General features: G+C 68.1%; 26 protein-coding genes and 4 pseudogenes (2 of these 30 cut by a window edge). 21 read left to right on the top strand and 9 right to left on the bottom strand.

Annotated features, from left to right (window positions below; all coding sequences use genetic code 11):
• Both PSm6_RS24490 and PSm6_RS24485 read right to left on the bottom strand, forming a co-directional pair.
• Positions 1-1,003: pseudogene (locus PSm6_RS24490) on the bottom strand (acyl-CoA dehydrogenase family protein) (it extends 169 nt beyond the left edge of the window).
• 25 nt (positions 1,004-1,028) lie between these two features.
• Positions 1,029-2,141 carry an amidase gene (locus PSm6_RS24485; protein WP_265168487.1) on the bottom strand — a complete coding sequence of 371 codons (1,113 nt, stop codon included), beginning with the start codon at positions 2,139-2,141 and terminating at the stop codon, positions 1,029-1,031.
• 785 nt (positions 2,142-2,926) lie between these two features.
• Between PSm6_RS24485 and PSm6_RS24480 the strand changes: the two are divergent.
• From PSm6_RS24480 to PSm6_RS24450, 7 genes and pseudogenes are all read left to right on the top strand, one after another.
• Positions 2,927-4,077 (top strand): annotated as a pseudogene (locus tag PSm6_RS24480) (ABC transporter substrate-binding protein).
• 232 nt (positions 4,078-4,309) lie between these two features.
• Complete coding sequence (locus tag PSm6_RS24475) at positions 4,310-5,347, top strand: branched-chain amino acid ABC transporter permease (protein ID WP_265168485.1); 1,038 nt, start codon at positions 4,310-4,312, stop codon at positions 5,345-5,347.
• A complete protein-coding gene (locus PSm6_RS24470) occupies positions 5,344-7,146 on the top strand; it encodes a branched-chain amino acid ABC transporter ATP-binding protein/permease (protein WP_265168484.1) in 1,803 nt (600 codons plus the stop codon). Before PSm6_RS24475 ends, PSm6_RS24470 begins: the two co-directional genes overlap by 4 nt.
• A 5-nt stretch (positions 7,147-7,151) precedes the next feature.
• Entirely contained in the window at positions 7,152-7,937 is a 786-nt protein-coding gene (locus PSm6_RS24465; RefSeq protein WP_371876966.1) for an ABC transporter ATP-binding protein, read from the top strand.
• A 48-nt stretch (positions 7,938-7,985) separates the two neighbouring features.
• Complete coding sequence (locus tag PSm6_RS24460; protein ID WP_265168483.1) at positions 7,986-8,966, top strand: ketopantoate reductase family protein; 981 nt, start codon at positions 7,986-7,988, stop codon at positions 8,964-8,966.
• A 14-nt stretch (positions 8,967-8,980) separates the two neighbouring features.
• Positions 8,981-9,745, top strand: a complete 765-nt coding sequence (locus PSm6_RS24455) for a class II aldolase/adducin family protein (RefSeq protein WP_236206070.1) — start codon at positions 8,981-8,983, stop codon at positions 9,743-9,745.
• A 2-nt stretch (positions 9,746-9,747) separates the two neighbouring features.
• Positions 9,748-11,304, top strand: coding sequence for a methyl-accepting chemotaxis protein (locus PSm6_RS24450; RefSeq protein WP_265168481.1), 1,557 nt, complete (start codon positions 9,748-9,750; stop codon positions 11,302-11,304).
• A 255-nt stretch (positions 11,305-11,559) separates the two neighbouring features.
• Here the strand turns inward: PSm6_RS24450 and PSm6_RS24445 are convergent, their stop codons facing one another.
• Complete coding sequence (locus tag PSm6_RS24445) at positions 11,560-12,543, bottom strand: AraC-like ligand-binding domain-containing protein (protein WP_265168480.1); 984 nt, start codon at positions 12,541-12,543, stop codon at positions 11,560-11,562.
• A gap of 324 nt (positions 12,544-12,867) precedes the next feature.
• On the opposite strand from PSm6_RS24445, the gene PSm6_RS24440 reads away from it, so the two are divergent.
• Positions 12,868-14,211: a spinster family MFS transporter gene (locus PSm6_RS24440; RefSeq protein ID WP_265168479.1), complete on the top strand. Its 1,344-nt coding sequence runs from the start codon at positions 12,868-12,870 to the stop codon at positions 14,209-14,211.
• Between the two features lie 176 nt (positions 14,212-14,387).
• Positions 14,388-14,864 (top strand): MarR family winged helix-turn-helix transcriptional regulator, encoded by a 477-nt coding sequence (locus tag PSm6_RS24435; RefSeq protein ID WP_021217341.1) that lies wholly within the window; start codon positions 14,388-14,390, stop codon positions 14,862-14,864.
• A gap of 436 nt (positions 14,865-15,300) precedes the next feature.
• Here PSm6_RS24435 and pvdQ read toward each other — a convergent pair whose 3' ends face one another.
• From pvdQ to PSm6_RS24420, 3 genes are all read right to left on the bottom strand, one after another.
• On the bottom strand, positions 15,301-17,562 hold the full coding sequence (gene pvdQ / locus PSm6_RS24430) for a bifunctional acylase PvdQ (protein WP_265168478.1): 2,262 nt from the start codon (positions 17,560-17,562) through the stop codon (positions 15,301-15,303).
• 62 nt (positions 17,563-17,624) lie between these two features.
• Positions 17,625-18,959, bottom strand: a complete 1,335-nt coding sequence (locus PSm6_RS24425; RefSeq protein ID WP_265168477.1) for a lysine N(6)-hydroxylase/L-ornithine N(5)-oxygenase family protein — start codon at positions 18,957-18,959, stop codon at positions 17,625-17,627.
• Between the two features lie 131 nt (positions 18,960-19,090).
• On the bottom strand, positions 19,091-19,570 hold the full coding sequence (locus PSm6_RS24420) for a sigma-70 family RNA polymerase sigma factor (RefSeq protein WP_265168476.1): 480 nt from the start codon (positions 19,568-19,570) through the stop codon (positions 19,091-19,093).
• Between the two features lie 183 nt (positions 19,571-19,753).
• On the opposite strand from PSm6_RS24420, the gene PSm6_RS24415 reads away from it, so the two are divergent.
• The 4 genes from PSm6_RS24415 to PSm6_RS24400 all read left to right on the top strand — a co-directional run bounded on the left by PSm6_RS24415 (position 19,754) and on the right by PSm6_RS24400 (position 25,464).
• A complete protein-coding gene (locus PSm6_RS24415) occupies positions 19,754-20,785 on the top strand; it encodes a FecR family protein (protein WP_043243515.1) in 1,032 nt (343 codons plus the stop codon).
• Positions 20,786-20,915: 130 nt separating this feature from the next.
• Positions 20,916-22,064: an efflux RND transporter periplasmic adaptor subunit gene (locus tag PSm6_RS24410; protein ID WP_265168475.1), complete on the top strand. Its 1,149-nt coding sequence runs from the start codon at positions 20,916-20,918 to the stop codon at positions 22,062-22,064.
• Complete coding sequence (locus tag PSm6_RS24405) at positions 22,061-24,037, top strand: MacB family efflux pump subunit (RefSeq protein WP_043243517.1); 1,977 nt, start codon at positions 22,061-22,063, stop codon at positions 24,035-24,037. The genes PSm6_RS24410 and PSm6_RS24405 overlap by 4 nt, the downstream gene beginning before the upstream one ends.
• Positions 24,034-25,464 carry an efflux transporter outer membrane subunit gene (locus PSm6_RS24400; RefSeq protein ID WP_265168474.1) on the top strand — a complete coding sequence of 477 codons (1,431 nt, stop codon included), beginning with the start codon at positions 24,034-24,036 and terminating at the stop codon, positions 25,462-25,464. Before PSm6_RS24405 ends, PSm6_RS24400 begins: the two co-directional genes overlap by 4 nt.
• 349 nt (positions 25,465-25,813) lie before the next feature.
• On the opposite strand, the gene pvdP is transcribed toward PSm6_RS24400, so the two are convergent.
• Positions 25,814-27,445, bottom strand: a complete 1,632-nt coding sequence (pvdP, locus tag PSm6_RS24395; protein ID WP_265168473.1) for a pyoverdine maturation tyrosinase PvdP — start codon at positions 27,443-27,445, stop codon at positions 25,814-25,816.
• Positions 27,446-27,618: 173 nt separating this feature from the next.
• Here pvdP and pvdM point away from each other — a divergent pair, with 173 nt between their 5' ends.
• The 8 genes and pseudogenes from pvdM (at position 27,619) to PSm6_RS24360 (ending at position 53,750) form a co-directional block, all read left to right on the top strand.
• Positions 27,619-28,992 (top strand): pyoverdine-tailoring dipeptidase-like protein PvdM, encoded by a 1,374-nt coding sequence (gene pvdM / locus PSm6_RS24390; protein ID WP_265168472.1) that lies wholly within the window; start codon positions 27,619-27,621, stop codon positions 28,990-28,992.
• The gene (pvdN, locus tag PSm6_RS24385) at positions 28,992-30,281 is read left to right on the top strand and encodes a pyoverdine-tailoring periplasmic protein PvdN (protein WP_265168471.1); all 1,290 of its coding nucleotides are present in this window, start codon (positions 28,992-28,994) and stop codon (positions 30,279-30,281) included. Before pvdM ends, pvdN begins: the two co-directional genes overlap by 1 nt.
• Before the next feature lie 26 nt (positions 30,282-30,307).
• Positions 30,308-31,162, top strand: coding sequence for a dihydropyoverdine dehydrogenase (gene pvdO, locus PSm6_RS24380; protein ID WP_265168470.1), 855 nt, complete (start codon positions 30,308-30,310; stop codon positions 31,160-31,162).
• A gap of 108 nt (positions 31,163-31,270) precedes the next feature.
• On the top strand, positions 31,271-32,923 hold the full coding sequence (locus tag PSm6_RS24375; RefSeq protein ID WP_265168469.1) for a cyclic peptide export ABC transporter: 1,653 nt from the start codon (positions 31,271-31,273) through the stop codon (positions 32,921-32,923).
• A gap of 144 nt (positions 32,924-33,067) precedes the next feature.
• Positions 33,068-37,711 (top strand): annotated as a pseudogene (locus PSm6_RS30750) (amino acid adenylation domain-containing protein); the annotation flags it as partial.
• Positions 37,712-40,891 (top strand): annotated as a pseudogene (locus PSm6_RS30745) (amino acid adenylation domain-containing protein); the annotation flags it as partial.
• A gap of 77 nt (positions 40,892-40,968) precedes the next feature.
• A complete protein-coding gene (locus tag PSm6_RS24365; protein ID WP_265168467.1) occupies positions 40,969-52,737 on the top strand; it encodes a non-ribosomal peptide synthetase in 11,769 nt (3,922 codons plus the stop codon).
• 62 nt (positions 52,738-52,799) lie between these two features.
• Positions 52,800-53,750, top strand: a complete 951-nt coding sequence (locus PSm6_RS24360; protein WP_265168466.1) for an alpha/beta hydrolase — start codon at positions 52,800-52,802, stop codon at positions 53,748-53,750.
• 319 nt (positions 53,751-54,069) lie between these two features.
• Here the strand turns inward: PSm6_RS24360 and PSm6_RS24355 are convergent, their stop codons facing one another.
• On the bottom strand, positions 54,070-56,595 hold the full coding sequence (locus PSm6_RS24355; protein ID WP_265168465.1) for a TonB-dependent siderophore receptor: 2,526 nt from the start codon (positions 56,593-56,595) through the stop codon (positions 54,070-54,072).
• A gap of 1,000 nt (positions 56,596-57,595) precedes the next feature.
• Positions 57,596-57,671, bottom strand: the end of a protein-coding gene (locus PSm6_RS24350) for a non-ribosomal peptide synthetase (protein WP_265168464.1). It continues 3,125 nt past the right edge of the window; 76 of the gene's 3,201 nt are visible here — the last part of the coding sequence; its start codon lies beyond the right edge, outside the window — the gene reads right to left on this strand; its stop codon occupies positions 57,596-57,598.

The raw sequence follows: 57,671 nt of genomic DNA, 5'->3' as shown, positions 1-57,671 counted from the left end.
CGCGCCACCTCGGCGGAAACACGGGTCGCGTGGGTCGAGGACAGGCGCAGCAGGTTGGTCTGTTCCACCGACACCGCGTCGCCGGCGAGGATGCTGGCCCAGGCGCTTTCCATCGCCTCGTAGAACCAGGCGCGGGCGGCACGCAGCTCGGCTTCGGCCTTGGCCACCTGCATCTGCGCCAGGGGCGGTCGGAGAGCGCCGGCGCACCGGTCACCGAGAAGCGGCCGCTGGCCATGCCGCTGAGGTAGTCCAGCGCGGCGCGGGCGACACCCAGGCCGACCACGGACAGCACCTGGGTGGCGAAGGACAGCGACGGGTAGCGGAACATCGGCTCATCGAGGTTGGCCGGGCCGCCGCGGACGAAGGTCCAGTCCTCGGGCACCACCACGCCGTCGATCACCACGTCGTGGCTGCCGGTGCCGATCAGGCCCACCACGTCCCAGGTTTCCTCGATCTTCACTTTTTCCCGCGGCATCACCGCCAGGCGCGGCAGGCCGAGCATCTCGCCGTTCTTCGGGGCGATGCCGACGCCGATCAGCGAGGCGCCCATGCAGCCGCTGGAGAACTTCCAGCGGCCGTTCACTTCCAGCCCGCCCTCGACGAAGGTGGCCGGTTGCGGCGGGAAGATGCCGCCGGCGAAGACCACGTCCGGACCGTTGGCGTAGACCTTTTCCAGGGTCGCCAGGGGCAGCGAGGCCAGGTACACCGGGTTCATGCCGAAGCTCGCCACCCAGCCGGCGGAGCCGTCAGCGATGGAGATGTCCTCGATCATCTGGCAGAACTCGATGGGCGAACGCTCATCGCCACCGAAGCGCTTGGGCACCAGGGCGCGGTACACGCCCAACGCCTTGAAGCGCTCGATGATGTCCTGGGAGATGTATTTCTGCCGGTCGAATTCCTCGCTCCGGGCGCGCTCGCGGATCTCGGCGAGCAGCGCCTGGAACGCGTCGTTGGCGGTGATCGACACGGGGCGCTGGTAGTCCAGCTCGCTTAGCGCAGACATGGTGTGCTCCAGGGTTGGCATGGGGTTAAGGCTCCAGGCGCCGCGCCAGTTCGCGGGCGACTGCACAAAGCAGTTCGTCCGCGCCCTTGGCGGCGATCAGTTGCAGGCCCACCGGCAGCTTCGAGGCACCCACCAGGGGGATGCTCAGTGCCGGGTGGCCGGTGAGATTGAAGGGCCGCACGAAGGCGGTCATGCCGATCACCGCGCGGGTGTCGGCGGCATCCGCCGTCAGCAGCGGGTAGTCGGGCATGGTCGGCATGGCGAGAATCGGGCACTGCGCCAGGGCCGCGTCCACCTCGGCGGTAAAGGCCACGCGGCAGGCTTCGGCTGCGGCCAGCGCCTCGTCGGTGGTGGCGCCGGCGGCCTCCAGGCGGCCGGCGATATCGGCGCCGACCTTGCCGCTGGCCAGCAGGTGCTGGCAGGCGTTCCAGGTCTCGCGGTTGATCACCGTGAGGCCGGCGTCATAGGCGGCGCGCATGCCCGGCAAGGGCAGCGTCTGCAGGGGGAAATCCGCGGCGGCCAGGGCCGCATCGACGGCGAAATGCACTTCGTCCAGCGCCTGCACCGGCACCACGCCGATGCGCACGCCCTCTATAGAGGGCAGCGGGCCGAAGTCGGGGGCGATCAGGCCCATGGCCTCGATCAGCATGCCCATGTCACGGGCGAAGGGGCCCACGCAATCCAGCGACGACTGCGCCGGCATCACCCCTTGGCGGCTCACGCGGCCGAACGTGGGCTTGAGGCCGAACACGCCGCAGCAGGCGGCGGGGATGCGCACCGAGCCGCCGGTGTCGGTGCCCAGGGAGAAGTCGCAGAGCCCACCGGCAACTGCCGTGGCGGAGCCGCTGGAGGAACCGCCGGGGATGCGCCCGGGGTAAAGCGGGTTGTTCGGCGTGCCGGTCCAGGCATTGATGCCGGTGGTGCCGAAGGCCAGCTCATGGAGGCTGGTCTTGCCGGTGATGCGGCAGCCGCCATCGAGCAGCGCCTGGACCACATCGGCATGGCGGCTGGCGTCGGGCGCCTCTTCCAGCGCACGGCTGGAAGCGCGGGTCGGGTAGCCGGCGATATCGACGGTGTCCTTCACCATCACGGTCCTGCCGGACCCTCCAAGCTGCAGTTTCTCGACGACTGTCGCCATGCCTTCACCTGTATTCGAGTTGTTCGCGCTGTGCGCTTTCAGGGAAGCCTTCTGCCTGCCTGAGCAGGTGAACGCTTAAATCTAAAATCGGAATTTTTACGTGAAATGTCAATTGAATTTTGGCAAATAAATCCGTGTGTAGATTCGGTGCATTTCTCTCTGCTTCGCACCCTTTCCGTGCATTTCGGTAACAGGCATAAAAATGGATATTTCACCTATGAATCTTATTTTTATCGTTTATTTTCAATAGTTTATATAACCAATGAGAAACACAATCATTCAAAAAAGTGTTCCCACGCCCTGCTCGAAGGCCCTGCACAAACCCCTTGCGAAAAGAATTTTCAGCCCCTGAAAACAGGCCAAAAATGCCATCAAAAAACAGGTGTTTTTTAGCCTAAAAAATCGAGATTTTTCGGTCAGGAAATCGACTTTCCAGAAGCCGTATTGATCCAGATCAATGCCTTGTCGCCTGCGGGATCGGCGCGCATCGGCAGCGGTGCGCGAGTGGCCACGGGAACCCCGGCGCCATCCCCTCGCCCAGCCCCCACATACGACGTGCCGAAACGCCCCCTGTCCGACGGCGCCGCAACGGGGTAACGATTTTTCCTGGCATGCAACCTGCTATCGCCCTACACGCCACTCGGCCCTCCATGGGCTCGACGGCGCCGCCCTGCCCTCGGCAGCGTGCAGCGCACGGGCATCACAACAAGAAGGACCACGGGCTCGCCACGCGGCACCCGTCGGACAACCGCCCCGTATCGCCTTGCAACTCTTCGGAGAAAGTCATGCTCTTCAAGAAAGCTGTGTCCACGTTGCTCCTCAGTGCCGCCTGCGCCTCCCTTGCGCAGGCCGACGTCAAAGTCGGCGTCATCACCTCCTCCACCGGCCCCATCGCCCTGGTGGGCCTGCCGCAGAAGAACAGCGTGCCGCTGCTGCCGACCCAGGCGGGCGACCAGCAGGTGAAATACATCGCCCTGGATGACGGCAGCGACCCGACCGCCACGGTCAAGGCGCTGAAGAAGCTGATCAGCGAGGAGAACGTCGACGCCATCATCGGCCCGAGCGGTTCGCCCAACGCCATGGGCGTGATTCAGTTCGCCGCCGAGGCCGGCGTACCGCTGCTGGCGCCGGTGGGCACCGCAGCCGTGGTGCTGCCGATGAACGAGCAGAAGAAATGGGTGTTCAAGACCACCCAGAACGACGACCTGATCGCCAAGGCCCTGGTGGACAACATGGTCGCCAAGGGCGTGAAGACCCTGGGCTTCATCGGCACCGCCGACCCCTATGGCGAGAACTGGTCCAAGGTGATGGGCGCGATGGCCGCCGAGCACGGCATCAAGGTGGTCGCCAACGAGCGCTTCCAGCGCCAGGACACCTCGGTCACCGGGCAGAGCCTCAAGGTGCTCTCCGCACGCCCCGACGCGGTCCTGGTGGCGGCGCCCGGCAGCTCCGCGGTGATGCCGCAGACCACCCTGTTCGACCAGGGTTATCGCGGGCAGATGTACCAGACCCACGGCGCCGCCCTGCCCGACTTCCTCAAGCTCGGCGGCAAGAAGGTCGAGGGCACCATCCTCGCCGCCAGCCTGATGCTGGTGCTCGACGAAGTGCCGGACAGCCACCCCTCGAAGAAGGTCGCCGCCGACTACATCGCCGCCTACGAGAAGCTCAACGGCAGCAAGCCGGCCACCTTCGGCGCCAACACCTTCGACGCCGGCCTGCTGCTGCAGCACGCCATCCCCACCGCCGCCGCCAAGGCCGCACCGGGTACGCCGGAGTTCCGCGCAGCGCTGCGTGACGCGCTGGAGCAAAGCCACGAGCTGGCTGCCACCCAGGGCGTCTACAACATGACCCCGAGGACCACAGCGGCTTCGACGAACGCGGCCGCGAGCTGATCCAGGTGAAGAACGGCAACTGGACGCTGCTGCGCGGCAACTGATCGCAGGCACGGGTTCCCCGTAGGGTGGACAGCGCTTTTCTGTCCACCAGGCGGAGCCCGGCTCAACGCCGAAAGGTGGATGAAAAAAGCGTCATCCACCCTACGCCTGCCAACGAGCGAAACCCTCGCGGACACCCCCCGTAGGGTGGACATCGCTCTTCATGTCCACCAGGCGAGGCCGCACTGGGCTCCGAAGCCACAGTCTCTTCCATTGCGATAAAGAGTTCCCACCATGAATTTCCAGATAGCCATGCTGCTCGGCCAGGACGGCATCACCAACGGCGCGATCTACGCGCTGCTGGCCTTGTCGATCCTGCTGGTCTTCACCGTCACGCGCATCCTGCTGATCCCCCAGGGCGAGTTCGTCACCTATGGCGCGCTGACCATGGCCACCCTGCAGGCCGGCCATCCCACCGCCCTGGTCTGGCTGCTGCTGGGCCTGACCCTGATCGACTGCGCGCTGGACCTGTACGACGCCGCGCGCTCCAGCCACGCCTTCCGCTTTCCCAAGCGCATCCTCGCCAAGCTGGCCTACGCCCTGGTCATGGTCGCGGCCATCCGCCTGCTGCCACTGGCCGAGCTGCCCATGGCAGTGCAGGCGCTGCTGACCCTGGCCCTGGTGGTGCCCCTGGGCCCGCAGATCTACCGCCTGGTGTTCCAGCCCATCGCCTCGGCCAGCTCCCTGGTGCTGCTGATCGTCTCCATCGCCGTGCACGTGGCCATGGTCGGCATCGCCCTGCTGCTGTTCGGCCCGGAGGGCGCGCGCACCGAGCCCTTCTCCGAAGCCGGCCTGGAGCTGGGCCCGGTGACCTTCAACAGCCAGACGCTGTGGGTGATAGCCGTGTCCCTGGGGCTGATCATCGGCCTGTTCCTGTTCTTCGAACGCAGCCTCTACGGCAAGGCCCTGCGCGCCACGGCGGTGAACCGCATGGGCGCGCGGCTGATGGGCATCTCGCCGACCCTGGCGGGCAAGGCCACCTTCCTCCTGGCCACCTTCATCGGCGCACTGTCGGGCATCCTCATCGCGCCCATCACCACGCTCTACTTCGACTCCGGCTTCATCATCAGCCTCAAGGGCTTCGTCGGCGCCATCATCGGCGGCCTGGCGAGCTACCCGGTGGCCGCCCTCGGCGCGCTCTCGGTGGGGCTGATCGAAGCCTTCTCGATGTTCTGGGCCAGCACCTACAAAGAGATCATCGTGTTCACCCTGATCATCCCCTTCCTGCTCTGGCGCTCGTTCACCAGCCGTCACGTGGAGGAAGAAGAATGAAACCGCGCCACCTGATCCTGCTCCTGGTCGCCGTGCTCGGTGTCGCACCGCTGGTGCTGCCGCCCTTCTACGTCACCCTGCTCAACTACATCGGCCTCTATACCCTGGTGGTGCTGGGCCTGGTCCTGCTCACCGGCGTCGGTGGCATGACCAGCTTCGGCCAGGCGGCCTTCGTCGGCCTCGGCGCCTACACCACCGCCTACCTGACCACCGCCGAGCAGTTGCCGGCCTGGCTCGCCTGGGCCAGCGCATCGCCCTGGCTGACGCTGCTGGTGGGCGTGGCCATCACCGCCCTGGTGGCCCTGCTGCTGGGCGCGCTGACGCTCAAGCTCTCGGGCCACTACCTGCCCCTGGGCACCATTGCCTGGGGCCTGTCGCTGTACTACCTGTTCGGCACGGTGGAATCCCTGGGCGGCCACACCGGCGTCAGCGGGTTGCCGTCGATCTCGCTGTTCGGCGTGCTGCTCGACAAGGGCGAGAAGGTCTTCTACCTGATCTGGGTGGTGCTCCTGCTGGCCATGCTGATCACCCAGAACCTGCTGGATTCCCGCGAGGGCCGGGCCATCCGCGCACTCAAGGGCGGCCAGCTGATGGCCGAGTCCATGGGCGTCGACACCTTCCGCTCCAAGCTGGTGATCTTCCTCATCTCGGCGGTGTTCGCGGCGGTGTCCGGCTGGCTCTATGCGCACACCCAGCGCTTCGTCAACCCGACGCCCTTCGGCCTCAACATGGGCATCGACTACCTGTTCATGGCGCTGATCGGCGGCGTCGGCAGTGTCTGGGGCGCCCTGCTCGGCAGCGGCATCCTCACCCTGCTCAAGCAGTGGCTGCAGGACCTGCTGCCGCACCTGCTGGGCAGCACCGGCAACTACGAGACCATCGTCTTCGGCCTGCTCATCGTGCTGCTGATGCAGCGCGCGCCGGGTGGCCTGTGGCCGCTGCTGGTGCGCCTGGTGCCAGCCCGCCTGCGCACCCGCCACCGCCTGCCGGCGGCCGAGGCCCCGGCTCGCGAGCTGCCGCAGCGGGAACGCCCGGCCCACGGCGAGGTGATCCTCGAAGCGCGCCATGTCACCCGGCGCTTCGGCGGCCTGGTGGCCAACAACGACATGAGCCTGGACGTCCGCGCTGGGGAGATCCTCGCCCTGATCGGCCCCAACGGCGCCGGCAAGAGCACCCTGTTCAACCAGCTCTCCGGCGTCGACACCCCCAGCAGCGGCGACGTGCTGTTCATGGGCAAGCGCATCAACGGCCTGGCTTCGCGCCGCGTGGCCGGCATGGGCATGAGCCGCACCTTCCAGCACGTGAAACTGCTGCCGGGCATGAGCGTGCTGGAGAACGTCGCCATCGGCGCGCACCTGCGCGGCGGCAAGGGCGTGCTGGCCTCGGCCCTGCGCCTGGATCGCGCCGAGGAGGCCGACCTGCTCGCCGAAGCGCGCCGACAGCTGGAACGCGTCGGCCTCGGCGACTACCTGCATGAAGAGGCCGGCAGCCTCGCCCTCGGCCAGCAGCGCATCCTCGAGATCGCCCGCGCGCTGTGCGCCGACCCTTGCCTGCTGCTGCTCGACGAGCCCGCCGCCGGCCTGCGCCACAAGGAGAAGGAGGCCCTCGGCCTGCTCCTCAGCCGCCTGCGCAGCGAAGGCATGGCCATTCTCCTGGTGGAGCACGACATGGACTTCGTCATGGGCCTGGTGGACCGCGTGGTGGTGATGGAATTCGGCCAGCGCATCGCCCAGGGCCTGCCGGAAGAGGTGCAGAAGAACCCGGCCGTGCTGGAAGCCTATCTCGGAGGCGCAGAGTGATGAACATGCAGATCGAACCCCTCAAGCCCATGGAAAACCAGGTGGCCGACGCCGTGCTGGAGGTCAGCGACCTGTGCGTCGCCTACGGCAAGGTGGAGGCCCTGTCCAACGCCAGCCTGCGGGTTGGCCAGGGACAGATCGTCACCGTCATCGGCCCCAACGGCGCCGGCAAGACCACCCTGCTCTCGGCCATCATGGGCGTGCTCGGCTCCCGTGGCCGGGTCGAGTTCGACGGCAGTCTGGAAGCGGTGCCGGAGGTGGAAGTGCTGGTCTCCCGTGGCCTCGGCCTGGTGCCGGAGAAGCGCGAGCTGTTCACCAGCATGAGCGTGGCCGACAACCTCCTGCTCGGCGCCTTCCAGCGTCACCGCCGGGGCGACCGCAGCCATGCTGCCACCCTGGCCGAGGTCTATGAGCTGTTCCCACGGCTGTGGGAACGCCGCGACCAGCTGGCCGCCACCCTCTCCGGCGGCGAGCGGCAGATGCTCGCCGTGGGCCGCGCGCTGATGGCCAAGCCCAAGCTGCTGATGCTCGACGAACCCAGCCTGGGCCTGGCGCCGCTGATCACCCGCGAGATCTTCCGCATCATCACCGCACTGCGCCAGCAGGGGGTGTCCATCCTTCTGGTGGAGCAGAACGCCCGTGCAGCCTTGCGCGTGGCCGACTATGCCTACGTGCTGGAAACCGGGCAGATCGCCATGCAGGGCCCCGCCGCCCAGCTGGCCGACGACCCCCGCGTGATCGAGGCCTACCTGGGCCTCGCCAGCAAGCATCAGGACATGCTTGCCGGTTGACCCGAGCCCGCCCGGCGATCCCGGGCGGGCCACTCGATGGAGCGAACCATGAAGCAACCTCCCCTGCGTATCTGCATCGCCGGTGCCGGCGCCATCGGCTGCACCCTGGCCGCCCGTTTCGCCGCCAGCGACCAGGTGGTCAAGGTGCTGGCCCGGGGCAAGACCCTGGCAGCCATCCGCCGCGACGGCATCCGCCTGCACGACCTCGACGGCTTGCACCAGGTGCAGGTCGACGCCAGCGACGACGCCGCCGAACTGGGGCAGCAGGACCTGGTGTTCCTCTGCACCAAGGCCCCGGCCCTGGCCGCGCTGTTGCCGCAGATCCAGCCCCTGCTGGGCGACGAGACGATGGTGGTGCCGGTGGTCAACGGTGTGCCCTGGTGGTACTTCCACGGCCTGCCGGGGCGCTTCGCCGGGCGCCGCGTGGAGGCGGTGGACCCGGACGGCGCGCTCAGCAGCGCCCTCGACCTGGCCCGGGTGATCGGCTGCGTGGTGTTCATCACCGCGCAATGCCCGGCGCCGGGGGTGGCCGAGTCGAGCAACCCGCACCTGATGATCGTCGGCGAGCCGGACAACAGCCTGACCCCGCGCCTGGAACGCCTGCGCACGGTGATCGCCGACGCCGGCATCGAGGCCCGCGCCAGCGAGCGCATCCGCGACCCGCTGTGGACCAAGGTCATCGCCAACCTCACCTCCAACCCCCTGTCGGTGGTCAGCGGCGCCACCCTGGAACAGCTCTACGGCCAGCCCGGCCTGCGCGAGCTGGCCCGCGCCACCCTGCACGAGGCGCTGCTGGTGGCCGCCGGCCATGGCGCGCGGGTGGACATCGACCCGCAGACCTTCCTCGAACTCGGCGCCGGCATGGGCGCCGTGCGCACCTCGATGCTGCAGGACCACGACAAGGGCCAGCCCCTGGAGCTGGCCGCCATCGGCGACGCCGTGCTGGAACTGGCCGAGCTGCTCGACCTGCCCATGCCCATCACCCGCCACCTCATCGCCCTGGCGCGCTTCCGCAGCGCCAGCCACTGAACAAGGAGCCTTCCATGAACGCCATCGCCATCACCCAGCCCCAGCATTGCAGCGACGAGGAATGGGCCCTGCGCGTGCAGCTCGCCCACTGCTACCACCTGGTGGATTTCTTCGGCTGGAGCGAGACCATCTTCAACCACATCTCCGCCCGCCTGCCGGGGCCGGCGCACCACTACCTGGTCAACCCCTTCGGCCTCAACTACCGCGAGGTGACCCCGGCCAACCTGCTCAAGGTCGACCTCGACGGCCACAAGCTGGAGGACTCGCCCTACGACGCCAACCCCGCCGGCTTCGCCCTGCACAGCGCCGTGCACGGGGCCCGCGACGACATCCACTGCCTGATCCACACCCACACCACACCCATCTCCGCCGTGGTGCAGAAGAAGGCCGGCTTCGGCCACCACGACTTCTACGGCGCGCAGCTGTACGGGCGCATCGGCTACCACACCTTCGAGGGCATCACCCTGTTCGATGACGAGAAGGCGCGGATGATCGAGAGCCTCGGCGACAAGCACATCCTGGTGCTGCGCAACCACGGCATCGCGGTGGGCGAAAGCAGCATCGCCAAGGCCTTCTTCCTGCTCTGGACGGTGCAGCGCGCGGCGGAGATCCAGTGCGCCGCCGGCGCCCTCGGCGGCGAGGACAACCCGCTGCCGGAAGCCGTCAGCCAGAAGTGCGCCGACCTCACCGCCATGCTGATCCGCGAGAGCGGCTTCGCGGTGAAGTTCTTCGATGCCATGGTGCGCAAGATGCAGGCCGAACGCGGCGCGGGCTGGTGAGCATGGGCGCCTCCCTCGCCACCCTGCCCGCCTTCGTCGAGCCGCCCATCTCGCGGCTCGCCCCCGACGGCCGCCTGCTGGCCTGCAACGACGCCTACCTGGCGCTTTGCGGCTACCGCCGCGACGAGCTGCTGAACCAGAGCTTCGAACTGATCAACCACCCGCAGATGCCGGCGCGGGTGATCGAGCGCATGTGGCGGACGCTGCGCGCCGGCACCCCCTGGAGCGGCCCGCTCATGGGCCGCACCCGGGACGGTGCGAGCTTCTGGAGCCAGCTCTACGTGGTGCCGCTGTTCGATGGCGGCGAGCTGGTGGCCCTGGGCACCGTCTACCACCCCATCGACGCCGCCCAGAGCCGCCGCGCCGAGGCTCTGTACGCGCGCCTGCGCCAGGGCCGCGCCCCGCTGCCGCTGGCCGGCCGCGTGCACCAATGGCTGGCCGGCCAGGGCCTGGGCCTGGCACTGGCCCTGCTCCTGGGGGGCGCCACCCTCGGCGGGCATGTCGCACCGGCACTGGGCGGCCTGGCCCTGGCGCTGCTGATCGGCGCCGCCTGGCAACGGCGGGCGACCCAGCGCCGCGACCTGCAGCGCGCCCTCGGCGGCCACGCCCAGGTGTACAGCGACACGCTGCTGGCGCCGATCTACCGCAGTGCATCGGGAGGCAGCGGCCTGTTCGAGATGGCGCTCAACAGCCAGAAGCTGCGCATGCGCACGGTGATGGCGCGGATCAGCATCAACGGCGAGATCCTCCGCGCCCGCAGCGAGGAGTCCGCGCAACTGGTGGCCAGCGGCGCCGCGCAGCTCGACCGCCAGCTGCAGGAGGCCGAGCAGTCGGCAGCGGCCATCCACGAGATGAGCGCGACCATCCAGGCGCTGTCGCGCAACCTGCAGGAAGCCGCCCAGGCCACCACCCAGGTCGACCAGCTGGCCCACGACGGCGAGCGCCTGGCCGAGCAGAGCCAGGCCTCGATGCAGGGCATGCGCGAGTCGGTGGCGGACATCGACCTCGCCGTGGGCCGGCTGGCGGAATCCATCGAATCCATCAGCGGCATCGCCACGGTGATCCAGAGCATCGCCGAGCAGACCAACCTGCTGGCGCTGAATGCGGCGATCGAGGCGGCGCGGGCCGGGGAATCCGGACGCGGCTTCGCCGTGGTCGCCGACGAAGTGCGCACCCTCGCCTCGCGCACCCGCGACTCCACCGGGCAGATCCAGCAATCCATCCAGCGCCTGCGCGACGGCAGCGCCGAGGCCCTGGCCACCGCGCGGCGCGGCGAGCTGGCGGCGCAGCAATCCGGGCAGGACGTGGAGCAGGTGCGCCAGGCGCTGCAACGCATCTGCGGGGAAGTCGGGCAGATCAGCGGCATGAGCCTGCAGATGGCCGCCGCCATCGAGCAACAGGGGCAGGTCGCCGAGGAGGTCAACCGGCAGATCGCGCAGATCGCCGAGCTGGCCGAATGCAGCGCCGGCCAGGCCCAGCGCAACAGCCAGATCGGCCAGGAGCTGCACCAGCTGGCCAACTCGCAACTGGACCTGGCGCAGCGCTTTCTCGAGGGCTGAGTCGTGCGTGTTGCTTCTGCCCTCTCAAGGGAGAGAAAGCCATGCAGCCATCCGGCGTTTCGCCCGTAGGGTGTGCTGCGCGCACCTGGGCCTCACCGGAAGCACCGAGCGGCGGTGCGCACGGCACACCCTACGGCACGAGGCCAGCTCTGCACCGTAGCCCGGGAGTTGGCGCGGAGGCGTTCCCGGGCTGAAGCCCGGACTACCGGCAGGGTTCGAACGGGGAAGGCACGGATGCAGGGTGCGCCGCGCCGCTCAGCGGCCGCCGCGCAGGGTCTCCGACGGCAGGCAACCGTACTGGCGACGGTAGTGGGTGGCGAAGTGGCCGAAGCTGCTGACGCCATGGCGCAGGAGGATGTCGGTGACGCTGTCCTGCGCTCGCGCCTGCTGCAACGCCTCATGCACCCGCGCCAGGCGGCGGCTGCGCATGTAGTCGGTGGGGGTCTGCCTGAGGAAGTGGGCGAAGCCGTTCTGCAGGGTGCGGATGGAGACCCCGGAAAGCTCGGCCAGGGTGGCCAGGGCGATGGGCTCGTCGAGGTGGCTTTCGATGTAGTCGCGGGCCTTGCGCACATGGAAGGGCATGGGCTGGCGGCGATCCTCGCGCAGCGCTTCGGAGTAGTTGTGCGGCAGCTGGGTGAGCAGCACCGAAAGCAGGTAATCCGACAGCCCGCTGCCCAGGGTCGGCGCCAGGTCCTCGACCATCGGCCCCTGGTGCAGGCGGCAGATGTACTCCAGCGTCTCGCGCACCGCCGCCATCCCCGGGTGCCCCGCCGCCACCTGGATGTCGAACAGCAGCGGCTGCTTCAGCGGCCGCTCCAGCAGGCGCTGCAACTGGCGCTCCAGGGCGTCGCGTTCCACCCGCAGGATCAGGTTGCGGCACTCCTTGCCGATGCGGATCAGGCTGCGCTCGGAGGGCGAGGAAATGGTCAGGCTGCCCCGGCGCATGGCCGCGCTTTGCGCGCCCAGGGTCACGGTGCCGGTGCCCTGCAGGGTGATGCGGATCAGGTAGTAGCTGGCGATATCGCCGGCATCGATCTCCACCTCCGCGCCGTAGTGCAGGTCGAACAGCGCCGAGCTGCCGAAGAACACGCCATAGAGCGCCGAATGCAGGGCATCCGCACGGGGCAGGTTCATCCGGTGCGGCCACAGGTAGTGGCTGACCTTGTCGCGGACCTCGCCGATACCGGCGGCGGGGTTCAGCAGGCAATGGCGCTGCAGGAGGGATGCATCGTCGAGCATGGTGGCGGCCCCGTGATCAGTGCGGCACGCCCACTGCATGCACCGCAGAATTAGTGGAAAAGGAAAGCAATTTCCACGCCACGCAAAGCAAATCTGCGCAGCCGGAACAGCGGCTGCGCCTGGCGCATAGAGCCCCGGGGGCCAAGGGCATAAAAAGACAGGGCGGGGCTCGCCGACAGCGGGTTCTGCCAGTTGGCGATGCATGAAAACAACAAAGGGCGCACCAGGGCGAGGCACATCGGTAACGCAGCCGTCACCGAACTACCCCGCTCCCTCCCACGCTGCCGCAGACCTCATCACCACCGCCTCGAGGGGCCGAACCGAATGACCAGCCAGACACCCACCGACCTCACCCGCAAACGCTACGCCTACGAGTGGTACGTGGTCGCCATCTGCATGGTGGCCTACATCTTCTCCTTCGTTGACCGGCAGATCCTCGCGCTGATGATCGAGCCGATCAAACACGACCTGCAGCTCTCCGACACTCAGTTCAGCCTGCTCCACGGGCTGGCCTTCTCGCTGTTCTACGCCTTCATGGGCATGCCCATCGCGCTGCTCGCCGACCGCTTCTCGCGGCCGAAGATCATCGCCATCGGCGTCGCCTTCTGGAGCCTGGCCACCGCCGTGTGCGGGCTGAGCAAGAACTTCACCCAGATGTTCCTCGCCCGCATCGGCGTCGGCATCGGCGAAGCGGCGCTGTCGCCGGCCACCTACTCGATGCTCAGCGACATGTTCCCCCGCGAGAAGCTCGGCCGTGCCGTGGCCATCTACTCCATCGGCTCCTTCATTGGCGGCGGTGTGGCCTTCCTCATCGGCGGCTACGTGATCGACCTGCTGAAGAACCTCGACAGCGTGACCCTGCCGCTGCTGGGCAGCATGCGGCCCTGGCAGGTGACCTTCTTCCTGGTCGGCCTTCCCGGCCTCTTCGTCGCCCTGCTGATCGCCGCCACCGTGCGCGACCCGGCGCGCAAGGGCCTGAAGCTGGATGCCAACGGCCAGGTGCATAAGCCCAGCCTGGGCCAGGCCTTCGCCTTCCTCGGCCGCCACCGGCAGACCTTCACCTGCCACTACCTGGGCTTCTCCTTCTATGCCATGACGCTGTTCTGCATGCTCAGCTGGACCCCGGCCTTCTACATGCGCACCTTCGGCCTGGCGCCCAGCGAGGCCGGCTACATCCTCGGCCTGATCGTGCTGCTGGCCAACACCAGTGGCGTGCTCTGCGGCGGCTGGCTGATCGACTGGCTGGCCAAGCGCGGCTACAGCGACGCACCGATGCGCGCCGGGGTGATCGGCGCCATCGGCATGGCCCTGCCGGCGGTGCTGTTCACCCAGGTGGGCGAGTTGTGGCTGTCCCTGGCGCTGCTGGTGCCGGCGATGTTCTTCGCCTCCTTCCCCATGCCCGCCTCCACCGCGGCCATGCAGATCCTCCCGCCCAACCAGATGCGCGCCCAGGTCTCGGCGCTGTTCCTGCTCATCTCCAACCTCATCGGCCTGGGCCTCGGCACCACCCTGGTGGCGCTGCTCACCGATCGCCTGTTCCAGTCGCCAGCGCTGGTGGGCCACTCGGTCTCCCTCCTCAACGCCGGCGCGGTGCTGCTCACCCTGGGCCTGCTGATCAAGGGCTGCGGCCATTTCCGCCGCAGCCTGGAGCGTGAAAACCTCAGCTGAACCCCCACCGCCTCCCTGCCCCAACGGGCGCGCCGACGCCGCCAGGCGTTGCGCGCCCGCATCCCGCGCCCTGCCGAAGCTGACTTGCATCAAGGCAATGACGACAGCCAGTCGACAGCCTGCGCCCAACCCCCTATAAATCACCCCCACATCTTTGCAACAGCACGCAGTTACCCATGACCACCCCGAAAAAACGCCAAAGCCGCTACAACCCCGCCAGCGACAACTTCAGGAAGGAAGACTTTCCCTTCTACTGGCTGGCACGGGTGCACGGCCGCTACTCCATGGCCATGGAGAAAGCGCTGAAGAAGATCGACATGGACATCCCGCGCTGGCGCATCCTGTTCATCCTCAAGGAGAACGGCGAGTCGAGCATCTCGGAAATCTCCGAACACGCCATCGCCAAGCTCTCCACCGTCACCAAGATCGTCTACCGCATGAAGGCCGACGGCCTGGTGGACACCAACCCCTGCAGCAACGACGGCCGCGTCACCCAGGTCTCCATCACCGAAGCCGGCCGCCGCACCGCCGAACAGATCCAGGTCACCACCGCGCACATCTTCACCAACAGCTTCAAGGACCTCAGCGAAGCGCAGATCACCAAGCTCAACGGCACGCTGGAGAAGATCTTCAACAACCTGCCGGAGGATTGAGGGGCGCGCACCCTTCCCGCTCCGGGTCGTGATCGAGCGCAGGCGATCACCCTGAGAACCCCATCCCAGGCACGTCGGCCTTTCATCCGGGCGCCTTTCCAATCAGCGATCCGTTGCCAACCTTGCTGCGCACACTCAAAGGCGCCGGTGGTGCTGGCCTCACGCTCTTCGCTCAATGGGTCGCACTGAGCGCGCGTAACCGCGCAGCACAGCCTACGGCGGAGCACCGAGCGCTTCGTAGGATGGCGTAGAGCGAAGCGAAACCCATGCTGTGGATGTACCAGATGCCCAGCAAGACCCTGAAAGCACAGCTCTTTGCTTTGAATCCACAACAGCTAGAGCAGACACAGCCCATTCATTCGCCAAGCAGCGTAACGCGATGCCCCAGCACGGAGCCCCGGTGAACCCGGGCTGAAGCCCGGGCTACGGAACCTGCTCACTTCACCTTCAACACCTTGCGCTCCAGCGCCGGGTCGGCGTCGATCTCGGCGTTGCTGAAGGGCAGCTTCTGCCACTGCTGGCGGGCGAAGAGCTCGGTCTGGTCGCTGTGGTGCGGCGAGCCGGCTTCGCTGGACTGGGAGAAGGCCAGCAGCCCACGGGCTTGCGGGCCCTGGCCGTCGAAGGTGACCAGTTGCAGGTAGCTGGTGCCGCTGACCACCTCCAGGTGGTCGCCCTGCAGTTCGCTCTGCATGGCGTTGTAGACGCCGAAGTGGCCGTCGCCGCCGGGAATGCCGATGGCCCCCGAACGCTGGATGTCGCCCCAGCGGGCCTGTTCGGGCACGCCGGCCTTGGCCACTTCCTCACCGGCGGCAACCAGCGCCTGGATCACCTTGTCCTTGGCCGCCGGGTTCAGCCCGCGCGGGGTCACGGTCGGGCGTTGCGGGTCGAAGGGCTCGCGCCAGCCGTCCTCGATCTCGGCGAAGCCCTTCATGAAGTGCTGGAAGTGCAGGAAGCCGATGCCGCTGTCGATGTTGGCCTTGCCGTCCCAGGCCGCCAGGGCCTTGCAGGGCGCGGCCAGGGCGGCGTTGCCCGCCTCGGCCTGGCACAGCTCCAGCAGCTCGGGCAGCAGGTCGGTGGCCAGGGCCACTTCGTTGTCGGTGACCATCGCCTTGAGGAACTCGGCGCTCAGCGGCGCGTCGCCCTGCAGGCGGCCCAGGGCGAAGCGCGCGCGCGGCGACAGCTCACGCCCTTCGCGGTTGACCAGGGGCGAATAGCCGGCCAGCGGGCTGTCCGGGTTGCTCAGCCAGGCGCTGTCGTTGGAGTTCTGCACGAAGTCCTCGCGCTGCAGCACAGGCAGCTGGGCCGCCGGGGTGATGCCCGGCTGGGCGGCGCTGGCGTCGCGGGTCCATTCGCAGGCGCTGGTAGTGCCCTGCAGGGCCGGCAGGCCTTCGGCGGCCAGTTGCGGGATCACGCATTCCGCCAACTGCTTGGGCAGCAGGTGCGGCACCACGGACTGGTTCATGTACAGGGCCTTGCCGCTGGCGTCGGCGGCCAGGGTGTTGACCCAGGGGATGCCCTGGATCTTTGTCACGGCGGCACGCAGGGCATCGACGTCACGGGCCTGGTTAATCGCATACCACTGCTGCAGCACGCGGGTATTGCCGAGGTTGGCGTCCTTCAGCGCCCAGGCTTCGCCAGCGGTCCACTCCAGCATGCCCGGCCAGTTGAGCAGCGGACCGAAGCGCGACTCGTAGAGGTCGTGGCTGCGCACCGAGAGCGTGCCGGCGGCGTCACGGACCTGCACCTGAAGGCGGGTCTTCTTCAGCTTCTCGGTACGGCCGTCGATGCGGTAGCGGGTCGGGTCCTTGGGGTCGAGTTCCAGGCGGTAGAGGGTGAAGTGCGCGGAGGTGTCGACGGTGTGGGTCCAGGCCAGCTGCTGGCCGAAGCCGATGTTGACCACCGGCAGGCCGGGCAGCGCGGCGCCCATCACGTCGAGCTTGCCGGGGATGGTCAGGTGCAGCTGCCAGAAGCGCAGTGCGCCGCTCCAGGGGAAGTGCGGGTTGGCCAGGAGCATGCCGCGCCCGTCGGCGCTGCGCTTGCTGCCCACGGCCACGGCGTTGCTGCCGCGCTCCAGGCGGAAGCCTTCGGTGCGCGCGGCGGTGTAGCCGGAGTCCAGCTGCGCCTGCTGGGCACCGGGCGGCGCGGCACCGATCAGCGCTTCGGCGAACTGGCCGGCACCGCCTTCCACCAGCAGGCGACGGGTCAGGCGCACCAGGTCGTCGGCGTCGATGGGGCGCAGCCAGCCCTCGCCCAGGCAATGGGTGGTGCGCGCATCGGCTTCCTTCAGGTAGTGGTTGAAGCCGGCGGCGTAGCCGTCCAGCAGCTGGGCCACTTCGCGGGTCTGCGCCTTGCGGAAGGCGGCAATCGACGCCGGCTGGTTGAGCCAGGTGAAGAAGAAGTCGGACGGCAGGTTGTCGAGGTGGGCGGAGGATTGGCCCTCCGCGCCGAACCAGCGGGAGCGCTCGCCACGGGCGGTGACGATCTCCTCGGCCAGCAGGCAGGCGTTGTCGCGGGCATAGGCGTAGCCGATGCCGTAGCCAAGGCCGCGTTCGTCCGCCGCCTGGATGTGCGGGACGCCATGGGCGGTCCAGCGAATAAGCGTTTCTCGCGGCTTGGCGGCCGTATCGGCGGCCAGAACGACAAAAGCCGGGCACAGCAACAGCGCTGCGACACCGGCAACAAGGCTACGCATGGGCATCGGGGGTTCTCGCTAGGAAGGGTGGAAACCGCGCCGACGGGTGCCGGCGCGGATCAAAGGGATCAGCTGGCAGCGGCCAGCGCCTGGACGACACCGCGCTCGGCACAGGAGCCAGGCTGGAGGTGGTCGTAGAGCGAGGCGGCGATCTCGTCGGCGCGGATCGGCAGCACCGACAGCAGGGTGTCGCTGAGACCGTGGCTGGCCTGGCAGAAGCCCTGCATATAGACGGCCGCCTGGCAGCGCTCGTCGGTGCGGACGCGGTAGTCGCGGCCCACCTCGAAGTCGCCCATCCACTGGGCCAGGGGCTCCAGCAGGTGGCGATGCACCTGGCGCTCGTAACCGGTGGCGAGCACCACGGCGTCGTAGCGCTGCACGCTCTGCTCGCCGCTGGCGTTGTTGCGCAGCACCAGTTCGATGCCGTCGGCGCCGGCGGTGGCGCGCTCCACGGTGCTGAGGATGTGGAAGGCGTGGCGCTGGATGCCGGAGACCTTCTGGCGGTAGAAGATGCCGTAGATGCGCTCGATCAGGTCGATGTCCACCACCGAGTAGTTGGTGTTGTGGTACTCGCGGATGAAGCGTTCACGCTCGGCGCCGGCCTGGTTGAAGATCAGGTCGGTGAACTCGGGGGAGAACACCTCGTTGACGAAGGGGCTGTCGTCCGCCGGCTTCAGCGCCGAGCCGCGCAGCACCATGTCCACCTGCACCGACGGGTAGCTGTCGTTGAGGTCGATGAAGGCCTCCGCCGCACTCTGCCCGCCGCCGATGATGGCGATGCGCATCGGCTTGCCGCCAACGCAGGGCTGCTTGGCGATGCGCTCCAGGTACTGGGAGTGATGGAAGACCCGGGCGTCGTCCTTGAGGTGGCGGAAGGCCTGGGGAATCCGCGCGGTGCCACCGGCGCTGACCACCACCGAGCGCGTGGCGCGGACGTGGGTCTCGCCACCGGCATCGCGGGAGATCACCCGCAGCGCCTCGACGCGCTGGCCTTCCAGCAACGGCTCGATGGCCAGCACCTCTTCTCCATAGCGGCTCTGCTCGATGAACTGCCCGGCCACCCAGCGCAGGTAGTCGTTGAACTCCATGCGGCACGGGTAGAAGGTGCCGAGGTTGATGAAGTCCACCAGGCGGCCGTGCTGGTGCAGGTAGTTGACGAAGGAATAGGGGCTGGTGGGGTTGCGCAGGGACACCAGGTCCTTGAGGAAGGAGATCTGCAGCTCGCTCTGGGTCACCAGGGTGTTGCCGTGCCAGCGGTAGTCGGCCTGCTTGTCGAGGAACAGGGCATCCAGCGCACCATGCTTGCGGGCACGCTCCTGCAAGGCGATGGCCAGGGCCAGGTTGGAGGGGCCGAAACCAATGCCGATCAGGTCGTGGATAGCGGTGTTCAGGGGCTGAGTCATGTCCAGTGTCCTCTGGCGGCGCCCCCGCAAGGGCGGCTGTCATTCAATGACGGCCCCACTGGCCGCCTGTTGACTAGGAACGAGGACAGGGAAATGAAATTTAGCCGGCAGGCATTGCGCCCATCGGCCGATCAGCCGGCATCCCACTCACGCATGCGCAGGCGGCAGTGTTTCATGGCGTTGACGATGTGCTTCTCCACCAGGGGCTGGGAAACGCCCAGGCGCTCGGCGATCTCGCCATGGGAGAGCCCTTCCAGCCTGCGCAGCAAGAAGGCATCGCGACACAGCGCCGGCAGTTCGTCGAGGGCGCGCTGCAGCAAATCCAGGCGCTGGTCCTGGGCCAGGGAACTGTGGGGCGAGGGGGCGTGGTAGCGCTCTTCCTCGTCCAGCACGTCCAGCGGCTCGCTGCGGCGAATCGCGTTGCGGCGGTGCTCGTCGATCACCAGATTCAGCGCCGTTCGGTAGAGAAACGCGCGGGGCGAATCGATCCGCTCTTGACTCGCGCGTTCCATCACCCGCAAATACGCGTCATGTGCCACATCCGCAGCTGCCTGCCGATCCCCCAGTTTTGCACTGAGGAAACGCACCAACTCGCGATAGTAGATTTCCAAGTCGCTTCCCCGGCGCCTAACGAATGCGGCGCATACACTTGAGCTGGATCAAGGCACACCCATTGGGTGATGCTGGCAGTCTGAAATTATTAAATTTATAATAATTCTCATCAAGATTCATGCCCCAGCGCGCCGCTTCACCGTGAATACAGAACTCGAATTCAGGCACAACCGGTAATCCTGATGAACAACGCTTCCTCGCAAACCCCAAGCGACCCTCTGGTCGAGGTCGCCGCACATTGGTGCATGCGCCTGCACGCGGAGGATTGCACGGACGAGGAGCGCGCCCAGTTCAAGGCCTGGATCGAAGCCGACCCGAGCCATGCCCTCGAATACGCCGAAATGCTGGAGATCTGGGACCTGAGCGAGCACCTGCCGCCGACCCAGCCCTCGCCCCGCCTGCACATTCCCCGTCAGCTCCCGCCGCCACCGCCGACCCTCGCCCAGCTGCCGGTACGCCAGCGCCCACGCGGCTTCATCCGCCGCCATGCACGCGCCCTGGCCCTGGCCCTGATCGCCGCGCCCCTGGCCGGCTACAGCGGCTGGCTGGCCGGCTGGGTGCCCGACAGCTACCAACGCTACGAGGCCGAAAGCAGCATCCGCCGCGTCACCCTGCCCGACGGCAGCGACGTGGAGCTGAACCTGGCCACCCGCCTGAGCTACGCCAACTTCATCGACCGCCGCCGGGTCAGCCTGGACAGCGGCGAAGCCTACTTCCACGTCAGCCACGACAGTGCCCACCCCTTCGTGGTGCATGCCGGCGAAGGCTCGATCACCGTGACCGGCACCCGCTTCAACGTGTGGAAGTACCAGGACAACATCGTCGTCACCGTCACCGAAGGCTCGGTCAAGGTGCGCAGCGAGCAACGCGGCAACGACAGCAACCTGACCCCCGGCATGCAGGCCAGCTTCAAGGCCGGCGACATGAAGCCCCGGGTCGGCGCCGTGGACACCCAGCAGGCCCTGGCCTGGCGCGACGGCAAGCTGATCCTCGACGACCTGACCCTCGCCGAGGCGGTGCCGCTGATCAACCGCTACCTCGACGCGCCGCTGGTACTGGGCGACCAGGCCAGCGCCGACCAGCGCATCGGCGGCATCTACAGCACCCGCGACATCCGCAGCCTGGTCACCGCGCTGCCCCGCGTCCTGCCCATCAGCCTCGCCCAGCAGGCCGACGGCAGCACGCTGATCAGCAACCGCAAGATGCGTCTCTGAATCCGGGCGTCCGGGCCGCCAAGGACGCACCGCCCGGTAAATTTCCCCGCCCCTAGCTCGTTCAACTGGCAGCGCCCCTTCGGCTGCCGCACCGCGCCGGCCAGGGCCCCACCCAGAGCCGGACATCTCCATGAGCGCCCCACGACTTTCACGCCGCCTGATCCTCGCCCCGCTGCTGCTCGTCCCCCTCATCGCCCTGGCCGCCTGGAAGGCCCTGCCGGACGGCATCCACGAAGGCGACACCGTGCGCGTGGCGGTCACCAGCATCGAAAGCAGCGTCAGCGCCCTCGGCACCCTGCAGCCACGGCGCTACGTCGACGTCGGCGCCCAAGCGTCCGGACAGATCCAGAAGCTCCACGTGGAAGCCGGCGACACGGTCGAGGAAGGCCAGCTGCTGGTGGAAATCGACCCCTCCACCCAACAGGCACGGGTCGATGCCGGGCGCTCCTCCATCGACACCCTCAAGGCCCAGCTGGAAGAACAACGGGCCCAGCACGAACTGGCCCGTCAGCAGTACGCCCGCCAGCAGAAGCTCGCCGCCAGTGGCGCCACCCGTGACGAAGACCTGCAGGTGGCCCACGCCCAGCAGCGCTCCACCCAAGCGCGCATCGCCATGATCCAGGCGCAGATCCGCCAGGCCCAGGCCACACTGCGCAGCGACGAGGCCGAGCTCGGCTACACGCGCATCTACGCCCCTATCTCCGGCACCGTGGTCGCCGTCGACGCCCGCGTCGGCCAGACCCTCAACGCCCAGCAGCAGACGCCGCTGATCCTGCGCATCGCCAAGCTCTCGCCTATGACGGTCTGGGCCCAGGTGTCCGAAGCCGATATCGGCCGCGTGCGCCCCGGCATGCCCGCCTGGTTCACCACCCTCAGCGGCGAAGGCCGTCGCTGGGAAGCCCGCGTGCGCCAGGTGCTGCCCTTGCCGCCGCGCCCCCTCGACCAGCTCAGCCAGGGCGGCGGCAGCCCCACCGGCAGCGGCGGTCGCGTGGTGCTCTACACCGTGCTACTGGACGTGGACAACCAGGACAACGTCCTGATGACCGAGATGACCGCCCAGGTCCACTTCGTTTCCCAGCGTGCCGAAAACACCCTCGCCGTGCCCATCGCCGCCCTGCGCGACGGCGACGCCGGCGGCGACATGGTGCTGGTGGTCGGTGCCCGTGGCGCCCTCGAGGAACGCCCGGTGCAGACCGGCGTGCGCGACCGCATGCAGGTCCAGGTGCTCTCCGGCCTGGCCGAGGGCGAGCGCCTGCTGATCGGCGAACCCGCCCAATGAAGGCCCTGCACGAACCCGCCCTGCTGGAACTGGTCGACGTCCGCAAGCGCTACGGCGGCAACGGTACCCCGGAAGTCGAGGTGCTGCGCGGCATCTCCCTGCGCATCGACGCCGGCGAATTCGTCGCCATCGTCGGCGCCTCGGGTTCCGGCAAATCCACCCTCATGAACATCCTCGGCTGCCTCGACCGCCCCAGCTCCGGCAGCTACCGCTTCGCCGGCCGCGACGTCGCCGCGCTGGATGTCGACGAGCTGGCCTGGCTGCGCCGCGAGGCCTTCGGCTTCGTGTTCCAGGGCTACCACCTGATTCCCTCCGCCTCGGCCCGTGAAAACGTCGAGATGCCGGCCATCTACGCCGGCACCCCCGGCCCCGAGCGCGCCGCCCGCGCTGCTGAGCTGCTGCAGCGCCTGGGCCTGGAAAGCCGCGCCGGTAACCGCCCGCACCAGTTGTCCGGCGGCCAGCAGCAACGCGTCTCCATCGCCCGCGCGCTGATGAACGGCGGCCATGTGATCCTCGCCGACGAACCCACCGGTGCCCTCGACAGCCAGAGCGGCATCGAGGTGATGAAGCTGCTCGACGAGCTTTCCGCCCAGGGCCACGCGGTGATCCTCATCACCCACGACCGCGAAGTGGCCGCCCGCGCCCAGCGCATCATCGAAGTGCGCGACGGCCATATCCTCAGTGACAGCGCCGACGGCCAGCTGCCCAGCGGCAACGCCGGCGCGCTACCTGCCAGCCGCCTGCGCGAGCGCCTGGAAGAACGCCGCGAACTGCCCGCCGGCGCCTGGCGCGGTGAGCTGCTGGAAGCCCTGCGCGCCGCCTGGCGGGTGATGTGGGTGAACCGCTTCCGCACCGCCCTGACCCTGCTCGGCATCGTCATCGGCGTCGCCTCGGTGGTGGTCATGCTGGCCATCGGCGAAGGCAGCAAGCGCCAGGTGATGGCGCAAATGGGCGCCTTCGGCTCCAACATCATCTACCTCTCCGGCTTCTCGCCGAACCCGCGCGTGCCCGAGGGCGTGGTCACCCTCGCCGACATCGCCGCGCTGTCCGGTCTGCCCCAGGTGCAGCGGATCATGCCGGTCACCGGCGGCGACACCCTGGTACGCCACGGCAACCTCGATTTCCAGGCCTACACCCGGGGCAACGGCATCGACTTCCCCAGCATCCTCAACTGGCCCGTCGCCGAAGGCGCCTTCTTCGACCAGGCCGACGAGGACAGCGCCGCCACCGTCGCGGTGATCGGCCAGAAGGTGCGCGACAAGCTGTTCGCCGGGCGCGACCCCATCGGCCAGCACATCCTCATCGAGAACGTGCCCTTCCAGGTGATCGGCACCCTGGTGGCCAAGGGCGCCAGTTCCGGCGACGAAGACGCCGACACCCAGATCGTCGTGCCCTACTCCACCGCCAGCATCCGCCTGTTCGGCAAGCCGGACCCGGACTTCGTCGTGGTCGCCGCCGCCGACGCCAGCCGCGTGCAACAGGCCGAAGCCGCCATCGACCGCCTGCTGCTGCGCCTGCACCGTGGCGTGCGCGACTTCGAGGTGACCAACAACGCCGCGCTGATCCAGGCCGAGGCCAGCACCCGCAACAGCCTCTCGCTGATGCTCGGTGCCATCGCCGCCATCTCCCTGCTGGTGGGCGGCATCGGCGTGATGAACATCATGCTCATGACCGTGCGCGAGCGGACCCGTGAAATCGGCATCCGCATGGCCACCGGCGCCCGCCAGCGCGACATCCTCCGCCAGTTTCTCACCGAGGCCACGCTGCTCTCGGTCACCGGCGGCATCGCCGGCATCGCCATCGCCCTGCTGGTGGGCGGCGCGCTGCTGCTGGCGGACGTCGCCATCGCCTTCTCCCTCACGGCCATGCTCGGCGCCTTCGGTTGCGCCCTGGCCACCGGCGTCGCCTTCGGCTTCATGCCGGCGCGCAAGGCGGCACGGCTCGACCCGGTAACCGCACTGAGCAGCCCATGACCGTATTCACGCCCCGCACCCTGCTGCCCCTGTGTCTCGCCCTCGGCGCCTGCGCCGGCACGGACAAGACACCCACCACCGGCATCGCGCCGCCCGCCCATTGGCAGGCCAGCACCGACAACCGCCAGGCGCAGGTTGCCGCCGACTGGTGGCGCGCCTTCGGCAGCCCGGAACTCGCCGCGCTGATCGACCAGGCCCGCCAGGGCAGCTTCGACCTGGCCGCCGGCCGCGCGCGGGTGCGCCAGGCCAGCACGGCTGCGATCATCGCCGGCGCCCCGTTGCTGCCCGAGGTGAAGGCCGAACTCAGCGGCAGCTACCAGCAATTGCTGGGCGACAAGGGCTTCAGCGCCCTGGACGCCTCCTCCGACCAACCCCGCTTCGACACCTACGCCACCGGCCTCAGCGCCAGCTACGAGCTGGACTTCTGGGGCGGCAAGCGCGCCGCCCGCGACAGCGCCGTGCACGGCCTGGATGCGGCCCGCTTCGACCAGGCGACCCTGGAGCTGACCCTGCTCGCCGGCGTCGCCAGCAGCTACCTGCAGGTGCTGGCCCTGGACGAGCAACGGCGCATCGCCAAAAGCAACCTCGACAATGCCCGCCAGGTGCTGCAACTGGTGGATGCGCGCCAGGGCGCCGGTGCCGCCACGCAGCTGGAGCTTGCCCAGCAGCGCAGCCTGGTGGCCGGCCGTGAACGCGCCCTGGAGCGCCTGCACCAGCAGGCCGGGGAAGCCCGCGTCGCCCTCGCCGCCCTGCTCGGCCAACCGGTACAAACCCTCAGCCTGAAGGGCGAGAAGCTGGGCGCCCTGCAATGGCCCGGCACCGGCGCCGGCCTGCCCAGCGAACTGCTCGGGCGCCGCCCCGACATCGCCGCCGCCGAAGCCCGCCTGGCCGCCGCCGATGCCGACGTGCGCGTCGCCCGCGCCGCGATGCTGCCGAGCCTGACCCTCAGCGCCAACCTCGGCACCGGTTCCGAGCAGTTCTCCGACGTGCTGCGCAACCCCTACTTCGGCGTCGCTGCCGGCCTCGCCGCGCCGATCTTCAATGCCGGTCGCCTCGACGCCAGCCACCAGCAACGCCAGGCCCGCGAGGAAGAACTGCTGGCCAACTACCGCGCCGCCATCGTCGCCGCCTTCGGCGATGTAGAACGCGCCCTGCTGGCCATCGACGGCCTCGACCGCCAACGCCAATGGCAAGCCGAGGAGCTGGCCCAGGCGCAACGCGCCTTCGACCTCGCGGAAAACCGCTACCGCGCCGGCGCCGAAACCCTGCTCACCGTGCTGGAAACCCAACGCAGCCTCTACCAGGCCGAAGACGAAGCCGTGCAACTGCGCCTCGCCCGCCTGCAAGCCGCCGTCGGCCTCTACAAGGCCCTGGGTGGCGGCTGGACGCTGGAAGCTAGTCAGCTGGCCGAACGCACCCCGGGCTGAAGCCCGGGCTACCCGATTCGCACCAGGCGCAGCATCGCCCGTGGGAGCGAATTCATTCGCGATTGGCAATGCACCACGCGCCGGGTTTCACCCGACCTACATCCCGCCTCACCCGCCATCGGTGTCGACCTGATGCCCCGCCTGGTGGAGGTAAAAAGCGACCTCCACCCTACGCTCCGGGGTACGCCCTGCCTGTGGGAACGAATTCATTTGTGATCGGCATTCAGGCACGCGCACAGGCCGATCCCGGCACGCTTGTGTAGGGGCGAATTCATTCGCCCAGCGGTGCGCAGCATCGCCCGTGGGAGCGAATTCATTCGCGATGCCCGACACGCGAGCCAAGGCCGGATCAGGCCTTGCCCGGCAACTTCAGGTTGCGCGCATACCAGGGCCGGCGCGGGGTGCGGCGCAGCAGGTCGCTGATATCGCCCTCATCACTGAAAGCGATGCGCAAGGCCAGCTTCATGGCTTCGATCTCCATCTCGCCCATGCCGCCGCCGGCGTCGGTGATGCCACCGCAGCCATGGGTGCTCGGCCCGAGCCAGGGGTCGGGCACCTCCACCCAGCGCCCCGGGGCGAACCAGGAGACGCCGTTGATATCGCGGCGCTGCACCTCGCCCGGGTGGGCGCGCTCGTGGGCGCGGTACCAGTCCTCGATGCGCGCGTCGATCCAGCCGTGGAAGCGCCAGAACACCGGGTTCACATGGGAGGAAAACGGGTCGCCGAGATAATCGTTCTCGGCGCGGAACCAGCGCGCGGCGTAGTCGGCCGGGTCGCGGTCACCGGCCACCGGCATGCCGTTGGACGGGTCGCGGGTGACCGTGGCCCAGCGCATGTGCAGCCAGTCGTGGATGTTCAGCTCCACCTCGGAGCCGAACTCCGCCAGGGTCAGCCGGCTCAGGTAGTCCGGGTCCTGGTACTGGGATTCCCACACCTGGAAGTTGCTGAAGAAAGTCTCGCCGGCCTTGATGCCGCGCAACCACTCGCTCAGCTCCTCGTCATCGGCCGCCAGCCAGGCCGGCGGCACCGAGTCGCCGTCGTGGTTCTCCTGGTAGCGGATGAACCCCAGGCGATCGTGCTCGACATAGGGCGACGGCAGCGGCAGGCGCTTCCAGTCCGGCAGGTCGGGCTGCAGGGTGCGCGCCTGACCGAGCATGTGCCGGTGCATGAAGAAGAAGTCCTCCCCCGAGCCATTGAGGTGCTTGCGCCGCCCCCGTGCGCCGCGTTCGGCGTCACGCGGGCCGGGTTGCCAGCCGGCGCCGCGCAGGGCATCGCGGCGGGCCTCGTCGAGGCGGTGCCATTTGTCCCGGGTGGCATGCCAGAGCTGGTGGAACAGTCGGTGTTCGGGAGAGACCAGCCAGCTCATCAGCGCCGGTGCCAGCGGGGTGACCTGGTGCGCCTCGGGGAAGGCACGCTTGGTGGCGACGAACTGGCTGTCCGGCTCGGGCATGTTCAGCGGCCGGTCGATACGGCGGATGCGTCCGGTCAGCGTTCCCGCCCCGGCATCGCCCCAACTGCCCCAGACCTCATCGAGAGTCGCCTCCAGCTCATGACTGGGGGCCGACTCGCCCACCGGCACCAGGCGCCAGCGCAGCTTGCCGGCATCCGCCGCCACCAGTTCGCCCAGCACCCGGTAACGGGGCTCTTCGCTGCTCCGCAGGCGCTCGCCCAGGTCGATGAAGCCGCGCAGGGAGCGCCCGGTGGGGCCGATATCGAGGAGCATCTGCACGCCCTGCACCGGCAGGTCGTCCAGGCCAATGTCCATGCCGCTGAAGCGCAGGTCCCAGATGCCGCGCAGCTTCCCGCTGAGGCTCACGCCCTCGCCTGCGGCAGCCTCGACACTGGCCTCGCCAGGCGCCTCCACCTGGTCCTTCTCCAGCTTGTCGTCGTGGTCCACCGGCTGGCGTGCGTACCACACCGCAGGCACTGCCGCCCCGACCACCGCCAGCCCCGCCATGAACCCACGCCTGGAAAACCTCATCGTCACATCCGTATCCGTGTCAGCCACTCCAGCTAGAACGAGAGGCCCTGATACAAATTTACTGCCCCCACACCGCTAAATTTCCCGCTGCCACCCTCGTTCCTCCGTGACAGGCGAACCCCGCAGCGGCGGGCGTCGCAAACGCAACGACCCTGGCAATCAACGGGATGGCAATGAACACGACCCGCTCCAGCAAGGCCCCCTACCTCGTCGCCCTGGCGCTCCTCCTCGCCCTTGTCGCAGCCGCGGCCTGGTACTTCTTCGTGCAGCGCCAGCCCGAGGGCTACCCGAAGGAGGTGGTGAAGCACGCTGCCGAACTGCAGGACCGCATCCTCTCCTTCGACAGCCACATCACCGTGCCGATGGACTTCGGCACCGAAGGCAAGGAAGCGGACAAGGACGGCGAAGGCCAGTTCGACCTGATCAAGGCCGGGCGCGGGCGCCTCTCCGGTGCGGCGCTGACCCTCTTCGGCTGGCCGGAGATCTGGAACGGCCCCAACGCCCCCCACCGCCCCACCGCCGCCTTCGTCGACGAAGCGCGTCACCAGCAGGAACTGCGCTACAAAATCATCAGCGGCATGGTGCGCGACTTCCCCAACCAGGTCGGCATCGCCTACACCCCGGCCGACTTCCGCCGCCTGCACGGCGAAGGCAAGTTCGCCATCTTCATCAGCATGCTCAACGCCTACCCACTGGGCGAAGACCTCAACGCGCTGGACACCTGGGCCGCACGCGGCATGCGCATGTTCGGTTTCAGCTATGTAGGCAACAACGCCTGGGCCGACTCCTCGCGCCCGCTGCCCTTCTTCAACGACAGCGCCGACGCCCTCGGCGGCCTCTCGCCCCTGGGCGAACAGGCGGTGGCGCGGCTCAATGACCTGGGCGTGATCATCGACGTGTCGCAGATGTCCACCCTGGCCCTGGAAGACGTCGCCCGCCTCAGCCGCGCCCCCATGGTCGCCTCTCACTCGGCGCCGCGCGCGCTGGTGGACATCCCCCGCAACCTCAGCGACCGCGAGCTGCAAACCATCAAGGACAGCGGCGGCGTGATCCAGGTGGTGGGCTTCCCCGCCTACCTCAAGCCCCTCAGCAAGCCGACCCTGGACAAGCTCAACGCCCTGCGCGCGCGCTTCGACCTGCAGCCGCTGGACGGCCTGGCCAATGCCCTGATGCCGGGTGACGCGATCATCTCCATCTGGCCCGAACAGCGCTTCGGCGAGTACGCCAGTTCGCTCTACGCCATCCTCGAAGAAGAGCCTCGCGCCAGCGTCAAGGAGCTGGTGGACGCCATCGACTACACCGTGCGCAAGGTCGGCATCGACCACGTCGGCATCGCTTCCGACTTCAACGACGGCGGCGGCGTCGAGGGCTGGATGAACGTCGGCGAGTCGCGCAACCTCACCGCCGAGCTGATCCTGCGTGGCTACTCCGACGCCGATATCGCCAAGCTCTGGGGCGGCAACTTCCTCCGCGTCTGGGAAGAGGTGCAGCGCCGCGCCAAGCCGGCCGCTGCCAGCGCCCAGCAACCGCAAGCGGAGCGTGGCTGATGAGCGATCGCCGTACCTTCCTCAAGCACGCCGGCCTGCTCGCCGCCGCCCTGCCCCTGGGCTCCACCCTCGCCGGCCACGCCCAGGCCGCCACGCCGCCAGCCAGCCCCGCCAAGGACAAATGGCAGGCGCTGCGCCAGCAGTTCGACCTGGACCCGGCCTACCTGCACTTCTGCAACTTCCTCCTCGCCTCCCACCCTCGCGTGGTGCGCGAGGCCATCGCCCACTTCCGCGCCCGCCTCGACCAGAACCCCGGCGAAGTGCTGGACTGGGACCGCGAGGAACTCTGGGGCTACGAGAACGACGTGCGCGCCTGGGCCGGCCGCTACTTCGGCGTGCGCCCCGGCCAGGTCGCCCTCACCGGCAGCACCACCGACGGCCTGTCGATGATCTACGGCGGCCTGCAGGTGGCGCCGGGCAAGGAGATCCTGGTCAGCGCCCACGAGCACTACTCCACCAACGCCCGCCTGGACTACCGCGAGCAACTGATGGGCACCCGGGTGCGCAGCGTGCCGTTGTTCAAGGAGCCGCACAGCGCCTCGGTGGACGAAATGCTCGGCAACATCCGCCAGGCCATCCGCCCCGAGACCCGCGTGCTGGGCATGACCTGGGTGCAATCCGGCAGCGGCGTGAAGCTGCCGGCGCGTGAGGTCGGCCAACTGGTGAAGGAGGCCAACCAGGGCCGCGACGAAGCCGACCGCATCCTCTACGTGGTGGATGGCGTCCACGGCTTCGGCGTCGAGGACCTGAACTTCGCCGACTTCAACTGCGACTACTTCATCGCCGGCACCCATAAATGGCTGTTCGGCCCGCGCGGCACCGGCGTCATCATCGCCCGCGAGGAAAAACCGCAGCCCTACCTGGTGCCCAGCGTGCCCACCTTCACCATGGGCGAGACCTTCGGCACCCTGATGACCCCCGGCGGCTACCACGCCTTCGACCATCGCCTGGCGGTGGGCAAGGCCTTCGAGTTGCACCTGGAACTGGGCAAGGCCGATGTCCAGGCGCGCATCCACCAGCTCAACAGCTACCTCAAGGACCGCCTCGCCGAGCACGCCAAGGTGCAGCTGGTCACGCCACGCAGCACCTCGCTGTCTTCGGGCTTCACCTTCTTCCGCGTCGAAGGCCGCGACTGCGACGCCGTGGCCCGCCACCTGATGGCCAACAAGGTGATCAGCGACGCCGTGGACCGCGACGTCGGCCCGGTGGTGCGCCTGGCACCCAGCCTGCTCAACGACGAAGCCGAGATCGACCGGGTGATGGACATCCTCGCCCCGCAGCTCGCCTGACCCTTTCGCCCTTCGAGAAAATCGCCATGCATGCACTCAAGCCCCTGGCCCTGGTGGCCACCCTGTTCGCCGCCGCGCCGGCCCTCGCCGCCGAGGCGCAAACGCCCGGCAGCCTGTTCAAGGACTGCAAGGACTGCCCCGAAATGGTCGTGCTGCCCGCCGGCAGCTTCACCATGGGCGCCCCCGAGAGCGAACTCGGCCGCCAGCCCGACGAAGGCCCGCTGCACACCGTGACCTTCGCCAAGCCCTTCGCCATCAGCAAGTTCCAGGTGCTGGCCAAGGAACTGCAGGCCTGGCAGCGCGAGGCCAAGGTCACCCTCCCCGACGGCGACGACCGCCCCGGGCGCCTGTGCAGCAACGGCAAGCCCAGCTACCCGCAAGGCCCTGAGCAGCCCGCCGTGTGCATCAGCTACGACGAGGTGAGGGCCTATGTCGCCTGGCTGTCGAAGAAGACCGGCAAGCACTACCGCATGCTCAGCGAATCCGAACGCGAGTACGCCGCCCGCGCCGGCAGCGAAGGCCCCTTCCCTTTTCCCCTCGACGAAGGCAAGGACTACAGCATCGCCAAGCACGCCAACACCTACGGCGCCGCCGACGGCTACAACTTCACCTCCCCGGCGGGCACCTTCCCGGCCAACGCCTTCGGCGTCTACGACATGCACGGCAACGTCTACGAATGGGTGGCGGACTGCCAGAACGATGACTACAAGGGCGCCCCCAGCGACGGCAGCTCCTGGATAGCCGGCAACTGCGAGTCACGCATGATCCGCGGCAACGACTACTCCGAAGCGCCGATCTTCTCCCGCTCCGGCAACCGCAACGACCGCGACCCCGCCACCCGTGGCGACTGGCTGGGCTTTCGCGTCGCCCGCGAGCTCTGAGTGGGCGACCGTGCGGGTTAAATCCGCTCCCCCACAGCTCGTCTTCTCTCTACACAGCCCCGCGCCCAATGCACGGGGCTGCCTCCCATGCGGTGAACGAGGCCGATCATGACTTCAGCTCCACGCAGCGCCACCCGAGAACTCCTGAGCCTGATCAAGCCTTACCGCTCGACCATGTTCGCCTCGATCCTCTGCGGCATCCTCGGCGGCCTGAGCGTTACGGCGCTGCTGGCCACCGTCAACCAGGGCCTGCACAACGAGGCCGGCATCGACAGCCAGGTCGTGCTGGCCTTCGTCGGCCTCTGCGCCGTCGCCCTGCTGGCCAGCATCGCCGCCGACATCGGCAGCAACTCGGTGGGCCAGCGGGTCATCGCCCTGCTGCGCAAGGACCTCGGGGCCAAGGTGCTCTCCGCGCCGATCGAACAGATCGAACGCTACCGCACCCACCGGCTCATCCCGGTGCTGACCCACGACGTCGACACCATCAGCGACTTCGCCTTCGCCTTCGCCCCCCTGGCCATCTCCATGACCGTGGTGCTCGGCTGCCTGGGCTACCTGGCGACGCTGTCGCTGCCCATCTTCACCCTCACGTTGCTGGCCATCGGCATCGGCTCGGCCGTGCAGTTCGTCGCGCAAAGCAAGGGGCTGCAAGGCTTCCATGCCGCCCGCGACGCCGAGGACAACCTGCAGAAGCACTACCAGGCGATCTCCGAAGGCGCCAAGGAACTGCGCATCCACCGGCCGCGCCGCCAGCGCATGCTCAAGGACAACATCCAGGGCACCGCCGATTTCATCTGCCAGACCCATATCCGTGCGATCAACATCTTCGTGATCGCCAAGAGCTTCGGCTCGATGCTGTTCTTCGTGGTCATCGGCCTGGCCCTGGCCATGCAGTCGATCTGGCCGAGCGCCAACCCCGAGGTGATGAGCGGGTTCGTCCTGGTGCTGCTGTACATGAAGGGGCCGCTGGAGAACCTGATCGGCAACCTGCCCATCGTCGGCCGCGCGCAGATCGCCTTCCGCCGCATCGCCGATCTCTCGGAGCGTTTCTCCTCGCCGGAACCGCACCTGCTGCTGGAAACCCCGCCCCAGGCACCGCCCGCACTGCACAGCCTGGAGTTGCGCAACGTCCACTACGCCTTCCCGGCGGTGGATGGCAACGCCCCGTTCACCCTCGGCCCGATCAACCTGGACGTCGGCGCCGGCGAGATCCTCTTCATCGTCGGCGAGAACGGTTGCGGCAAGACCACCCTGATCAAGCTGCTGCTGGGCCTCTACAGCCCGCAACAGGGCGAGATACGGGTCAACGGCCAGGCAGTCGCCCCCGAGGGGCTGGACGAGTACCGGCAGATGTTCACCACGGTGTTCGCCGACTACTTCCTCTTCGAGGACGTGCTCTCGTCAGACCGCGCCATCCCCCAGGACGCCACGCAATACCTGCAGCGCCTGGAGATCGCCCACAAGGTCCGCGTGAAGGACGGGCGCTTCACCACCACCGACCTGTCCACCGGGCAACGCAAGCGCCTGGCCCTGGTCAACGCCTGGCTGGATGAACGCCCGGTGCTGGTGTTCGACGAATGGGCGGCAGACCAGGACCCGACCTTCCGCCGCATCTTCTACACCGAGCTGCTGCCGGACCTTAAGCGCATGGGCAAGACCATCGTCGTCATCTCCCACGACGACCGCTATTTCGACATCGCCGACCAGCTGATCCGCCTGCAGACCGGCAAGGTCGTCAGCGACCAGCCCGCCCTCGCCTGACCCCGCCAGCGGCGGGCGCCTCGGCGCGCCCGCCCACCCCTCGTTCGCCGCCTCCGGGAAAGGTCGCCAGACGCCTAAATCCCACTCGCCAGCCTTCGTCTTCATGACAACGTTTGTTTTCAGCCGACGGCGACGAGATCGACAATGACGCAACTCCCCTCCCTGCCCGATGACGACCTGCTGGCCCTTCTTCTCGCCGACGAGGGCGAGCCGAGCGACGTCATCCGCCGCCTTCCCGAAGAAGGCCCCCGCCAGGTTTCTTTCGCCCAGCAACGCCTCTGGCTGCTGCAGCAGATCGACCCCCAAGACTCCGCCTACAACCTGCCCCGTGCGTTCGTCATCCGTGGCCCGTTGCAACCGGCTCAGCTCGAAGCCGCGCTGGGCAAGGTCATGGATCGGCACGACATCCTGCGTACCCGCTTCGAGGAAACCGACGGCGCACCCCGCCAGCAGGTGGTGCCCTCGACAGTGCCGCGACTGGAGGTCCGGGACCTCTCGGCGCTGACCGCCGACGAGCGCCAGGCGATGCTCGCGCGCTGCGTGGAGCAACAGGCCGGGGCCGCCTTCGACCTGAGTCAGGCGCCGCTGCTGCGCTGCATGCTGCTGCGCATGGGCAGCGAGGAGCACGTGCTGCTGCTGACCCTGCACCACATCGTCTCCGATGCCTGGTCCAACCCGATCCTCATGCAGGACCTGGTGCAGGCCTATCTCCAGGCCGCCAATGGCGACCCGCGGCCGTTGCCGCGCCCGGCCATCCAGTACGCCGACTACGCCCACTGGCAGCGCGAGGTCTACCCGGGCACGCCCGCCTTCCACGACGCCCACCGCTACTGGAGCGAGCACCTGGGCACGGACATTCCCACGCTCGCGCTGCCCCTGGACCGGCTGCCGCAGCCCGGCGCCCCGGCCACCGCGCGGCAACTGGCCCACGACCTGCCCGCCGCCCTGGTGCAACAGCTGCACGCGCGCTGCCGGGAACTGAGCCTCTCGCCCTTCGTGGTCCTGCTAGGTGCCTGGCAACTGCTGCTGGCCCGCTACAGCGGCCAGAGTGACTTCACCGTCGGCGTACCCAACGCCGGCCGCAACCGCGCGGAAACCCAAGAACTGATCGGCTGCTTCATCAACACCCAGGTGTACCGCGCCCGCCTCGATGCCGGGCAGACCGGGCAGGACTTCCTCCAGGCGTTGCGCCAGCAGTCCCTGGCAGCCATGGCCCACGCCGACTACCCCATCGAGTACCTGCTGGAAAGCCTCAACCTGCAGCGCAGCGCCGAAGGCAGCCCGCTGTTCCAGACGCTGTTCAACTGGCGGGTCAGCGAGGCGAGCACCACCGCCCCGACCATCGCCGGCCTGGCCATCGAAGCCCTGGGGGCCGGTGAACAGGACGCCAAGTTCGACCTGTCCCTGGATGTCGAATCCTCGCCGCACGGGCTGCACGCCACCCTGGAATACCGCGCCAGCGCATTCGACGCCGACACCGTCGCGCGCATCGCACGGCACTGGCAGCACCTGCTGCAACAACTGCTCGACCACCCCGAGCTGCCCCTCGGCATGCTGGCCACCCAGCCCGACGCAGAGCAGCAGGCGCGCCTCGCACAGAGCCGTGGCGCAGTCACCGCACCGACGCTGCAGGCCGTGCACCTGGCCATCGCCGCCCAGGCCAGCGCGACCCCCGACGCACCGGCCGTGCTGTTCGAACAGCGCACCCTCGCCTACGCCGAACTGGACCGCCTGGCCAACCGCCTGGCGCACCGCCTGGTCGCCCAGGGCGTGGGCGCGGACGTGCGCGTCGGCATCGCCCTGCCACGCAGCCCGGAGCTGGTCATCGCCCTGCTCGCCGTGCTCAAGGCCGGCGGCGCCTACGTGCCGCTGGACCCCAGCTACCCGCGCGACAGGCTGGCGTACATGATCGAAGACAGCGCCATCGCCGTGCTGCTCACCCAGGCCCGGCTGAAGGGGCAACTGCCGATCCCCGAGGCGCTGCAGACCCTGGAGCTGGATGAAACCAGCCCGCTGTGGAGCGAGGGCCCGGACCACGCCCTCAACGCTGCCGTGGAAGGCGACCAGCTCGCCTACATGATCTACACCTCCGGCTCCACCGGCCGCCCCAAGGGTGTGCAGGTGCGCCATGCCGGCCTGAGCAACCACATGCAGTGGATGCAGGGCGCGGTGCCCCTGGGCGCCGCTGACCGGGTGCTGCAGAAGACCGCCATCAGCTTCGATGCCTCGGTGTGGGAGTTCTGGCTGCCACTGCTGGGCGGCGCGCAACTGGTGCTGGGCTCCTCCGCGCTCGCCGACGACCTGTCGCTGCTGTGGCAGGAAGTCGCCGACCGGCGCATCACCCACCTGCAGATGGCCCCCTCGCTGCTGCGCGGCCTGCTGCCCCACAGCCTGGCCGGCCAGCTCGACTCGCTGCGCATGCTGCTGCTCGGCGGCGAGGCGCTGGACAACGCCCTGCTGCAGCAGGTCAGCCAGCAGTGGAGCGGCACGCTGGTCAACCTCTACGGCCCCACCGAAAGCACCATCGACGCCTGCGTGCACAGCATCGCCCTGCACCGCGACCAGCCCGGGCAGGACGCGGCAGCGCCGCCCATCGGCAACCCCATCGACAACCTCACCGGCTACGTCCTCGACGCCAACCTGCAGCCCTGCCCCATCGGTGTGCGCGGCGAGCTGTACATCGGCGGCGCCGGCCTGGCCCGGGGCTACCACGGCCAGCCCGGGCTCACCGCCGAGCGCTTCGTCGCCGACCCCTTCGGCCTCCCCGGCAGCCGCCTCTACCGCACCGGCGACCTGGCCCGCTACCGCCAGGACGGCCTCCTCGAATGCCTCGGGCGCACCGACCACCAGGTGAAGATCCGTGGCTTGCGCATCGAACTGGGTGAAATCGAAGCGGCCATCGCCCACCTGCCGCCCGTCCACGAAGCCGCTGTGCTCGCCGTGGACATGGCCGCCAGCCGCCAGCTGGTGGCCTACTGGAGCCCCCGTGAAGGCACCCCGGGTGACGAACAGACGCTGCGCGCGGAGCTGATGCAGGCCCTGGCGCAACGGCTTCCCGAACACATGGTGCCGGCGCACTGGGTGATGCTCGAACGCTTGCCGCTGACCCCCAATGGCAAGCTCGACCGTGCCGCGCTGCCGCGCCCCGATGCGAGCGCCCCGCAGCGCCAGTGGCAGGCACCGCAGAACGACCTGGAACGCCGCATCGCCGCCATCTGGCAGGAGGTGCTCAAGCGCGACCGCATCGGTATCGACGAGAACTTCTTCGAGCTCGGTGGCGACTCGATCCTCTCCATCCAGGTGGTCAGCCGGGCGCGCCAGCGCGACCTGCGCTTCACCCCCAAGGACATCTTCAACAACCAGACCATCCGTGGCCTGGCCACCGTCGCGCAGCCCCTGGAACACACCACGCTGCTGGCGGACCAGGGCCCGGCGACCGGCGAGGCACCTCTGCTGCCCGTGCAGCACGCCTTCTTCGAACGTGACCTGCCCGAGCGCCAGCATTGGAACCAATCGGTGCTGCTGCAACCGGCCCAGCCGCTGGAGCCCGAGGTCCTGACCCGCGCCCTGCACGCGCTGGTCGCCCACCACGACGCCCTGCGCCTGCGCTTCGCCGAAGGTGAAAACGGCTGGAGCGCCCGGTACAGCGACCTGCACGACGACCCGGAGCTGCTCTGGCGAAGCTCCCTGGCCACGCTGGCGGAACTGGAGCCCCTGGCGCAGCAGGCCCAGCGCAGCCTAGACCTGGCGCAGGGCCCCCTGCTCCGCGCCATGCTGGTGGAGTGCGCCGACGCGGGCCAGCGCCTGCTGGTGGTGATTCACCACCTGGTGGTCGATGGCGTGTCCTGGCGCATCCTCCTCGAAGACCTGCAAACGGCCTACCGCCAGGCCCGGGAGGGCAGCACCATCCAGCTGCCCGCCAAGACCAGTTCCTTCCGCCAATGGGGCGAGCGGCTCCAGGCCTACGCCCCGGCCCAGGCCGGGCAGGAACAGCCCTGGCTCGCAAGCCGCGGCTGCAGCACCACGCTGCCCGGTGCCAGGGTCGATGCCAGCCTCTGCTCGCGCCACGCCGACACCGTCAGCATCGGCCTCGACCCGGCGCTCACCAGCAAGCTGCTCAACAACGCACCGGCGGCCTACCGCACGCGGATCAACGACCTGCTGCTCACCGCGCTGGCCAGGGCCGTATGCCGCTGGACCGGCGACGCCTCGACACTGGTCGAACTCGAAGGCCACGGCCGCGAAGACCTGTTCGACGACATCGACCTCACACGCACCGTGGGCTGGTTCACCAGCCTGTACCCGGTGCAGCTGTCGCCGCAGGGGGACATGGGCGCGTCGATCAAGGCCATCAAGGAGCAACTGCGGGCGGTCAAGGACAATGGCGTCGCCTTCGGCGCGCTGCGCTACCTGGGCACCCCTGACACCCGCCAGACCCTCGCGGGCCTGCCCACCCCGCGCATCACCTTCAATTACCTGGGCCAGTTCGACGGCAGTTTCGACGACGCCTCCGGCGCCTTCCTGGCCCCCTGCGAAGGCCCCACCGGCGACGAGCGTGACGCAGAAACGCCCCTGGGCAACTGGCTGACCATCAACGGCCAGGTGTTCGACAACCGCCTCAGCCTCAGCTGGACCTTCAGCCGCGAGATGTTCCAGCGCGAGGCCATCGAAGCCCTGGCCGCCGACTGCCTGGCCGAGATCGAGCAAATAGTCGAGCACTGCTGCACCGGCCGCGCCCTCGGGGTGACCCCCTCGGACTTCCCCCTGGCCAGGCTCAGCCAGGCCCAGTTGGACGCCCTGCAGATCGCCCCGGACGACATCGAAGACATCTACCCGCTGTCGCCGATGCAGGAAGGCCTGCTGGTGCACACGCTGCTGGAGAAGCACTCCGGGATCTACTTCATGCAGGAGTGCTATGTGATCCGCGAGGCGCTGGACTACGCCGAGTTCCGCACCGCCTGGCGCCAGGTGATCCAGCGCCATGAAGCGGTCCGCGCCTCGTTCGTGTGGAACACCGGCGGCGACCTGATGCAGGTGATTCGCCGCGCCCCCGAGGTGGATGTCGCACTGCTGGACCTCAGCCTGCTGCCCGAGGACGAAGCCAAGGCGCGCATCGAAACCCTGCTCGCTGCAGAGCGCAAGGCCGGCTTCGACCTGGCCAGCGCACCGCCGATCCGCTTCCACCTGTTCCGGCTGCCCGACCAGAGCCACCTGTTCGTCATGAGCAACCACCACATCCTGCTGGACGCCTGGTGCCGCTCGCTGCTGATGGCCGACTTCTTCGAGATCTACCACGCGCGCCTGGAAGGCCGTCAGGAACACCTGCAGACGCCGTACCGCTTCCGTCACTTCATCGAGTGGCTGCAGCAGCAGGCACCCGACACCGCCGAAGCCTTCTGGCGTGGACAGCTCGAAGGTTTCGAGCAACCCACCGCCCTGCCCATGGACCGCCCGCCGGCTGGCGATCACGCCACCCATTCGGCCATCGACGACAACTACACCTGGCTGACCCTCGACGAAAGCCGCCTGCTGCAGGAGCGTGCCACCCAGCACCGCCTGACCCTGAACACCTTCGTCCAGGCGGCCTGGGCCCTCGCCCTGCACCACCACTCGCGGGCCCGCGACATCGTCTTCGGCGTGACCGTATCCGGCCGCCCGGCGCACATCCCGGAAATGCAGAGCACCGTGGGCCTGTTCATCAACAGCGTGCCCCTGCGCGTCGGCATTCCCGCGCCGCACCTGGGCACCGGCGTGCTGGAGTGGCTGCAGGGCATCCTCGCCAGCAACGTGGCGATGCGCGAGTACGACTACCTGCCGTTGGTGAAGATCCAGGCGTGCAGCGAGCTGCAAGCGGGCCTGTCGCTGTTCGACACCCTGTTCGTCTACGAGAACGCGCCCCTGGACGACTCGGTCGGCGAGGACGCGAAGAACCTCGGGGTGGCCGCCGAATCCTCGCGCACCCACACCAACTACCCGATCACCGCCGTCATCTACCCGGGCGAGCAGATGGGCCTGCACCTGTCCTATGACACGCGCTACTTCGACCGGCCGACCATGGACGCGCTGCTCGGGCGCTTCCGCAGCTTCCTGGTCGGCCTCGCCGGCTCGCTGGAGGGCCCGCTCGAAGCGCTGCTGGAGGCCGGCGACGATCTCGACGAACAGACCCTGCGGCACAACCGCACCGAGGTCGGGCACGACCTGATGACGCCCTACGTGGCCCAGTTCGAAGCCCGTGTCGACCAGCACCCCGAGCGGGTGGCCGCCACCTGCGAGGCACGCAGCTGGAGCTACCGCGAGCTGGACCAGCACGCCAACCGCCTCGGCCACCGGCTCATCGCCGAGGGCGTGGTGGCCGACCAGGCCGTCGCGCTGCTGGCCGACCGCGACCTCGAACTGCTGGGCATGATGATCGGCACCTTCAAGGCCGGCGCCGGCTACCTGCCCCTCGACCCGAGCCACCCGGACGAACGCCTCAGCGGCATCCTGCAACGCAGCGGCGCCCCCGCCCTGGTGTGCACGGCTGCCCACCGCCAGCGGGCCGAGGCGCTGATCGCCGGCGCCGCGCGGGACATCCGCCTGGTGGTCTGGGAAGAGCTGCCAGCGGGCGCCGATGATCAGCGCCGCCCCGGCATCCACAGCGGACCGCGCCACCTGGCCTATGTGATCTTCACCTCGGGCTCCACCGGGCAGCCCAAGGGCGTGATGGTCGAGCAGGCCGGCATGCTCAACAACCAGCTGAGCAAGGTGCCATACCTGCACCTGGACGAGCACGACATCATTGCCCAGACCGCCTCCCAGGCGTTCGACATCTCCGTGTGGCAGTTCCTCACCGCGCCGCTGTACGGCGCCCAGGTGCGGATCTTCCCCGACGCCGTTTCCCGCCACCCCGGCGTGCTGCTGGAGCAGACCAGGGCGCAGCGCATCTCCGTGCTGGAAATCGTCCCGGCGCTGATCCAGGCGATGCTCGAGGAGCCGCTCCAGGCCCTGCCCGACCTGCGCTGGCTGCTGCCCACGGGCGAGGCCCTGCCGGCCGAGACGGCCGCGGCCTGGCTGCGCCGCTACCCGGACATTCCCATGGTCAACGCCTACGGCCCCGCCGAGTGCTCGGACGACGTGGCGTTCTGGACCCTGACGCCCGAGTCCGCCCAGCGCCGCCAGGTGCCCATCGGCCACCCCACCGACAACAACCGCCTGTACCTGCTGGACGACTGCCTGACCCTGGTGCCGGACGGCGCCACCGGCGAAATCTGCGTGGCCGGCATCGGCGTGGGCCGGGGCTACTGCGCCGACCCCGTGCGCACTGCCCTGCAGTTCGTACCCAACCCTTTCGCCCTGGTACCCGGCGAACGCCTCTACCGCACCGGCGACCTGGCCCGCCGGCGCAAGGACGACCACGCCCTCGAGTACATCGGCCGCGTCGACCACCAGGTGAAGATCCACGGCTTCCGTATCGAGCCCGGCGAGATCGAAGCCCGCATCGCCCAGTTCCCCGGCATCCGCGAAGCGGCGGTGCTGGTCTGCGACAGCGGGCGCGGCAAGCAGCTGGTGGCCTTCCTCACCCTGCACGAAGGCGCCGCGGCGCTGACCGAGGATGTCGAGCGCCTGCGCGCCTTCCTCAAGAGCCAGCTGCCCGCCTACATGGTGCCGCCGCTGTACCAGGTGCTTGAGCAGATGCCGCGCAATGCCAACGGCAAGCTCGACCGCAAGGTGCTGGCGACCCTGGAACTGCGCAGCGCCGCGCACCTGCACCGGGCACCGGAAGGCGCCCTGCAGGAAGGCGTCGCCGCCATCTGGCGCGCCGTGCTGGGCATCGAGCAGGTCGGCCAGGACGACAACTTCTTCGCCCTGGGCGGCAACTCGCTGCTGGCCACCCAGGTGATTTCCCGAGTCCATCTGGAACTGAAGATCGAGGCGCCCCTGGCCAGCCTGTTCGAAAGCGCGATCTTCGAGGATTTCGCCGGCCAGCTCGCCGCCCAGCAGACCCCCACCACCGATTCTGACCTGAGTGATCTGTTCGATCTGCTCGATGTGCTGGAGACGCACTGATGCAAAGCAACTCCCTGTCCGCCCTGGTCGAACGCTTCATCAAGCTCCCCACCGAGCCGCGCAAGACGCTGTACCGGCAGATGAGCGACAAGGGCATCAGCCTGTCGCGCCTGCCCATCCCGGTCACCCGTGAGCAGTTCGAGCACCTGCCACTGTCCTTCGCCCAGGAGCGCCAGTGGTTCCTCTGGGAACTGGACCCCACCAGCACGGCCTACAACATGCCCCTGGCCCTGCGCCTGCGCGGCCCACTGGACCGCGCCGCCCTGCAGCACGGCTTCGACCGCCTGGTGGAGCGCCACGAGAGCCTGCGCACCCGCTTCTACGAGCACGACGCGCGGCGCTTCCAGCGCATCCACGCGGCAGCGCCCCTGGCCATCGTCGAAGAGACACTGCCAACGGGCACCGACGAGGCCGCCCTGCATCGTCACCTCGAAGCGCTGATCGGCGAGCCGTTCGACCTGCTCGCCGATGAGCTGCTGCGGGTGCGCCTGATCCAGCTCGGCGAGCAGGACCACATCCTGCTGCTGGTGCAGCACCACATCATCTCCGACGCCTGGTCCATGCAGGTGATGGCCCAGGAACTGGTGCAGCTCTACAGCGCCCGGCACGCCGGCGTGGCGGACGACCTGGCGCCACTGCCCATCCAGTACGGCGACTACGCGGTGTGGCAGCGCCACTGGATGGAAGCTGGCGAGCGTGACCGCCAACTGAGCTGGTGGAAAGCCCAGCTCGGCGAACGCCAGCCCGTGCTGGAACTGCCCACCGACCACCCGCGCCCGGCCGTGCAAAGCACCCGGGGTGCCAGCCTCGAAGTGCCGCTGCACGCCACGCTGGCGCGACGCCTGCAAGCGCTCGCCCAGCAGGAAAACGCCACGCCCTTCATGCTTCTCCTGGCCTCCTTCCAGGCCCTGCTGCACCGCTACAGCGGCCAGCAGGAAATCCGCGTCGGCGTGCCCGTGGCCAACCGCCAGCGGGCGGAAGCCCAGCGGTTGATCGGCTTCTTCGTCAACACCCAGGTGCTCAATGCGCGCTTCGAGGAGAACCCGAACTTCCGGGTGCTCCTGCAACAGGTACGGCAGATGGCCCTGGGCGCACAGACCCACCAGGACCTGCCCTTCGAGCAACTGGTGGAAGCGCTGCAACCCGAGCGCAGCCTCAGCCACACACCGCTGTTCCAGGTGATGTACAACCACCTGGAAGCGGAGCGCGGCACCGCAGCCCAAGGCTCTGGCGAGCTGCAAGTGGAGCCGGTATCACGGGAGGTGCGCACCGCCCAGTTCGACCTCACCCTCACCACCTTCGAATCGGCGGATGGCCTCTCTGCCAGCCTGGTGTACGCCACCGACCTGTTCGAGACGGCGACCATCGAACGCATGGCCGGCCACTGGCTGGGCCTGCTGGACGCGATGCTCGCCCAGCCCGACGCCCCCATCGCTGAGCTGCCGATGCTGTCCGTCGAGGAGCGCGAAGCCCAGCTGCAAGGCTGGAACGCAACCGCCACCGACTACCCGCTGACTACCCCGGTCCATCACCTGATCGAAGCCCAGGTGTTGCGCAATCCCGATGCGCCGGCCCTGGCCTTTGGCGCTGAGCAACTCAGCTACGCCGAACTCAACCGCCGCGCCAACCGCCTGGCCCACACGCTGATCGCCCAGGGCGTCGGTCCGGACAGCCTGGTGGGCATCGCCGTCGAGCGTTCCATCGAGATGGTCGTGGGCTTGCTGGCCATTCTCAAAGCCGGTGGCGCCTATGTGCCCCTGGACCCGGAATACCCCGCCGAGCGTCTGGCCTACATGCTCGACGACAGCGCCGTGAAACTGCTGCTGAGCCAATCACATCTCGACTTGCCGCTGGCCGCAGATGTGCAGCGTATCGATCTGGATCAGGCGCTATTGGGTGACTTCCCGGAGACCAACCCCGGTGTCGTACTCGATGCTGAAAACCTCGTCTATGTGATCTACACCTCCGGCTCCACCGGCAAGCCTAAAGGCGCAGGCAACCGTCATTCCGCCCTGACCAACCGTCTGTGCTGGATGCAGCAGGCCTATGGCCTTAACGGTGATGACACCGTTCTGCAAAAGACCCCCTTCAGCTTCGACGTATCGGTCTGGGAGTTCTTCTGGCCGCTGATGACCGGCGCGCGCCTCGTGGTCGCGGCTCCTGGCGATCACCGTGACCCGGCCAAGCTGGTGGCGCTGATCGAGCAAGAGCGTGTCAGCACGCTGCACTTCGTGCCCTCGATGCTCCAAGCCTTCCTGCTCGACCCGCAGGTAGAGCGTTGCAGCAGCCTCAAACGCATTGTTTGCAGCGGTGAAGCCTTGCCAGTGGATGCCCAGCAGCAGGTATTTGCTCGTCTGCCGCAAGCCGGTTTGTACAACCTCTACGGCCCCACCGAAGCGGCCATCGACGTGACCCACTGGACCTGCATCGACGAGGGTAAGGATGGCGTGCCGATTGGGCAGCCGATTGCCAACCTGGGTTGCTACATCCTCGATGCCAACCTGGAGCCGGTTCCAGTGGGCGTACTGGGCGAGCTGTACCTGGCCGGTGAAGGCCTGGCCCGGGGTTACCACCGTCGCCCAGCGCTGACCGCCGAGCGCTTCGTTGCCAACCCCTTCGTGGCCGGCGAACGCATGTACCGCACCGGCGACCTGGCACGGTATCGCCCGGACGGCGTGATCGAATACGCCGGCCGCATCGACCACCAGGTGAAAATCCGTGGCTTGCGCATCGAGCTAGGTGAAATCGAAGCTCGGCTGATGGAGCTGGCCGAAGTCCGCGAAGCTGTGGTGCTGGCTGTGGGTAGCGGCAGTGGCCAGCGCCTGGTGGGTTATGTGGTCCCGGCACAGGCCGATCTGGACACCGAACAACTGGCCAGCCAGCTGCGCCAAGGGCTGCCGGACTACATGGTGCCTGCGCAGTGGGTGCTGCTGGATGCGATGCCCCTGAGCCCCAATGGCAAGCTGGAGCGCAAGGCGCTGCCACAGCCGGAAGCCGGGCAGTCGCGCAAGGAATACGTGGAGCCCCAGGAAGGCCTCGAACGCCAACTGGCGGATATCTGGCAGGCCCTGCTCGGTGTCGAGCGGGTCGGCCGTCATGACGGTTTCTTCGAGCTGGGCGGGCACTCCTTGCTGGCCACCCAGGTGGTGTCGCGCGCTCGGCAGCAGCTGCAGCGCGAGGTGTCGCTGCGCACCCTGTTCGAGCACCCGCAACTCAGCGAGTTCGCCCGCGCCATCGGGCAACCGCTGGTCCAGGCCGAGCCGCCACTGCTGCCGATTTCCCGGGAACAGCCGCTACCGCTGTCCTATGCCCAGGAGCGCCAGTGGTTCCTCTGGCAACTGGAGCCGGAAAGCGCCGCGTACCACATCCCCTCGGCGCTGCGCCTGAAGGGCGAGCTGGATATTGCGGCCCTGGAACAAGCTTTCAGCGACCTGATCGCCCGGCATGAGTCGCTGCGCACGCACTTCGAGCAGCACCAGGACAAAACCGTCCAGATCATCTCGGCGCCCTACCCGCTTTCGATCGAGGTGGATCAGCTGCCGACCGACGCCACGGCCGACAGCTGGCTGCAGGCGGAAATCAGCCGCCCCTTCGACCTGCGCCAGGGTCCCCTGCTGCGTGCCCGCCTGCTGCGCCTGGACGGCCTTGACCATCTGCTGGCAGTGACCCTGCACCACATCGTTGCCGATGGCTGGTCCATGCAGCTGATGGTCGAGGAACTGGTTCGGCTCTACCACGGCCATTCGCAAGGGCAGGCCACCGCCTTGCCGGTGCTGCCGATCCAGTACGCCGACTATGCCGCGTGGCAACGCCAGTGGATGGACGCCGGCGAACGCGACAGGCAACTGGCCTACTGGACGGGCCAGCTCGGTGGCGAGCAACCCGTGCTCGAACTGCCGCTGGACCACCCGCGCCCAGCCGTCAGCCGGCACTTGGGTGCACGCCTGCCATTCGAAATCGGCAGCACGCTGACCACCCAGCTCAAGCAACTGGCCCGCCAGCACGACGTCACCCTGTTCACCCTGTTGCTGGCCTCCTTCCAGGCCCTGCTGCATCGCTACAGCCGGCAGACGGATATCCGCATCGGCGTGCCCATCGCCAACCGCAACCGCCTGGAAACCGAAGGCCTGATCGGCTTCTTCGTCAACACCCTGGTGCTGCGTGCCGAGCTGGATGGCCAGATGGCGCTGCCGGCCCTGCTCAAGCAGGCCAGGCAGGCCTTGCTCGCCGCCCAGGCGCACCAGGACCTGCCCTTCGAACAACTGGTGACCGCCCTCTCGCCGGAACGCAGCCTGGCCCACAGCCCGCTGTTCCAGGCGATGTACAACCACCAGACCGCCAGCGGCAGCGAGCGCGCACTGCCCGTGATCGCCGACCTGCAGGTGGAGGCCATGGGCTGGAGCAACCACACCGCCCAGTTCGACCTGACCCTGGACACCTTCGAGCATCAGGGCGCCGACGGCACCCTGCAGGCGATCCTCACCTACGCCACCGACCTGTTCGAAGCCGCCACCGTAGAGCGCCTGGCCGTCCACTGGCGCAACCTGCTCACCGCCATGGTCGCCCACCCGAACCAGCGCCTGGCCGAGCTGCCGATGCTGTCGAACAGTGAGCAGCAAGCCAACCTGCAAGCCTGGAACCCCGCGCCTGCGCACTTCCCGGTGGATACCTGCCTGCACCAGCTGTTCGAACAGCGTGCCGCTGAGGTGCCTGACGCCATCGCCCTGAGCTTCGAAGGCCAGACCCTGGCCTATGGCGAACTCAACCGCCGCGCCAACCGCCTGGCCCACCGCCTGATCGCCGAAGGCGTGCAGCCTGACAGCCTGGTCGGCCTGGCCGCCGGCCGTGGCCTGGACGTGATCGTTGGCCTGCTGGCCATCCTCAAGGCCGGCGGTGCCTATGTGCCCCTGGACCCGGCCTACCCGGAAGATCGCCTGGCCTTCCTGATCGAAGACAGCGGTCTTAGCCTGCTGCTGGCCGAAGACAGTGCTCGTGAGCGTCTGGTCATTCCTGAGCAGGTCCGGGTTCTGTCCCTGGAGCCCGACGATGGCCAGGGTCGCGACGACAACCCCAATGTCGCCCTCAGCCCGGCCAACCTGGCCTATGTCATCTACACCTCGGGCTCCACCGGCCAGCCCAAGGGCGCCTTGCTCAGTCACGACAACGCCATGCGCCTGTTCACCGCCACCGATGCCTGGTTCGGCTTCGGGCCGCAGGATGTCTGGAGCCTGTTCCACTCCTTCGCCTTCGATTTCTCGGTGTGGGAAATCTTTGGCGCGCTGCTCTATGGCGGCCGTCTGGTGATCGTGCCGCAGTGGGTGACCCGCTCGCCGGACGAGTTCCACACGCTGCTCTGCCGCGAAGGCGTCACCGTGCTGAACCAGACGCCGTCTGCGTTCAAGGCGCTGATGGGCGTGGCTTGCACGGCAAACGATCAGGCCTCGGCTCTGCGCTATGTGGTGTTCGGTGGTGAAGCACTGGAAGTAAAAGGCCTGGCGCCCTGGTTCGAACGCTTTGGCGACAGCGCACCGCGCCTGGTGAATATGTACGGCATCACCGAAACCACGGTGCATGTGACCTGGCGACCGCTGTCCCTTGACGACCTGCAACAGGGCGCCAGCAGCCCCATTGGTGAAGCCATCCCCGACCTGACCTGGTACCTGCTCGACGGCGCGCTTAACCCGGTGGCCCAGGGCTGCACCGGTGAGCTGTATGTCGGCGGCCCAGGCCTGGCTCGTGGCTACCTGAAGCGCCCCGGCCTGAGCGCCACGCGCTTTGTGCCGGACCCGTTCTCCAGTCGAGGCGAGCGGCTGTACCGCACCGGCGACCTGGCGCGCTACCGCAGCGACGGTGTGATCGAGTACATCGGCCGGCTGGACCAGCAGGTGAAGATCCGTGGCTTCCGTATCGAGCTGGGCGAGATCGAAGCGCAGTTGCTGGCGCACCCCTCGATTCGCGAGGCGGCGGTGCTGGCCCAGGACGGCAACGGCGGCCCGCAGCTGGTGGCCTACCTGGTGCACGGCAGTAGCCTCGACGAAGTCGCTCTGCGTGACGCGCTGAAGGCGCACCTGCGCGAACACCTGCCGGACTACATGGTGCCGGCGCACCTGCTGTTCCTCGACCACCTGCCCCTGACCACCAACGGCAAGCTCGACCGCAAGGCCCTGCCGGCGCTGGATGCCAGCGTGGTGCAAACCGCCTACGTGGCGCCGCGCAACGACCTCGAACGGGGCATCGCCGAGATCTGGCAGGACATCCTCAAGGTCGCGCGAATCGGCGTGACCGATAACTTCTTCGAGCTGGGCGGGGATTCCATCATCTCCATCCAGGTGGTGAGCCGGGCCCGCCAGGCGGGCATCCTGTTCACCCCGAAAGACCTGTTCCTGCACCAGAGCGTGCAGGAGCTGGCCGCCGTCGCGCGCCTCGGTGAAGCCCAGGTCATCGACCAGGGGCCGGTGCTCGGTGCGCTCGCCCTGTTGCCCATCCAGCAAACCTTCTTCGAGACCGAGATCCCGCAGCGCCACCACTGGAACCAGGCCGTCCTGCTGTGCCCGACGACCCCGCTGCAGCCGGCGCTGCTGGAACAGGCACTGACGGCCGTGCAGGTTCACCACGACGGCTTGCGCCAGTGCTTCAACCAGCACGACGGCGCCTGGCAGGCCCAGGTGCTCGCGCCTAACGCCCTGCGCCCGGTGCTCTGGCACCGCCAGCTGGCCAGCGCCGATGAGCTCACGGCCCTGGTCGACCAGGCCCAGCGCAGCCTGGCCCTGGAATCGGCGGAGCTGGTCCGCGCCCTGCTGGTGGATATGCCAGATGGCAGCCAGCGGCTGCTGCTGGCCATCCACCACCTGGCAGTGGACGGTGTTTCCTGGCGCATCCTCTTCGAGGACCTGCAAACCCTCTATCGCCAGTTCGAGGCCGGGCAAGCCCCACGGCTGCCCGCCAAGACAAGCTCCACCAAGGCCTGGGCCGAGCGCCTGCACGGTTACGCCGCCAGCACCGCGCGCAGCGCTGCCCTGCCCTATTGGCTGGAGCAACTGGCCAAGGCCCCGATCGACCTGCCTTGCGACAACCCACAGGGCAGCCTGCGCAACAGCCAGGCCACGACCCTCAGCAGCCACCTCGACCAGGCCGCGACCCGGCGCCTGCTGCAGACCGTCCCGGCGGCCTACCGGACCCAGATCAACGACCTGCTGCTGACCGCCCTCGCCCGCGTCGTCGCCCGCTGGAGCGGCCACCAGGACGTGCTCGTGCAATTGGAAGGCCACGGCCGCGAGGACCTGTTCGACGACATCGACCTCACCCGTACCGTGGGCTGGTTCACCAGCCTGTTCCCGGTGAAACTCAGCGTCGGCGGCGACCTCGCCGAGTCGATCAAGAGCGTCAAGGAAGCGCTGCGTGCCCTGCCCGACAAGGGCCTGTCGTTCGGCGCCCTGCGCCACCTCGGCGACGCCGAAACCCGCCAGCGCCTGGCCGCGCTGCCCACGCCGCGCATCACCTTCAACTACCTCGGCCAGTTCGATAACAGCTTCGACGATGCCGAAGGCGCCCTTTTCGTGCCGGCGCCGGAAGGCAGCGGCCAGGAGCAGAGCGAGGACGCGCCCCTGGGCAACTGGCTGACCCTCAACGGGCAGATCTACGGCGGCGAGCTGAACATCGGCTGGACCTTCAGCCAGGACCTGTACGACGACGCCACCATTGCGCGTCTGGCCGACGACTACACCCGCGAGCTGCACGCGCTGATCGACCATTGCTGCACGGCAGGCACCCGGGGCGCCACGCCATCGGACTTCCCCCTGGCCGGGCTGACCCAGGCACAGCTGGACAGGCTGCCGCTGGACCTGGCGGCCATCGAAGACATCTACCCGCTGTCGCCCATGCAGCAGGGCATGCTGTTCCATACCCTGGAAGCCTCGGAAGCGGCCTACTACATCAACCAGATGGCGGTGGATGTCGAAGGGCTGGATGCCGAGCGCTTCGTCGCCGCCTGGGACGCGGTGATCGCCCGCCACGAAATCCTCCGTACCGGCTTCTGGAGCGAGAGCCACCTGGCCCAGCCGCTGCAGGTGGTCTATCGCAGCGCCCGCCTGCCGGTGTCGCTGCTGGACTGGAGCCCGCGCCAGGTAGCGCCCGAAACGCTGCAGGCCCTGGCCGAGGAAGAGGCCGCCCGGGGCTTCGACCTGCTGCACGCGCCGCTGATGCGCCTGACCCTGGTCACACTGGGCGAGGGCCGCGCGCACCTGATCTGGACCAGCCACCACATCCTCATGGACGGCTGGAGCAACTCGCGCCTGCTGGGCGAGGTGCTGGAAACCTACAACGGCCTGGAACCGGCGCCGCGCCGTGGTCGCTACCGCGACTACATCGCCTGGCTCCAGGCCCAGCCCGGCGAGCCCCTGGAAACCTTCTGGCGGCAGAAGCTGCAGGCCCTCGAAGGGCCGACCCTGCTCGCCGACCACCTGGCGCCGCGCCCCGACGCCAACGGCGTTGGCCACCAGGCGCTGTACCTGCACTGGGACCGCGACGCCACGCAGCACCTGCGCGAGCAGGCCCAACGCCTGCGGGTCACCCCCAACACCCTGATCCAGGCCGCCTGGCTGTTGCTGCTGCAACGCTGCACGGGGCAATCCACGGTGTGCTTCGGTGCCACTGTGGCCGGGCGCCCCACCAGCCTCCCCGGCGCCGACGAGATGCTCGGGCTGTTCATCAACACCCTGCCGATCATCCAGACGCCCTGCCCCGAGCACTCGGTGCGCCAGTGGCTGGAGCAGCTGCAGGGCTACAACGTGGAAGTGCGCGAGCGCGAACACACCCCGCTGGCCGAGCTGCAACGCTGGTCCGGCCAGGGTGGCCAGGCGCTGTTCGACAGCATCATCGTGTTCGAGAACTACCCGGTGGACGAACGCCTGCAGGAGGCGGAGCAGGAGCACCTGCGCTTCGGCAAGGTCGCCGGCCGCGACGTGACCAACTTCGCCATGGACCTGGCGGTCCACCTCGAAGACACCTTCAGCATCGAGTTCCTCTACCTGCGCAACGCCTTCACCGAAGGCGCCGTCCAGCTCATCCGCAGCAGCTTCGAAACCCTGCTGCGGGCGCTGCTGGAACAGCCGGACGCCCCCATCGGCAGCCTGCCGATGCTGCCCCCGGCGGAGCAGGCGTTGCTCGACGAACAGAACCACTTCCTGCCCTCCACGGCTCAGCCGCTGCTGGCGGAGCAGATCCGCCGGCACGCCCTGGTGCAGCCCGAGGCGCTCGCGGCGGTGTGCGCCGAACAGCGCCTGAGCTTTGCCGAACTGGAGCAGCGCGCCAGCCAACTGGCCGCCGAGCTGAGCCACCGCGGCGTCGGCCCGGAGAGCATCGTCGGTGTCGCCCTGGAACGCTCGGTGGACACCCTGGTGGCCTTCTACGCGGTGATGAAGACCGGGGCAGCCTACGTCCCGATGGACATCGAGCACCCCGCCGAGCGCCTGCGCTGGGTGGTGGAGGATGCCGCCATGTGCCTGCTGATCAGCACGCGCCCGCTGTGCACCCGCTTCGACGACTTCTGGGAAACGCCGCTGCTGCTGCTGGACGAGCCGCTGCCCGCGCGTGCCGTCGCCGAGCTGCCGGTGCATGCCGAGGGTGGCCACCTGGCCTACCTGATCTACACCTCCGGCTCCACCGGCAAGCCCAAGGGCGTGGCGGTGGCCCACGAGGCCATCCGCATGCACTGCCAGGCCATCGGCGAGCTGTACGAGATGACCCCGCAGACCCGCGAGCTGCTGTTCATGTCCTTTGCCTTCGATGGCGCCCAGGAACGCTGGCTGACCACCCTGTCCCACGGGGGTTGCCTGGTGATCCGCGACAACCGCCTGTGGACCGCCGAGGAAACCTGGCAGGCCCTGCACGAACAGCGCATCGACATCGCCTGCTTCCCGCCCGCCTACCTGCAACAGCTGGCCGAATACGCCCAGACCCAGGAGCAATCGCCACCACCGGTGCGGGTCTACTGCTTCGGTGGCGACGCCGTGGCCGAGGCCAACTTCGAGCGGGTCAAGCGCGCCCTGAAACCGGTCACCCTGACCAATGGCTACGGCCCCACCGAAACGGTGGTCACCCCGATGCTGTGGAAGACCGCTGCCAGCGGAACCTGCGGCGCCCGCTACGCACCCATCGGCTCGCGGGTCGGCCAGCGCAGCCTCTATGTGCTGGACAGCCACCTCAACCCGGTGCCGCGAGGCATCGCCGGCGAGCTGTACATCGGGGGCGAAGGCCTCGCCCGGGGCTACCACCAGCGCCCGGGGCTCACCGCCGAGCGCTTCGTCGCCGACCCCTTCTCCGCCGGTGGCCGCCTGTACCGCAGCGGTGACTGGGTGCGCCAGCGCGCCGATGGCGTCATCGACTACCTCGGCCGCCTGGACAACCAGATCAAGATCCGTGGCTTCCGCATCGAGCCCGGCGAGATCGAGGCACGCCTGCGGGCCCTGCCCGGCATCCAGGATGCCGTGGTGGTCGCCCGCGAGGTCAACGGCAGCCAGCAGTTGATCGGCTACGTGGCCAGCGTCAGCGGCGTGCAGGGCGACACCCTGCGCGCGGCACTGCAGGGTGACCTGCCGGAATACATGGTGCCGGTGCACATCGTCAGCCTGCCGGCACTGCCGCTCAACGCCAACGGCAAGGTCGACCGCAATGCGCTGCCGGCTCCAGAACTCAAGGTGCGCACCTTCGTCGCCCCGCGCAACGAGGTGGAACGGCACCTGGCGGCCATCTGGCAGGAGGTGCTGGAAATCGAGCAGGTGGGGGTGACGGACAACTTCTTCGAACTCGGCGGCGACTCGCTGCGCATCCTCAAGGTGCTGTCGAAGCTGCGCGCCCGTCCCGAGCTCGGCCTCAACCTGAAGCTGCGCGACATGATCGGCAAGCCCACCATCGCCGAGCTGTCCGGCTACGACGACGAGGTACGCGAGCTGGACCCGCTGCTGCCCCTCAATGCACCCACCCAGGGCGACGTGGCGCTGTTCTGCCTGCACGCGGGCTTCGGCACCGTGTTCGACTACGAGCCCCTCGCCCGGCGCCTCGAAGGCCGCTGCAGCGTCTACGGCATCCAGTGCCGCATGCTGCTGGACCGCACCTGGGAAGACCGCTCGCTGGAAGCCATGGCCATCGACTACACCCGCTTCATCCGCCAGAAGCAGGCCCACGGCCCCTACCGGCTGCTGGGCTGGTCGCTGGGCGGTGCGCTGGCCTTGCTGGTGGCCCAGGAACTGGAGCGCCAGGGGCAGGAGGTCGAACTGCTCGGCCTGGTGGACTGCTTCACCCCGGTCGACTCCCACGAGGACGGCAACGAGGGCTGGGAGAGCGAACTGAGCACCTTCCTCGCCACCCTGCTGGGCGTGCCCCGGGAAGCATTGCCGGACCAGCCACTGCCACCCGGCAGTGACGCCCGCGACGTGCGCCAGTGGATTGCCGACGCCCAGGCCGCCGTGGGTGCGGATGCCAACGGCGCGGCCATCACCGCCGAGGAGCTGGCCCATACCTTCCTCGCGGCGATGAAGCTCAAGGCCCTGTCGCTGGCCTGGAAGCAGGTGCCGAGCCTGGACGCCCAGCCCAGTTGCTGGTGGGCGGTGCAGGAGCGCAGCGCCGATGAGCAACGCACCTTGCAGGGGTACTTCCCCGAGGCCCGCGAGCACCGGCAAGTGAGTGCGGGGCACTACGACATCCTGCGCCACGCCGGCTTCCTGCACGACATCACCGACAGGGTGCTGGACAGCGAATCGGTGGCCGGTTAGGCCGGGGCCCCGGCAACGGGGCCCCTTCTTCTCTTCACGCCTGCAGACAATAAGGAATACCCATGTCCCTGGACCCGAATCTCGAAGCCTTCCTGGAGTTGGCCGAATTGGGACGCTTGAGCGGCAAGAGCCGCCCCATGCATGAACTCAGCGTCGAACAGGCGCGCGAGGAGTTCTCCAACACCTCGCACGTGCTCGACCCCGACCCGCCGGGTTCGGTCGCGGTAACGCCGCTGAGCATCCCCACCCGGGACGGCGCCATGCTGCAGGCACGCCTCTACCGCGCTTCCGGGCAGCAAGGGCAGGCGCTGCCGACCATCCTCTACTTCCACGGCGGTGGCTACGTGGTGGGCGACCTGGATTCGCACGACCCGGTGTGCCGCCGCCTGGCCGCCAGCGGGCGCTTTGCGGTGCTGGCCCCGACCTACCGCCGCGCCCCCGAGGCGCCCTTCCCGACCGCCGCCGATGACGCCAGCGACTGCGCCAACTGGCTGGTGGAGCAGGCCCAGGCCCTAGGCCTGGCCGAGCGATTCGCCGTGGCCGGCGACAGCGTCGGCGCCACCCTGGCCACCGTGCTGGCGGCCGAAGCGGTGATCACCCCGGAGCAGCAGAAGCTGCGGCCCTTCGCCCAGTTGCTGTTCTACCCGGTGACCGACATCAGCCGGCAGCGCGACTCCCACCGCCGCTACGCCGAGGGCTACCTGCTGGAAACCCTGACCCTGGAGTGGTTCTACCAGCACTACTGCACCGCCGAGCAACGCCTGGACTGGCGCGCCTCCCCCCTGCTCAGCCCGGTCACCGCCCCCCTGGCGCCGACCTACCTGTCGCTGGCCGAGTACGACCCGCTGGTGGATGAAGGCCAGGCCTACGCCGAACACCTGCGCCAGGGCGGCACCGAGGTCACCCTGGTCCTGGAGCGTGGCTTCACCCACGACTTCCTGCGCATGTCCGGCATCACCGACGAGGTGGCCTCGATCTACCGCAATGCGGAGCAATGGCTGCTCGCACGTTGACCCTCCCCGTGCCATTCCCGGGCTGAAGCCCGGGCTACGGTGCCAAGGCCTGGGCTCGTGTAGGGTGTGCTGCGCGCACCGACGCTCGGTGTTTCAGGCAAGGTCCTGAGTCTCCTGATACATCCACCGCATGGGTTTCGCTTCGCTCTACGCCATCCCACGAGAGCCGCCATCCACGACGCGCGCGTCCGACGGGGAACGCCTCCGCCTCGTCAAACGGCGCGGCAATGCAAAAGGCCCATGCTTGCGCATGGGCCTTTTGGTCTTGTGATCGTCCGGGATCGCTGGAGCCTGGTGTCTCGTCGCCCAGGGGCCGGGTTCAGAAGAACTCGCCGCGCAGGGTCAGCATGAAGTTGCGTGGTGCACCGTAGTAGTTGCCGTATTCGGAGGTACCCACGGTTTCGTAGTAGCGGCGGTCGAACAGGTTGTTGCCGTTGACGGCCACCGTCCAGTTGTCGTCCACCTTGTATTCGACCATCGCGCCGTACACGGCGTAGCCGCCCTGGGTGAAATCGTAGGGCGTCTGGTTGATCGCGTTACCGATGGAGTCGAAGTCATAGGCCATGCCGGACACGTAGTTGGCGCTCTGCACTTCCACGCCGCCGCCTACACGCCATTTCTCGAACTGGCCCGGCAGGGTGTAGACGGTCCACAGCTTGGCCAGGTGGCGCGGGGTGATGCTGGTGTAGTCGCTGGCTTCGGTCTGGTTATCGGTAAGGTTGAGGGTGTAGCCCGCGATCACTTCCCAGCCGGGGGTGATCTCACCGGTGGCTTCCAGGTCGATGCCCTTGCTGATGACCTTGCCCTGGCCGATGAAGCAGCAGCTGCCGCTGTAGCTGAAGGGGGCCTGCGGGTAGGAGGGATCGGTCATCGCCTCGTTCTGGCGCTTGGTGTAGAACAGCGCGCCGGAGAGGTTCAGGCGGCCGCCGAAGAGCTCGCCCTTCAGGCCCATCTCATAGGTCTTGCCGGTCATGGGCTCCACAGCGCTGGAGGAGCCAACCGGCCCTTTGAGCTTCTGCGCCTGGGGCTTGAAGATCTCGGCGTAGCTGACGTAGGTCGACCACTCGTCATCCAGCGCATAGATCAGGCCACCAAAGGGCACCAGCTTGGTCGGCTCGCGGTAGCGGATCTTCGACTGGTAGCTCCAGACCCCTGCGGTCTTGGTCTGGTAGTCCTGCTCGTACTTGTAGCGCTGTGCGCGGGCACCGAGCACCAGCTTCAGCGGGTCGGTCAACTGCAGGCGCAGGGTGGAATAGACACCGTACTGTTCGCGGGTGTTGGGGCTGTAGTCGCGCCAGTAATCGTGGTCGGTGGCGTTGGTCGGCAGCGGCGATGCACCGGGGTTCCACAGGTCGATGTAGCCGCCCTTGCCGAGCATGCCGTCGGCGGCGCGCCAGCGGCTGGTCACCTTCTGGTAGTCGGCGCCCACCAGCAGTTCGTGCTGGCGGCCGAAAGCATCGAACTTGCCACTGAGGTTCGTATCGAAGACCGACTGTTTGCTCCAGGAGGAGACGTAGCTGCCCCACCAGTAGGGGCCGATGTTGGTGGTCTCGTCCACCGAACCGTAGGGGATGATGCCTTCGGTGTCGGACTTGTTGTAGGTGTAGGTGTAACTGGTGTTGAGCTTCCAATCCTCCGACAGGTAGTGGTCGATCTTGAAGAAGACCTCCTCGTCGTAGCCGTCCATGTACGCCTGGCCGGTGGTGTACCAGGTGTGGCGCGGCAGGTGCAGGTCGCCACCACGGGAGTAGCGCGGCAGGCCGTCGCCGGTGCCGTTCTCGTGGGTCCGCGCGTAGCTGGCGCCGAAGGTCACCATGGTGTCCGGGGTGACATCCGCCTCCAGCACGCCGTAGAAGAAGGGCTCTTCGGTGCTGCGGTTGTCCATGAAGTACTGGCGGTCCTCGTAGGACACCACGGCGCGACCGCGCAGCTTGCCGTCGAAGCCCAGCGGGCCGGTGATGTCCGCTTCGGTGCGGTAGTTGTCCCAGCTGCCGGCGGAGGCGTTGAACTTCAGCTGGTACTGGTCCAGCGGGCGCTTGCGCACCAGGTTGATGATGCCGCCCGGGTCACCGGTGCCGCCCAGCAGGCCGGAGGAGCCACGCAGGACCTCGATGTGATCGTACTCGGCCAGGTTGTACAGCTTGTTGCCGTAGAAGGTGCCGACCCCGGAGCCGATGTCCATGGGCGCTGCGCCATCGATCTGCACGTTGTCGATGCCGAAGCCACGGGAAGCCAGCTTGGGCAGGCGGTAGGTGCCGTTCTTGACGGTGATGCCGGGCGTCATCTTCATCGCCTCGGACAGCGTGGTCATGCGCCGGTCTTCGATCAGCTGGCTGCTGATCACCGACACCGACTGCGGGGTCTCCTTGAGGCTGGTGGGCGTCTTGGAGCCCACGCTGGTGAGGCCGGTGGTGTAGGAACCGGAGTTCTCGGTGGCCTCGCCCATGCCCTGGCCGGAGATGAAGGTGGCGCCCAGGTCCAGGGCGCTGCTCTCATCGGCGGTGCTGGTGAGGAGCACCGTGTTGTTCTCGATGCGGTAGTTGACGCCCGCGCCCTTGAGCAGGGTTTCCAGCGCGGTTTCGACTTCCATGTTGCCGTTCACCGCCGTCGACAGCTTGCCCCGGACGAGGTCGGAGCTGTAGAGGATCTGCACGCCCGCCTGCTCGCTGAGCGCGGCCAGGGCACGGTCCAGCGACTGGGCCGGAATGTTCAGTTGCTTGGGCGCTGCACTCACCGGCCCACCCAGGACCGCCCCCAGCACCATCGCCGAGAACAGCGCGCTCAGTGGCCGCCGCGAGGCATAGGGCAATCTCCCTGAACGTCGTTCAACATCGTACTTCTGCATGCTTTACCGTCCTGTTGTGAGAGTGCGACGCCACTTCGCTGGTGAAGCGCCGCTGATCGGATGTGCCCTGCCGACTGCGTCCATGGGAATGCGGTGATGGATGAGGGCACTTACAGGACGAATAGCGATAAAAAAAATTTAACCGAACGGTGAACCCAGGTACATCGAATCAGTCAAAGGCCGCCTTTCGGCAGCCCGATCTGCACCCGCCTGTAGGAGCGAATTCATTCGCGATGGAGTATCCGTCCATTCGCAGCCCTGTGCCTGCGGCGGGTCTTTCGCGGCTGAAGCCGCTCCCACAGGGGTTGTGTGAGCCTGTGGGTCGGGTGCAAATCCGGTGATGGGTTTCGCTGTGCTCTACACCATCCTACGAATGTGCCGGCGGGTGGCGTTTGCGTTTAGCCCAGCCGCTGAGCTGGCCGGGGTGGATGACGCTCTTTTATCCACCAGGCGATGTCGAGCCCCGCACCGTGCCCCCGCCTGGTGGAATTCATTCGCGATGGCGTATCCGGCCATCCTCAGCCCTGTGCCGACAGCGGGTCTTTCGCGGCTGAAGCCGCTCCCACAGGGGTGGTGTGAGCCTGTGGATCGGGTGCAAATCCGGTGATGGGTTTCGCTTCGCTCTACACCATCCTACGAGTGTGCCGGCGGGTGGAATTTACGTTTGGCCCAGCCGCTGAGCTGGCCGGGGTGTAGGGTGGATGACGCTCTTTTCATCCACCAGGCGATGTCGAGCCCCGCACCGTGCCCCGCCTGGTGGGGAATTCATTCGCGATGGAGTATCCGTCCATTCGCAGCCCTGTGCCTGCGGCGGGTCTTTCGCGGCTGAAGCCGCTTCTACAGGGGTTGTGTGAGCCTGTGGGTCGGGTGCAAGGCCGATGATGGGGTTCGCTGCGCTTGCGGAGCGCCGCCCGACGCCTCCTGCAAAAGCAGCCACCGCACACAGGATGCAAAACGCCCGGCCTGGAAGCCGGGCGTCGTCACCGTATCGGTTGCCTTATCAGGTGGTCTGCAACTGACGGGCCTTTTCCAGCAGCGCCGCGCGCTCCTCGGGGCTGAGGGCGTCGAGGCGCAAG

Source organism: Pseudomonas solani (assembly GCF_026072635.1).
GTDB classification, from domain to species: Bacteria; Pseudomonadota; Gammaproteobacteria; order Pseudomonadales; family Pseudomonadaceae; genus Metapseudomonas; species Metapseudomonas solani.
This window is presented reverse-complemented; position numbering and strand designations above follow the sequence as displayed.

Coding starts and splice junctions, on each gene's coding strand:
- PSm6_RS24485 (WP_265168487.1), bottom strand. CDS start 2,141: ATGGCGACAGTCGTCGAGAAACTGCAGCTTGGAGGGTCCGGCAGGACC.
- PSm6_RS24475 (WP_265168485.1), top strand. CDS start 4,310: ATGAATTTCCAGATAGCCATGCTGCTCGGCCAGGACGGCATCACCAAC.
- PSm6_RS24470 (WP_265168484.1), top strand. CDS start 5,344: ATGAAACCGCGCCACCTGATCCTGCTCCTGGTCGCCGTGCTCGGTGTC.
- PSm6_RS24465 (WP_371876966.1), top strand. CDS start 7,152: ATGCAGATCGAACCCCTCAAGCCCATGGAAAACCAGGTGGCCGACGCC.
- PSm6_RS24460 (WP_265168483.1), top strand. CDS start 7,986: ATGAAGCAACCTCCCCTGCGTATCTGCATCGCCGGTGCCGGCGCCATC.
- PSm6_RS24455 (WP_236206070.1), top strand. CDS start 8,981: ATGAACGCCATCGCCATCACCCAGCCCCAGCATTGCAGCGACGAGGAA.
- PSm6_RS24450 (WP_265168481.1), top strand. CDS start 9,748: ATGGGCGCCTCCCTCGCCACCCTGCCCGCCTTCGTCGAGCCGCCCATC.
- PSm6_RS24445 (WP_265168480.1), bottom strand. CDS start 12,543: ATGCTCGACGATGCATCCCTCCTGCAGCGCCATTGCCTGCTGAACCCC.
- PSm6_RS24440 (WP_265168479.1), top strand. CDS start 12,868: ATGACCAGCCAGACACCCACCGACCTCACCCGCAAACGCTACGCCTAC.
- PSm6_RS24435 (WP_021217341.1), top strand. CDS start 14,388: ATGACCACCCCGAAAAAACGCCAAAGCCGCTACAACCCCGCCAGCGAC.
- pvdQ (WP_265168478.1), bottom strand. CDS start 17,562: ATGCCCATGCGTAGCCTTGTTGCCGGTGTCGCAGCGCTGTTGCTGTGC.
- PSm6_RS24425 (WP_265168477.1), bottom strand. CDS start 18,959: ATGACTCAGCCCCTGAACACCGCTATCCACGACCTGATCGGCATTGGT.
- PSm6_RS24415 (WP_043243515.1), top strand. CDS start 19,754: ATGAACAACGCTTCCTCGCAAACCCCAAGCGACCCTCTGGTCGAGGTC.
- PSm6_RS24410 (WP_265168475.1), top strand. CDS start 20,916: ATGAGCGCCCCACGACTTTCACGCCGCCTGATCCTCGCCCCGCTGCTG.
- PSm6_RS24405 (WP_043243517.1), top strand. CDS start 22,061: ATGAAGGCCCTGCACGAACCCGCCCTGCTGGAACTGGTCGACGTCCGC.
- PSm6_RS24400 (WP_265168474.1), top strand. CDS start 24,034: ATGACCGTATTCACGCCCCGCACCCTGCTGCCCCTGTGTCTCGCCCTC.
- pvdP (WP_265168473.1), bottom strand. CDS start 27,445: ATGAGGTTTTCCAGGCGTGGGTTCATGGCGGGGCTGGCGGTGGTCGGG.
- pvdM (WP_265168472.1), top strand. CDS start 27,619: ATGAACACGACCCGCTCCAGCAAGGCCCCCTACCTCGTCGCCCTGGCG.
- pvdN (WP_265168471.1), top strand. CDS start 28,992: ATGAGCGATCGCCGTACCTTCCTCAAGCACGCCGGCCTGCTCGCCGCC.
- pvdO (WP_265168470.1), top strand. CDS start 30,308: ATGCATGCACTCAAGCCCCTGGCCCTGGTGGCCACCCTGTTCGCCGCC.
- PSm6_RS24375 (WP_265168469.1), top strand. CDS start 31,271: ATGACTTCAGCTCCACGCAGCGCCACCCGAGAACTCCTGAGCCTGATC.
- PSm6_RS24365 (WP_265168467.1), top strand. CDS start 40,969: ATGCAAAGCAACTCCCTGTCCGCCCTGGTCGAACGCTTCATCAAGCTC.
- PSm6_RS24360 (WP_265168466.1), top strand. CDS start 52,800: ATGTCCCTGGACCCGAATCTCGAAGCCTTCCTGGAGTTGGCCGAATTG.
- PSm6_RS24355 (WP_265168465.1), bottom strand. CDS start 56,595: ATGCAGAAGTACGATGTTGAACGACGTTCAGGGAGATTGCCCTATGCC.